General features: G+C 69.5%; 37 protein-coding genes, 1 rRNA gene and 1 pseudogene. 31 read left to right on the top strand and 8 right to left on the bottom strand.

Going from position 1 to position 42,027, the window contains the following annotated elements:
• Positions 1 to 138: 138 nt before the first annotated feature.
• On the bottom strand, positions 139 to 1,002 hold the full coding sequence (panB, locus tag G9U51_RS16750) for a 3-methyl-2-oxobutanoate hydroxymethyltransferase (protein WP_166198720.1): 864 nt from the start codon (positions 1,000 to 1,002) through the stop codon (positions 139 to 141).
• Between the two features lie 56 nt (positions 1,003 to 1,058).
• Between panB and G9U51_RS17575 the strand changes: the two genes are divergently transcribed.
• From G9U51_RS17575 to G9U51_RS16710, 10 genes are all read left to right on the top strand, one after another.
• A complete protein-coding gene (locus G9U51_RS17575; RefSeq protein WP_235946323.1) occupies positions 1,059 to 2,396 on the top strand; it encodes a glutamine synthetase family protein in 1,338 nt (445 codons plus the stop codon).
• Positions 2,393 to 5,347 (top strand): bifunctional [glutamine synthetase] adenylyltransferase/[glutamine synthetase]-adenylyl-L-tyrosine phosphorylase, encoded by a 2,955-nt coding sequence (locus G9U51_RS16745; RefSeq protein WP_328823527.1) that lies wholly within the window; start codon positions 2,393 to 2,395, stop codon positions 5,345 to 5,347. Before G9U51_RS17575 ends, G9U51_RS16745 begins: the two co-directional genes overlap by 4 nt.
• Positions 5,348 to 5,366: 19 nt before the next feature.
• Positions 5,367 to 6,128, top strand: coding sequence for an ABC transporter permease (locus G9U51_RS16740; RefSeq protein ID WP_328823526.1), 762 nt, complete (start codon positions 5,367 to 5,369; stop codon positions 6,126 to 6,128).
• A gap of 218 nt (positions 6,129 to 6,346) precedes the next feature.
• A complete protein-coding gene (gene hisD / locus G9U51_RS17140; protein WP_207948426.1) occupies positions 6,347 to 7,687 on the top strand; it encodes a histidinol dehydrogenase in 1,341 nt (446 codons plus the stop codon).
• Positions 7,681 to 8,799 carry a histidinol-phosphate transaminase gene (locus G9U51_RS16735; RefSeq protein ID WP_328823528.1) on the top strand — a complete coding sequence of 373 codons (1,119 nt, stop codon included), beginning with the start codon at positions 7,681 to 7,683 and terminating at the stop codon, positions 8,797 to 8,799. Before hisD ends, G9U51_RS16735 begins: the two co-directional genes overlap by 7 nt.
• The gene (hisB, locus tag G9U51_RS16730) at positions 8,796 to 9,395 is read left to right on the top strand and encodes an imidazoleglycerol-phosphate dehydratase HisB (RefSeq protein WP_166198714.1); all 600 of its coding nucleotides are present in this window, start codon (positions 8,796 to 8,798) and stop codon (positions 9,393 to 9,395) included. The genes G9U51_RS16735 and hisB overlap by 4 nt, the downstream gene beginning before the upstream one ends.
• A gap of 4 nt (positions 9,396 to 9,399) precedes the next feature.
• A complete protein-coding gene (locus G9U51_RS16725) occupies positions 9,400 to 10,017 on the top strand; it encodes a hypothetical protein (protein ID WP_166198712.1) in 618 nt (205 codons plus the stop codon).
• Positions 10,014 to 10,619, top strand: coding sequence for an imidazole glycerol phosphate synthase subunit HisH (hisH, locus tag G9U51_RS16720; protein ID WP_166198710.1), 606 nt, complete (start codon positions 10,014 to 10,016; stop codon positions 10,617 to 10,619). The genes G9U51_RS16725 and hisH overlap by 4 nt, the downstream gene beginning before the upstream one ends.
• A 20-nt stretch (positions 10,620 to 10,639) precedes the next feature.
• Entirely contained in the window at positions 10,640 to 11,377 is a 738-nt protein-coding gene (gene priA, locus G9U51_RS16715; protein ID WP_166198708.1) for a bifunctional 1-(5-phosphoribosyl)-5-((5-phosphoribosylamino)methylideneamino)imidazole-4-carboxamide isomerase/phosphoribosylanthranilate isomerase PriA, read from the top strand.
• Between the two features lie 107 nt (positions 11,378 to 11,484).
• On the top strand, positions 11,485 to 12,174 hold the full coding sequence (locus tag G9U51_RS16710; RefSeq protein WP_328823525.1) for an SseB family protein: 690 nt from the start codon (positions 11,485 to 11,487) through the stop codon (positions 12,172 to 12,174).
• 145 nt (positions 12,175 to 12,319) lie between these two features.
• On the opposite strand, the gene G9U51_RS16705 is transcribed toward G9U51_RS16710, so the two are convergent.
• From G9U51_RS16705 to G9U51_RS16690, 4 genes are read right to left on the bottom strand one after another with little or no spacing between them, the layout of a single operon-like run.
• The gene (locus G9U51_RS16705) at positions 12,320 to 13,342 is read right to left on the bottom strand and encodes a lysophospholipid acyltransferase family protein (RefSeq protein WP_166198704.1); all 1,023 of its coding nucleotides are present in this window, start codon (positions 13,340 to 13,342) and stop codon (positions 12,320 to 12,322) included.
• Positions 13,339 to 14,208, bottom strand: coding sequence for a patatin-like phospholipase family protein (locus tag G9U51_RS16700; protein ID WP_166198702.1), 870 nt, complete (start codon positions 14,206 to 14,208; stop codon positions 13,339 to 13,341). The genes G9U51_RS16705 and G9U51_RS16700 overlap by 4 nt, the downstream gene beginning before the upstream one ends.
• Before the next feature lie 13 nt (positions 14,209 to 14,221).
• Positions 14,222 to 15,622, bottom strand: a complete 1,401-nt coding sequence (gene lpdA, locus G9U51_RS16695) for a dihydrolipoyl dehydrogenase (RefSeq protein ID WP_166198700.1) — start codon at positions 15,620 to 15,622, stop codon at positions 14,222 to 14,224.
• A gap of 34 nt (positions 15,623 to 15,656) precedes the next feature.
• Positions 15,657 to 16,946 (bottom strand): DUF952 domain-containing protein, encoded by a 1,290-nt coding sequence (locus tag G9U51_RS16690; protein ID WP_166198698.1) that lies wholly within the window; start codon positions 16,944 to 16,946, stop codon positions 15,657 to 15,659.
• Between the two features lie 111 nt (positions 16,947 to 17,057).
• Here G9U51_RS16690 and G9U51_RS16685 point away from each other — a divergent pair, with 111 nt between their 5' ends.
• The 18 genes and pseudogenes from G9U51_RS16685 (at position 17,058) to argH (ending at position 37,376) form a co-directional block, all read left to right on the top strand.
• A complete protein-coding gene (locus tag G9U51_RS16685; RefSeq protein WP_166198696.1) occupies positions 17,058 to 18,419 on the top strand; it encodes an ABC transporter substrate-binding protein in 1,362 nt (453 codons plus the stop codon).
• Positions 18,416 to 19,344, top strand: a pseudogene (locus tag G9U51_RS16680) (carbohydrate ABC transporter permease). The gene G9U51_RS16685 and the pseudogene G9U51_RS16680 overlap by 4 nt, the downstream one beginning before the upstream one ends.
• Positions 19,341 to 20,201, top strand: coding sequence for a carbohydrate ABC transporter permease (locus G9U51_RS16675; protein ID WP_166198694.1), 861 nt, complete (start codon positions 19,341 to 19,343; stop codon positions 20,199 to 20,201). The pseudogene G9U51_RS16680 and the gene G9U51_RS16675 overlap by 4 nt, the downstream one beginning before the upstream one ends.
• Positions 20,198 to 21,688 carry a mannitol dehydrogenase family protein gene (locus G9U51_RS16670; RefSeq protein WP_166198692.1) on the top strand — a complete coding sequence of 497 codons (1,491 nt, stop codon included), beginning with the start codon at positions 20,198 to 20,200 and terminating at the stop codon, positions 21,686 to 21,688. Before G9U51_RS16675 ends, G9U51_RS16670 begins: the two co-directional genes overlap by 4 nt.
• Positions 21,689 to 21,851: 163 nt before the next feature.
• On the top strand, positions 21,852 to 23,048 hold the full coding sequence (locus G9U51_RS16665; RefSeq protein ID WP_166198690.1) for an MFS transporter: 1,197 nt from the start codon (positions 21,852 to 21,854) through the stop codon (positions 23,046 to 23,048).
• A gap of 1,057 nt (positions 23,049 to 24,105) precedes the next feature.
• Positions 24,106 to 24,690, top strand: a complete 585-nt coding sequence (gene infC, locus G9U51_RS16660) for a translation initiation factor IF-3 (protein ID WP_407941451.1) — start codon at positions 24,106 to 24,108, stop codon at positions 24,688 to 24,690.
• Between the two features lie 83 nt (positions 24,691 to 24,773).
• Entirely contained in the window at positions 24,774 to 24,968 is a 195-nt protein-coding gene (gene rpmI / locus G9U51_RS16655) for a 50S ribosomal protein L35 (RefSeq protein ID WP_166198686.1), read from the top strand.
• Positions 24,969 to 25,028: 60 nt separating this feature from the next.
• On the top strand, positions 25,029 to 25,418 hold the full coding sequence (rplT, locus tag G9U51_RS16650; protein WP_166198684.1) for a 50S ribosomal protein L20: 390 nt from the start codon (positions 25,029 to 25,031) through the stop codon (positions 25,416 to 25,418).
• A gap of 32 nt (positions 25,419 to 25,450) precedes the next feature.
• Positions 25,451 to 26,242 carry a TrmH family RNA methyltransferase gene (locus G9U51_RS16645; protein WP_166198723.1) on the top strand — a complete coding sequence of 264 codons (792 nt, stop codon included), beginning with the start codon at positions 25,451 to 25,453 and terminating at the stop codon, positions 26,240 to 26,242.
• A 248-nt stretch (positions 26,243 to 26,490) separates the two neighbouring features.
• On the top strand, positions 26,491 to 27,585 hold the full coding sequence (gene pheS, locus G9U51_RS16640) for a phenylalanine--tRNA ligase subunit alpha (protein ID WP_166198682.1): 1,095 nt from the start codon (positions 26,491 to 26,493) through the stop codon (positions 27,583 to 27,585).
• Positions 27,585 to 30,089 (top strand): phenylalanine--tRNA ligase subunit beta, encoded by a 2,505-nt coding sequence (pheT, locus tag G9U51_RS16635; RefSeq protein ID WP_166198680.1) that lies wholly within the window; start codon positions 27,585 to 27,587, stop codon positions 30,087 to 30,089. The genes pheS and pheT overlap by 1 nt, the downstream gene beginning before the upstream one ends.
• A gap of 27 nt (positions 30,090 to 30,116) precedes the next feature.
• Positions 30,117 to 31,148 carry an N-acetyl-gamma-glutamyl-phosphate reductase gene (gene argC, locus G9U51_RS16630; RefSeq protein ID WP_166198678.1) on the top strand — a complete coding sequence of 344 codons (1,032 nt, stop codon included), beginning with the start codon at positions 30,117 to 30,119 and terminating at the stop codon, positions 31,146 to 31,148.
• The gene (gene argJ, locus G9U51_RS16625) at positions 31,145 to 32,293 is read left to right on the top strand and encodes a bifunctional glutamate N-acetyltransferase/amino-acid acetyltransferase ArgJ (RefSeq protein WP_166198675.1); all 1,149 of its coding nucleotides are present in this window, start codon (positions 31,145 to 31,147) and stop codon (positions 32,291 to 32,293) included. Before argC ends, argJ begins: the two co-directional genes overlap by 4 nt.
• A 130-nt stretch (positions 32,294 to 32,423) precedes the next feature.
• Positions 32,424 to 33,338: an acetylglutamate kinase gene (gene argB / locus G9U51_RS16620; RefSeq protein ID WP_166198673.1), complete on the top strand. Its 915-nt coding sequence runs from the start codon at positions 32,424 to 32,426 to the stop codon at positions 33,336 to 33,338.
• Positions 33,335 to 34,510 carry an acetylornithine transaminase gene (locus G9U51_RS16615; protein ID WP_166198671.1) on the top strand — a complete coding sequence of 392 codons (1,176 nt, stop codon included), beginning with the start codon at positions 33,335 to 33,337 and terminating at the stop codon, positions 34,508 to 34,510. The genes argB and G9U51_RS16615 overlap by 4 nt, the downstream gene beginning before the upstream one ends.
• On the top strand, positions 34,510 to 35,445 hold the full coding sequence (gene argF / locus G9U51_RS16610) for an ornithine carbamoyltransferase (RefSeq protein ID WP_166198669.1): 936 nt from the start codon (positions 34,510 to 34,512) through the stop codon (positions 35,443 to 35,445). Before G9U51_RS16615 ends, argF begins: the two co-directional genes overlap by 1 nt.
• Complete coding sequence (gene argR / locus G9U51_RS16605; protein WP_166198667.1) at positions 35,442 to 35,936, top strand: arginine repressor; 495 nt, start codon at positions 35,442 to 35,444, stop codon at positions 35,934 to 35,936. Before argF ends, argR begins: the two co-directional genes overlap by 4 nt.
• Positions 35,937 to 35,948: 12 nt before the next feature.
• Entirely contained in the window at positions 35,949 to 37,376 is a 1,428-nt protein-coding gene (gene argH, locus G9U51_RS16600; protein ID WP_166198665.1) for an argininosuccinate lyase, read from the top strand.
• Here the strand turns inward: argH and G9U51_RS16595 are convergent.
• From G9U51_RS16595 to G9U51_RS16585, 3 genes are read right to left on the bottom strand one after another with little or no spacing between them, the layout of a single operon-like run.
• Positions 37,363 to 37,806: a nitroreductase family deazaflavin-dependent oxidoreductase gene (locus tag G9U51_RS16595; RefSeq protein ID WP_166198663.1), complete on the bottom strand. Its 444-nt coding sequence runs from the start codon at positions 37,804 to 37,806 to the stop codon at positions 37,363 to 37,365. The two genes, argH and G9U51_RS16595, sit on opposite strands and share 14 nt — an antisense overlap.
• A 22-nt stretch (positions 37,807 to 37,828) precedes the next feature.
• Complete coding sequence (locus tag G9U51_RS16590; protein ID WP_166198661.1) at positions 37,829 to 38,752, bottom strand: GlxA family transcriptional regulator; 924 nt, start codon at positions 38,750 to 38,752, stop codon at positions 37,829 to 37,831.
• 7 nt (positions 38,753 to 38,759) lie between these two features.
• Entirely contained in the window at positions 38,760 to 39,362 is a 603-nt protein-coding gene (locus tag G9U51_RS16585; protein ID WP_166198659.1) for a cysteine hydrolase family protein, read from the bottom strand.
• Positions 39,363 to 39,474: 112 nt separating this feature from the next.
• Between G9U51_RS16585 and G9U51_RS16580 the strand changes: the two genes are divergently transcribed.
• From G9U51_RS16580 to G9U51_RS16570, 3 genes are all read left to right on the top strand, one after another.
• Positions 39,475 to 40,062 (top strand): DNA-3-methyladenine glycosylase, encoded by a 588-nt coding sequence (locus tag G9U51_RS16580; protein ID WP_328823524.1) that lies wholly within the window; start codon positions 39,475 to 39,477, stop codon positions 40,060 to 40,062.
• Positions 40,063 to 40,224: 162 nt separating this feature from the next.
• Entirely contained in the window at positions 40,225 to 41,493 is a 1,269-nt protein-coding gene (gene tyrS, locus G9U51_RS16575; protein ID WP_166198655.1) for a tyrosine--tRNA ligase, read from the top strand.
• A gap of 409 nt (positions 41,494 to 41,902) precedes the next feature.
• Positions 41,903 to 42,027 (top strand): 16S ribosomal RNA (locus G9U51_RS16570); the annotation flags it as partial.

Genomic DNA, 42,027 nt, shown 5'->3' with positions numbered 1-42,027 from the left:
ACCCCAAGAAGCCAAACGCTGCCTACGCGCCTACCTCACCCGCAAGATCTACCGCGTCCTGACCGCAGCACACCCCACACCACCACAACCCGACCTCACCGCCGCTTGACGAACATAGAAGCGTCGAAAGGGGTGGGGTCAGGAGTCGAAGCCGTGCTCGGGTGCGGGGAAGGCGCCGGACTCCACGTCTTCGCGGTATGCCGTGGCGGCGGCGATCAGGATCGAGCGCAGGTCGGCATACTTCTTGACGAAACGCGCCTGCTTGCCGCCGCGCAACCCGGCGAAGTCCTGCCAGACGAGCACCTGCGCGTCGCACTCGGCACCGGCGCCGATGCCGACGGTCGGGATCGACAGCTTCGCGGTGATCGTCGCAGCGACTGGGGCCGGCACCATCTCCATGACCAAAGCAAACGCGCCGGCATCCTGCAGCGCGAGCGCGTCGTCGACCAGTTCGCTGCCGGCCTCACCGCGGCCCTGCACCCGATAGCCGCCGAGCGCGTGCTCGCTCTGCGGGGTGAAACCGATGTGCGCCACCACGGGGATGCCGGCCTGGGTGAGCAGCTTGACCGTCGGCGCCATCTCCGCGCCACCCTCAAGCTTCACCGCGTGGGCGTTGCCCTCCTTCATCATCCGCACCGCGGTGTCGAAGGCCTGCTGCGGGTCGCGCTGGTAGCTGCCGAACGGCAGGTCCGCCACCACGAGCGCATACCGCACCGCGCCGCTCACCGCCCGCACCAGCGGGATCATCTCGTCCACGGTCACCGGCAGCGTCGTCTCGTAACCGAAGACGTTGTTGCCCGCCGAATCGCCGACCAGCAGCACGGGCACACCGGCCTCATCGAAGATCTGCGCGGTGTATTGGTCGTATGACGTGAGCATCGCCCACCGCTTGCCCTCCGCCTTCCACTGCTGCAGGTGGACGGTGCGCACGCGACGGCGCCCCGGGGACGCGACGGGTGGGTTGGTGCTTCCGGTGCCGTAGGGCGCGGGCTCCTCAGTCATGCTCGTCAGCGTAGTCAGCCCACCGGCACCGGCGCGGCGGTGGCAGGATTGCCGCCATGGATCGGCAACAGGAATTCGTCCTGCGCACCATCGAGGAGCGCGACATCCGGTTTGTGCGGGTGTGGTTCACCGATGTGCTCGGCACCTTGAAGTCGGTGGCGGTGGCCCCGGCAGAGCTCGAAGGCGCCTTCGCCGAGGGGATCGGCTTCGACGGCAGCTCGATCGAGGGCCTGGCGCGGGTCTACGAGTCCGACATGCTGGTGCGCCCGGACGCCAGCACCTTCCAGGTGTTGCCGTGGCGCGGTGAACGCCCGGGCACGGCGCGGATGTTCGCCGACATCCGGCTGCCCGACGGCACCCCGAGCAATGCCGACCCGCGCAACGTGCTGCAGCGCGCGCTCAGCCGGGCGGCCGAGCAGGGCCTGACCTTCTACACCCACCCCGAGATCGAGTTCTACCTCTTCGAGGAGCAGCTCGGCCCGAACGGCCAGCCGATCCCGGTCGACAACGCCGGCTTCTTCGACCACGTGCCGCGCGGCGCCGCCCACGACTTCCGCCGCGCCGCGATCTCGATGCTGGAGACGATGGGCATCTCGGTGGAGTTCAGCCACCACGAGAGCGGTCCCGGCCAGAACGAGATCGACCTGCGGTATGCCGATGCCCTCTCCACCGCGGACAACATCATGACCTTCCGCACGGTGGTCAAGGAGGTCGCTCTCGAGCGTGGCATCTTCGCCAGCTTCATGCCCAAACCCCTTGCGCTGCAACCGGGTTCGGGCATGCACACCCACGTGTCGCTGTTCGACGGTGACACCAATGCGTTCTTCGAGGCGGGCGCGCCATACCAACTCAGCCGCACGGCCCGCCGGTTCATCGCGGGGGTGCTCAAGCACGCTCCCGAGATGAGCGCGGTCACCAACCAATGGGTGAATTCCTACAAGCGGCTCTGGGGTGGCGCCGAGGCGCCCGCGCATGTCTGCTGGGGTCACAACAACCGCAGCGCGATGGTGCGCATCCCGATGTACAAGCCGATGAAGCGCCAGGCGACCCGGGTGGAGATCCGCTCGCTCGACCCGGCCTGCAATCCCTATCTCGCCTATGCGGTGATCCTGGCCGCCGGCATGAAGGGCATCGAGGGCGAATACGACCTGCCGCCCGAGGCCGAGGACGACGTGTGGGGGCTTACCGACCGCGAGCGCCGGGCGATGGGCATCGACCCGCTGCCGGCCTCGCTCGACCACGCGATCCACCTGATGGAGGAGAGCGAGTTGATGGCCGAGACACTCGGCGAGCATGTCTTCGAGTTCTTCCTGCGCAACAAGAAGGCCGAGTGGGCGGCCTATCGCGAGCAGGTCACGCCCTTCGAGCTCGAGCAGTATCTCGACCGGTTGTGAGCCGCACCGACTTGATCAAGGCCGGCGCCACGGACTCCGCGCGGGCCGCGGCGCTGCTCGACGAACTCGGCGACTGGGCGGCCCCTGACCTGCTGGAGTTGTTGCCTCAGAGCGCCGACCCGGATCAGTCCCTGCTCGGTCTGGTGCGCCTGAAGGAGGCCGACGACGCCGTATGGCGCCCGCTCGACGGGGCCGGCCGTTTGCGCCTGGTGACCGTGCTGGGCGCCTCGAGCGCGCTGACCGACCATCTCGTCCGGCGGCCGGAGCAGGTGGCGGACCTGGCCGAGGCAGCGCTCGGTGACCGGGCGGCATACGTGGACTTGCTGCGGGCGGATGTGGGGGAGCGGACCGGCACCGAGGCGCGGGACGCGCTGCGGGTGGCCTACCGGCGGCGGCTGGTGCAGATCGCCGCGATCGACACCAGTGGGTCGGCGACCGACCTGCTGCCGCGGGTGGCCGAGGCGCTCGCGGACCTGGCCAGCGCGACCTTGCAGGTGGCGCTCGACATCGCGACCCGCGAGCAGGACGACGCCGCCGATGCCCGGCTGTCGATCATCGCGATGGGCAAATGCGGGGCGCGCGAGCTCAACTACCTGAGCGATGTGGACGTGATCTTCGCGGCCGAGCCGGCGGACGGGGTCGATGAGGCGCACGCCCTGGAGGTCGCGACCAGGCTCGCGACCGAGGTGATGCGGATCTGTTCGGAGCACACCGGCGAGGGGACGCTCTGGCAGGTCGACGCGGCGCTGCGGCCGGAGGGCAACCAGGGTCCGCTCGTGCGCACGGTCCGCAGCCACCAGCAGTATTACGAGCGATGGGCCAAGACCTGGGAGTTCCAGGCGCTGCTCAAGGCGCGCCCGGTCGCGGGCGACGCCGAGGTGGGGCAGGCCTATCTCGAGGCGATGCAGCCGTTCGTGTGGCAGGCCTCCTCGCGCGACAACTTCGTCGAGGACGTGCAGGCGATGCGCCGCCGGGTCGAGGATCACGTGCCGCGTGGCGAGGCGGCGCGGCAGATCAAACTCGGCGCCGGCGGCCTGCGCGATGTCGAGTTCTCCATGCAGTTGCTGCAGCTCGTGCACGGCCGCACCGACGACCGGCTGCGGCTGCGCAGCACGCTCGCCGCCATCGACGCGCTGTCACGCCGGGGGTACATCGGCCGCACCGACGCGGCCGCGCTGGACGAGGCCTACCGCTTCCTGCGCGCCCTGGAGCACCGGATCCAGTTGTCCAAACTGCGCCGCACCCACCTGATGCCGACCTCGGAAGCAGAGTTGCGCCGGGTCGGCCGCGGGCTGGGCTTCCGCGAAACGCCCGAGGAGGCGGTGGTCACCCGCTGGAAGGAGACCGCTCGCGAGGTGCGCCGCCTGCACGAACGCATCTTCTACCGGCCGCTGCTGTCGGCCGTCGCCAAGCTGTCCGACGACGACGCGCGCCTCACGCTCGAGGGTGCGCAGGACCGGCTCGCCGCGCTCGGCTTCCGCGACCCCAAGGGGGCGATGCGGCACCTCGAGGCGCTGATGAGCGGGGTGAGCCGGCGGGCGGCGATCCAGCGGACCCTGCTGCCGGTGATGTTGCCGTGGTTCGCCAGCGAAGTGGACCCCGACCAGGGGCTGCTGGCCTTCCGCCGGATCAGCGACGAACTCGGCGGATCGCATTGGTATCTCAAGATGTTGCGCGACGAAGGGTCGGCCGCCGAGACCCTCGCCCGGGCGCTCGCCAAGAGCCGGTATGTCGCCGACCTCCTCGAGCGCGCACCCTCGGCGGTCGCGCTGGTCGGCGAGGCCGGGTCACTGACCCCGATCGACCGCGAAGCGATCATCACCGCGATGCGAGCCGCGGCGGCCCGCCAGGACGACGACGAACAGGCGATCGTCGGCCTGCGCTCCACGCGGCGCACCGAGCTGATCCGGATCGCCCTTGCCGACCTGTCCGGGACGATCGGGCTGGACGAGGTCGAGATCGCGCTGACCGACCTGACCGCGGCCACCTTGCACGTCGCCCTCGAGGTGGCGATCCGCTCCGTCGAGGCCGGGCTGGACCGGCCGTTCGCCACCGATATCGCGATCATCGGCATGGGCCGGCTCGGTGGCCGCGAGGTCGGCTACGCCAGCGACGCCGACGTGATGTTCGTGCACCGGCCCCGCGACGGTGCCGACGTCGCGGACGCCCAGGCCGACGCCGAAGCAGCGATCGCCTTCCTGCGCAAGCACCTGAGCAGCAGCGGCCCGGACCCCGTCCTCGGCGTGGACGCCGACCTGCGGCCCGAGGGCAAGGCCGGCCCGATCGTGCGCACCTTCGACTCGTATGCCGCCTACTACGAGCGCTGGTCCGAAGGCTGGGAGGCCCAGGCCCTGCTGCGGGCCACGCCCGTCGCTGGAGACGCCCAGCTCGGAGCCGACTTCATCGAGTTGATCAACCCGCTGAGGTGGCCCGAGGGCGGCATACCGGAGCAGGCCGTGCGGCAGATCCGCACGCTCAAGGCGCGGATGGAAGCCGAACGGATCCCGCGCGGCGGGGACAAGCGCACCCACTTCAAGCTCGGCATCGGCGGCCTCGCCGATGTGGAGTGGACGGTGCAGCTGACCCAGCTGCAGCACGCCCACGCCGTGCCCGAACTGCGCCGCACCGGCACCGCGACCACGCTGCAGGTGATGGCCGACCACGGGCTGATCTCCCAGGAGGACGCCGACCAGTTGCGCGATTCGTGGACGCTCGCGACCCGGTTGCGCAATGCCTCGGTGCTGTGGCGCGGCCGCCCGGTCGACGCCCTGCCGAGCGATTTGCACGACGCCAACGGCATCGCCCGCGTGCTCGGTTCGCCGGTCGGCACCGGCCACCAGCTGTCCGAGCGCTATCTGCGGGCCGCCCGCAAGGCCCGCAAGGTGGTGGACCGGGTGTTCTACGGGGTGGTCGCAGACAACGGCTGGGACCGCAACCCGACCCGGCGCTGACCCCGCCATACTTGCTCGGGTGACGCTCGTCCAGGTGCACGACCTCGCCGATGTGGTGGTCGTCGTCGGGTTCACCGCGTTGTGTGCCGCGCTGGCTGCGGTGATCGCCTGGCGGTCGCGCTTCGGAATCGCACGCGACCAACTGACCGCGGCGGCCCGCGCCACCGCTCAGCTCGCCGTCGTCGGGGCGATCATCACCGCAGTGCTGCACTCGTGGTGGTTCACCGCGCTCTTTTGCACCGCGATGATCGCCATCGCCGGACTCACCAGCGCGCGGCGGGTCACCGGTCACGCCACCGCCTGGACCCTCATCCCGGTCGCGACCGGTTCGCTCACCGGCGGCCTGGCGATCGCGGCCACCCGGCTGGTGCCGCTCACGCCGATCGCGACGGTGCCCGTGCTCGGCATCCTGATCGGCAACGCGATGACCGCCACCAGCCTCGCCGGGCGCTCGATGCACGCTGCGATGCGCGATCACTTCGAGGTGTATGCCGGGGCGCTCGCGCTCGGCCTGCCCGTGCCGGTGAGCGCCGACATCGTGGCGCGCCCGGCCGCACCGCTGGCGCTCGTCCCGGGGCTGGACCAGACCCGCACCGTGGGGCTGGTGACACTGCCCGGGGCCTTCGTCGGTGCCCTGCTCGGTGGTGCCTCCCCGGCGCAGGCCGCGGCCGTGCAGCTCATCGTGCTCGCCGCGCTGCTGCTGGTGCAGGCGGTGGCGGTGTCGCTCACCGTGCACTTGTTCGTGCGCGGCCGGCTCGGTCAGTTCCGTCCGGCGGGGTGAGGCGCACCGACACCGCACCTGCATGCCGTGACGCCACTCGCATGCGGAACCCGCACTCGTATGCCGTGACCACGGCATGCGAGTCGCTTGCCCGCATGTGAGTGGCCGGTCCGCATGCAGGCCCGCCCCCGAAGCGCCCCAGGACATGAGCCATGGCCCGCCGCCCGCCGTGCGGACGCCCGACGAGCCACCCGCGCACACTCACTAAAATCGCCACCATGTTGTCCCGAATCGATCTGCGCGGTCCGGCGCTGGCGTCCCTCGACGCCCGCGGGCTGCGCGAGAAGCTGCCGCGCGCCGAGTTCGACGTCGAGGCCGCACTGGAGACGGTGCGCCCGATCTGCGAACGCGTGCATCACGGCAGCGAGCGGGACGTGCTCGACCTGGACGAGCAGTTCGACAAGGTGCGCCCGCCCCAGCTGCGGGTGCCGGCGCAGATCATCGCCCAGGCCGTCGAGCAGCTCGACCCCGACGTGCGGGCGGCTCTCGAAGAGGCCATCCGCCGCGCCCGGCTGGTGCACAACGACCAGCGCCGCACCGATGTCACCACCCAGGTGGTGCCCGGTGGCGCCGTCACCGAGCGGTGGGTGCCGGTCGACCGCGTGGGTCTGTATGTGCCTGGGGGACAAGCGGTTTACCCCAGCAGCGTGGTGATGAACGTCGTCCCGGCGCAGGCCGCCGGGGTGCCGTCATTCGCCGTCGCGAGCCCGCCCCAGGCGGACAACTCCGGCGTCTTCGCCGGCTATCCGCACCCGACCATCCTCGCCGCGTGCGGTCTGCTCGGGGTCGAGGAGGTGTATGCCGTGGGCGGTGCCCAGGCCGTGGCCGTGTTCGCCTACGGCGTGCGCGACGAGGCCGGCGAGACGGTCTGCGAACCCGTCACCCTCGTCACCGGCCCCGGGAATGTCTATGTCACCGCAGCCAAGCGGCTGCTCAAGGGGCTGATCGGCATCGACTCCGAGGCGGGCCCGACCGAAATCGCGATCCTCGCCGACGATGCCGCCGACCCCGACCTGGTGGCGGCCGACCTGATCAGCCAGGCCGAGCACGACGAGCTCGCCGCCTCGGTGCTGGTGACCGACTCCACCGACCTCGCCGACGCCGTCGATGCGGCCGTCGCCCGGCGGGCCGCGGCGACCAAGCACACCGAGCGGGTGCAGGCCGCCCTCACCGGCCGCCAGTCCGGCATCGTGCTGGTCGACGGCCTCGATGACGGCGTGCGGGTGGTCGACGCCTATGCCGCCGAGCACCTGGAGATCCAGACCCGCGACGCGGCCCAGGTCGCCGCGCGCGTTCGCAACGCTGGCGCCATCTTCGTCGGTCCGTGGGCGCCGGTCAGCCTCGGCGACTACTGCGCCGGATCCAACCACGTGCTGCCGACCGGCGGATGTGCTTGCCACAGCAGCGGCCTGTCGGTGCAGTCCTTCCTGCGCGGCATCCACGTCGTCGACTACACCCGCGAGGCGCTCGCGGATGTCGCCTCGATGGTGGTGACCTTGGCCAACGCCGAGGACCTGCCCGCGCACGGCGAGGCGATCACGGCCCGGGCGACATCGTGAGCCTGCAGGATCTGCTGCGGCCCGACCTGCGCGGCCGCACGCCCTACGGTGCCCCGCAGCTGGACGTCCCGGTCGCGGTCAACACCAACGAATCCTCCTATCCCGTGCCCCCCGAGGTCGTGGAGACGATCCTGCGCCGGGTGGGTGAGGTCGCGCCGACCCTGAACCGCTATCCGGACCGGGAGTTCACCGCGCTCCGGCAGGCGCTCGCGGCATACCTCGCCCGCACGACCGGGGTGCCGCTGCAGACCGACCGGCTCTGGGCCGGCAACGGCTCCAACGAGGTGCTGCTGCACATCGTGCAGGCCTTCGGCGGCCACGGGCGCACCGCCCTCGGGTTCACCCCGTCCTACTCGATGCACCCGATCATCGCCGCCACCGCGGGCACGGCGTGGGTCGACGGGTTGCGCGACAGCGACCCCACGGTCTTCGACATCGACGCCGAGCTCGCGGTGCGCCAGGCTCGCGAGGCGGACCCGCAGGTGGTCTTCCTCTGCTCGCCGAACAACCCGACCGGCACCGCGCTCGACCTGGAGGTCGTGCGGGCGGTCTACGACGCGGCGCCGCGCGCGATCGTCGTCGTCGACGAGGCGTATGCCGAATTCGCCCGCCCCGGCACTCCGTCGGCGATCACGCTGCTCGAGGGCCGGGACCGGCTGGTCGTCACCCGGACCATGTCCAAGGCCTTCGCCTGCGCCGGCCTGCGGCTGGGTTATCTCACCGCGGCGCCCGAACTGATCGATCTGCTGCGGCTGGTGCGGATGCCCTACCACCTGTCGTCGGTGACCCAGGCGACCGCGCTCGCCGCCCTCGAACACGCCGACACCATGCTGTCGATGGTGGACGCGATCAAGGCCACCCGCGACCGGTTGGTCCAAGGCACGACGGACCTCGGCCTGCAGCCCGTACCCTCGGACGCGAACTTCGTGCTGGTGGGAGGGTTCGCGGACGCCCGGCATACCTGGCAGGCTCTGCTCGAGCGCGGGGTGCTGGTGCGCGATGTCGGCATACCGCACCACCTGCGGATCACGGCCGGCACGCCGGACGAGGCCGAGGCGGTCCTCGCCGCGCTCCGCGACGTGCTGGACACCACCGGGAAGGACGCTCGATGAATCGCACCGCGCACCTCACGCGCGAGACCAAGGAGTCCAAGGTCGACCTGCGCATCGACCTGGACGGCACCGGCAGCTACGAGGTGTCGACCGGCGTGCGGTTCTTCGACCACATGCTCGAGTCGTTCAGCAAGCACTCGCTGATCGACCTGCAGGTCACCACCGTGGGTGATGTCGACGTGGACGCGCACCACAGCGTCGAGGACACCGCGATCGTGCTCGGCGACGCGCTGCGCGAGGCGCTCGGCGACAAGTCCGGCATCAGCCGGTTCGGCGACGCGCTCGTGCCGCTGGACGAAGCGCTCGCGCAGGCGGTTGTCGACGTCGCCGGCCGGCCCTTCGTGGTGCACGAGGGTGAGCCGGAAGGGCAGATCTACGCGCTCATCGGCGGCAGCTACACCGGTTCGCTGACCCGGCACATCTTCGAGAGCATCGCTCACCACGCCGGCATCGCGCTGCACGTGCGGGTGCTGTCCGGGCGCGACCCGCACCACATCGTCGAGGCGCAGTTCAAGGCCTTCGCGCGGGCGCTGCGGGCCGCCGTCGAGCGCGACCCGCGCGTGGTCGGCATACCGAGCGCGAAGGGTGCGCTCTAAGCCGATGGCCGAGACGCTGCCGGGTCTGTTGCTGCTGCACGCCGACGCCAAGTCGGTCGACGGCTGGATCCGCCAAGGGGTGGTGCCGGCCTATGTGCTGCCCCAATCCGGTTGGACCGCAGTCGTTCCCGCGGGGCCGGCCCAGGCCAAGGATCCCTATCGTGACGGCATCGCGGTGCTCGCCAGCCGGCCGCTGCCGTCGCGGATGCGGCCGGCGTTGGGCTTCTTCGTGACCGACGGCCGCGCGGTCGTCGTCGTGCACCCACGTGGCTGGCGGGCGATCACCCGGTATGTCGTGTGGGAGCCTTCGCGCGGTGCGGTGCGGGCACCGCACCTGCCGCCGGCCCGGCCGGATGATCTGGTGCGTGCCGCCGGCGTCGTGCCCGAGGCCGTGGGTGAGGTGCGATCGCTGCTGCGCAGCCGCGAGGGCGATCCGGTCGAATTGCTGGACGACCTGGTGCGCGTGCTGGCCCTGCCCGGCGAGGGGTTGATCGGTGGCCGCGGCGTCAAGAGCGACCCCGAGGCGGTCCTCGTCGAGCCGCGGCGTAGCGCCGTCGAACGATTCGAACGGGTGGTCGCCGAAGACGACGAAGTCAGCGCGGAGCTGAGGGAGCACTCGTGAAACGCGTGGTCGTCCTCGACTACGGCAGCGGCAATGTGCGGTCCGTGGTGCGGATGCTCGAGCGCGTCGGCGCCGAGGTCACCTTGACCGGGGACGCCTCGGCGGCGCTGGCGGCCGACGGGCTCTATGTGCCGGGCGTCGGCAATTTTCACGCCTGCGTGGGCGCTCTCGTCGACTCCGGTGGGGCAGCCGTGGTGCGGTCGCGGGTCGAGGCCGGGCGGCCGGTGCTGGGTGTGTGCGTGGGCTTCCAGTCCTTCTTCGAGGACTCGACCGAGGAGGGCGGCGGGCGCCCGGGCCTGGGGCTCTGGACCGGCCAGGTGAGCCGGTTGCGCGCGCCGGTGGTGCCGCACATGGGCTGGTCGCCCGTGACCGTCGCCGCCGGATCGACGCTCTTTCGCGGGGTCGAGGACGAGCGCTTCTACTTCGTGCACTCCTTCGCGCCGCACTCCTTCGACGCACCGGCTCTCGTGTCGACCGCCGAGCATGGCGAACGGTTCGTGGCGGCCGTCGAGGACGGCGCGCTCGCCGGCACCCAGTTCCACCCGGAGAAGTCCGGTGACGCCGGCGCGCACCTGCTGACAAACTGGCTCGAAACCCTCTGAACGACAAAGGAATTCACCGTATGCCGACCGCCCCTCGCCTTGAGCTGCTGCCCGCCGTCGATGTCGTGGACGGGCAGGCGGTGCAACTCGTGCAGGGCGTTGCCGGGACCGGTGGCGAGTTCGGCGACCCGTGGGAGGCCGCCCGCGCGTGGCAGGAGCAGGGCGCGGAGTGGCTGCACCTGGTCGACCTCGACGCGGCCTTCGGGCGCGGGTCCAACCGGGAACTGCTCGCCTCGATCGTCGGGCGCCTGGACATCAAGGTGGAGATGTCCGGCGGCATCCGCGACGACGAGTCCCTGCGCGCCGCGCTGGCGAGCGGCTGCCGACGGGTCAACCTCGGCACGGCCGCTCTGGAGGACCCGGCCTGGACGGCGGCGGCGATCGCGGAGTTCGGCGACCGGGTGGCCGTGGGCCTAGACGTGCGGGGCACGACGCTCGCGGCGCGCGGCTGGACCAAGGAGGGCGGCGACCTCTACGAGACCTTGCAGCGCCTCGATGCCGAAGGCTGCGCCCGGTATGTCGTGACCGATGTGGCCAAGGACGGGATGCTGCAAGGCCCGAACCTCGGGCTGCTGGCGGACGTGTGTGCGCGCACGGACCGGCCGGTGGTGGCCTCCGGTGGCGTGTCGACGCTGCAGGACATTGCGGCGATTCGTGAGTTGGTGCCGGACGGTGTCGAGGGCGCGATCGTCGGGTCGGCGCTATACCGCGGTGCGTTCACACTGCCCGACGCGCTCGAGGTGGCTGGGCGTCCGTGATGGGTATGCCGGACGACCCGGCCGATTCCGCTGAGCGAGCTCACGGGGTGACGCGGGCCCCCAGCGGGCCGGCCGATTCCGCTGGTCAGAGTTGGCGCGGCCGCGAGGTGACGGACACCGGGTTCGGAGCCGACGACGGCTCGGCCGACGTGAATCTCCTTGCGGCACTGCGCAATCCGGACGATGAAACCAACCTGATGCGTGTGCTGTCGACCGCCCGGTTGCTGGTGCCGATCGTGGCCGCGCCGACCGAGGTAGTGCACGAGGGAGCGCTGACCGCCGACAAGAGCGCCGATATGGCGGTCGCGACCCTCGTGTCGCCGGAGGGCATGCGCGCCCTGCCGGTCTTCAGCGGCATGCCCGAGTTGCAGGCCTGGGATCCGGCCGCCCGGCCCTCACCGGTCACCTCCGCGCGGGCGGCTCAGGCAGCGATCAGCGAACGCTGCGACGTGATGGTGGTGGACCTCGCCGGGCCGTCCCCGGTGACGCTGCGACCCAGCATGGTCTGGGCGCTGGCGACGGGTCGCGACTGGCAACCGGCATACCTCGATGGGCACGTGCGGGCGGCCGTGGAGGCGGCCGTCCGCGACGAACCGGACGTGGCGTCCGCCGAATGCGAGGCGGGGGAGAACGGGGCGCTGCGGGTAGTGCTGTTCGTGCGGGACGGGCTCGATTCGGCTGCGCTGCAAGGGATCGCGCAGCGCGTGGGGGAGCGCATCGCAACCGACGGCGAAACCCGGGCTCGGATCGACGCCCTCACCTTCGCCATCCGCCCCACACCCGCGAAACGTCACTAGTGCTTCGCGAAACGTCACCAGTTCCTCCCGAAACGTCACTAGTGCTTCGCGAAACGTCACCAGTTCCTCCCGAAACGTCACTCCACGCCGACCGGCTCTTATTGCCGCCCGCTCGGGCGGTGATGAGTGCCCGCTCGGCGAGAGGTCAGGCACCCGCCAGCCAGGCGTCGATGCGAGCCCATTGCTCATCCAGCCACTGCTGAACCCCGTTGTCCGCCAACGCCTTTCGCGGGTCGCCCACCTGCGACACGTCCAACCCCTCGGCCGGCAACACGGCCACGGTCACCGGGGTGGGTTCGCGCAGCCAGGCCCAGATCGGCCCCACGCCGGTGAGATGCTGCAGCCCGCGATGCGCCGTCAGCACCGGCACGGTGTCCGGTCGCTCCGCGAGCACGCGCAGCACTCCACCGGATCGCGGCCGCAGCACCCGCGGATGATCGCCGAGCCACTCGGCCACCGCATCCTCGCCCTCGGCGATGGCTTCTTCGCGGTCCTCGTCGTGCCGTCCCGGGGTCCAGTTGCGCCCCTCCGGGAAGATCAGCACCCCCTCGCCGTCGCGCACCGAGCGCACGAACTGCGCGAGCAGCTCCTGCCGCCGCGCATAAGGCACCCGCGCACTCGGCAGGAAATACGCCCCGAGCCGCCGCAGCAGGTAGTCCATCGCCGGGTCCCATAGCAGCATCCGCTTCAGCACGATGCGTGGCACACGATGCAGGTATGCCGAGATCACGTGCGCCAGCAACAGCGAATCGCCCACTCCCGCATGGTTTCCCAGCACGAGGTATGCCGACCGCCCTCCTCCCAGCGCCTCGTCTCCTTCGACGGTGAGCCGCAGCCCGGCCCACCGCCCGGCCCGGTCGACGAATCGGTCCAGGTGGCGATCCAGGGCCTGCTGGTGCAGGGTGGTCCACCGCGATCTGGGCGCCCGACCGGTGGCGGTGAGCAGGGAGATGCGCCAGCAGGCGAACACGATGGACACATCGAGTAGCACCGCGGCATACGCCATACCGAAAAGCCGTGCGGGAGTGCGGGCCCAGCGCCACCGGGCGAACAGCGACAGCACCCAGGCGGGCAGGCCGAGGACGGCCAGCGCGACGGGCACCGCGAGCAGGTAGAGCGGGTCGCGCACGATCCGCCGCACGGGGGTCGGCGGGACCGGGATGTTCACGGCAGGGGGTGTTCGTCGAGGTGCCGCGCGGCGGCGTCATAGGCCGACTCGATCCGCCGCTGCACGAAGGCCCGGTTGAGGTGCAGCAGCGACATGGTCGGTGCGTCGTCGGTGCCGCTCGGCAGCACGGTCACCTCGACGGTGGCCGGCAGCGTCGCGATCTCCTCCATGTAGCGGTGGCGGCGGGCGATCTCGAAGGCGACTTGGCCGACCTCCCACGGCCAGCGCGGGGGAGCGAGTGGTTGTTCGACCCGCCCCACGTGCAGCACGTAGATGCGTTCCGCGCCGAGTTGCACCGCGCGGCCGACGGGGATCGAGTGCACCAGTCCGCCGTCGAAGAAGTGCTCGTCGCCGACCTTGATCGGTGGGAAGAGCCCCGGCACGGCGCAGGATGCGAGCACGCCCTCGGCGAGTGGACCGGACGAAAACCAGTGTGCGACAGAGCGTTCCACGCTCGCCGCGACGCACTGGAAGGGCACGGCCAGCTCTTCGAAGGTCGTCACCGGCAGCTCCTCGCGAAGGAGCCGCAGGAACGAACCCGCGGCATACACGTGGGTGCGCAGGCGGCCCGCGCGCACCCGCGACCGGCGCTTGCCGGTCGAGGACATCGACGCCGACCGGGTCGACTTTTCGAAGATGCCGCGCACCGAGGTCAGGTGTGACCAGGTGCCGGCCAGGTCGTCCAGGCCCTCGACGCTCGGGTTGGCGGCGACGAAGGCCCCGTTGACCGCGCCGATGCTGGTGCCGACGACCAGGTCGGGCCGGATGTCACGCTCGAAGAGCGCGCGCAGCGACCCGATCTGGGTGGCGCCGAGGACACCGCCGCCGCCCAGCACGAACGCGGTCGTGGGGCGGCGGTCGGTCACGAGCGGGCGCGGGTCAGAGGTTGATCATGTGGCCGGCGATGCCCTCGACGGCTTCCTTGACCGCTTCGCCGAGGGTCGGGTGGGCGAAGATGTTGCGGGAGATCTCGTCGGCGGTGAGGTCCCACTGGACGGCCAGGTTGAGCACGGGCAGCAGCTCGGTCACGTCCGGGCCGATGAGGTGGGCACCGACGATCTCGTTGTGCTCGGCGTCGGCGACGATCTTGACGAAGCCGACTGCTTCGCCGAGACCCTGGGCTTTTCCGTTGGCGCTGAAGGGGAATGACGCGGTCTTGACGTCATAACCCTTCTCCTTGGCCTGCGCCTCGGTGTAGCCGAAGGAGGCGATCTGCGGCTGGCAGTAGGTCGCGCGGGGGATCATCGGGATGTCGACCGGCATGGTCTCCGCGCCGGCGATGACCTCGGCCGCGACCACACCCTGCGCCTCGGCGGTGTGGGCGAGCATCAACTTGCCGGTCACGTCACCGATCGCGTAGACGCCCTCGACATTGGTGCGGCCGAAGTCGTCGGTCTCGATCGCGCCTCGGTCGGTGGTCTTGACCCCGATGTTCTCCAGGCCGTAGCCGTCCAGGCGGGGCGCGAAGCCGATCGCCTGCAGCACCTTGTCCGCCTCCAGCACCTGCTGGTCGCCGCCACCCGCGGGGGAGACGGTGACCTTGACCTTGTCGCCAGAGTCGTCGATGGACTCGACCTTGGTGCTGGTGAGCACCTTCACGCCGAGCTTCTTGTAGTGGCGCGCGAGCTCCTTGGAGATGTCGGCGTCCTCGGTCGGCACCATCCGGTCGAGGAACTCCACGATCGTCACGTCGACGCCGAAATTGGCCATCACATAAGCGAATTCGACCCCGATGGCACCGGACCCGGCGATGATGATCGAGTCGGGGAGCTCGGCGTCGAGGATCTGCTCCTCGTAGGTCACGACCTTGTCCGACACCGTGGTGCCCGGGATCAGCCGGGTTGTTGCGCCGGTCGCGAGGATGAGGTTGGTGCAGGTGACGGTGTTGGTGCTGCCGTCCTTGAGCTTGACCTCGATCGTGTGCGGGTCCTTGAGCGTGCCCCAGCCGTCGATCTCGGTGATCTTGTTCTTCTTCATCAAGTAGTGGACACCCTTGACGATGCCCTCGCTCACCGTGCGGCTGCGCGCGTGGGTGACGCCGTAGTCCATCGTCGCGTCACCGGAGATGCCGAACTTGTCCTTCTCCTTGGTCAGGATGTGCGCCAGCTCGGCATTGCGCAGCAGCGCCTTGCTCGGGATGCATCCGACATTGAGGCAGACACCTCCCCAGTATTTGTCTTCGATGACGGCGGTGTTGAGCCCGAGTTGGGAGGCGCGGATCGCCGCGACATACCCACCAGGACCGGCACCGAGGACGACGACGTCATAGTGATCTGCCACGAAGCCGACTCTAACGCGGTATGCCGAGCGCCGGTCACTCGGTGCCCGCCCTCGCTTCCAGCGTGGTCACGCGGGTCACGCGCTCCACGGGGAGCTCGGCATACAGGTGGGGAAACTCCTCGCCGGTCGCGGGGTCACCGACCTCCCAGCGCACGTCGAGACCGCTCGTGTCCAGGTGCAGCAGGCGCAGGTCGGCATCCGGCAGGTCGCCATAGAAGCGCTCGCGCACCCCGCGCCACTGCTCCGCGGTGGACAGGTGCACGAAGCCTTCCTCGGCGACGGTCCGGCCGCGGGTCGACCAGGGATAGCGGCCGGACTTCTGCGCGGCCTCCCAGTCCCGCGCGACGGCCAGGTGCAGCAGCTCCGCCTGATTCTGGGTATGCCGTTCGAGCAGCCGGCGGGCGAGTTCGTCGTCGACGACCAGGGTGTCCACGATGCCGGCGCGCCGCGCGGCGAGGACCGCGTCGGCCTGCTCGGGACCGACGACCACGCCGATGACCCGCCCGATCCGCCGAAGCTGTGCACCACTGGCGCCGATGATGCGGGCGGACAGATCGGAGTTCACGTCCTGGCCGTCGCGGTCCAGGAAGACACCACTCACCTCGCCGACCGCACCGGCCGCGGCGAGTTGGGCGTGCTCGTCGGCGTTCGCACTGTCGAACAGCGTGGAGCGGCCGGGCAACCACGCGCCGACTCCGACGACCGCGAGGGTGACGGTGTCCGCAGCCGCAAGCGCGTCCGCGACCGACGGCTGCCGGCGCAGCATCTGCGCGCTGTCGGCGTCGGTGGCGACGAGCGGCGCATAGAACAGGTGTGCCGGGCCGCCGCCGAGTCGAGCCGCGTCGCGCACGATGTCGACGGGGGAGTCGAGGTCGACCGCGGTGAGGGCGCCGCTCAGCTGCACGACCGGGACCGGTGGCAGCGACACCAGGGCGCTCACGGTCCACGACACCTTGCGCGACCACGGCAGGCCCAGCACGTCGCGCTCGCCGATGAGCCGGTGCACTTCCGCGGCGGCGAGGGTGCCCATCGCCCGAGCAAGCGCGGGCTGCGACAGCGATGCGCTGTCGGCGAGCACGACGGCATGGTTGAGGTCGAGTGCCTCACCCAGCCGCGCCGACAGCGTCGTGTCCACGCCGGCGTCGTCGACGATCTCGATCCGGACGATGCCGCGCTCGCGAGCCTCGGCCAGCAACCGGGCGACCTTGAAGCGGCTCAGCCCCAGGTCCCGTGCGATCTCGACCTTGGTCTGGTCCTGCAGCAGGTAGCGGCGAGCGATGGTGGCGAGCAGCGCGCGGTCGGGCTGCGGTTCGGACGGGGTCATCGCCCGGCCGGCGAGATGCGTGCGGGCGACATATTCACACGCGCCATGTTATCTGCAACACTCGCACTCATATGGGCAATACGTGCTCATATGAGCAAGCGGAGGCGGCGGATGACAGTCCGAAGGACAGCGGTGGCCGGATGCGCCGCAGCGCTCGCGGCGGCATCAGTCAGTGGCTGTGCCGGCTGGGGCGGCGGGATCGGCGGCGGAGGGCCGGACAGCATCAACGTGCTGATGGTCAACAACGCCCAGATGATCGACCTGCAACAGCTCGCGCCGGAGTTCACCCGGCAGACCGGCATCAAGGTCAACTTCACGGTGCTGCCCGAGAACGATCTGCGCGACAAGGCCAGTCAGGAGTTCTCCAGCCAGGCCGGGCAGTATGACGTCGCCACCTTGTCGAACTTCGAGATCCCGATCTACGCCAAGAGCGGTTGGGTCGCCTCGATGAGCCCGTTGATCGCCAAGGACCCCGGCTTCGACCAGAACGACATCCTGCCCTCGATGCGGTCGGCGCTCTCGGTCGGCGGCCAGGTCTATGGCGAACCGTTCTACGGCGAGTCGTCGTTTTTGATGTACCGCAAGGACATCCTGGCGAGCAAGGGCGTGACGATGCCCGCCCAGCCGACCTGGCAGCAGGTCGCGCGGATCGCCGCCACCGTGGACCGGGCCCGGCCGGGCATGCGCGGCATCTGCCTGCGCGGCCAACCCGGCTGGGGACAGTTGTTCGCGCCGCTCACCACGGTCGTCAACACCTTCGGGGGCACCTGGTTCAGCAAGGACTGGCAGGCCCAGGTCAACTCACCGACCTTCACCCAGGCCACGTTGTTCTATGTCGACCTGGTGCGCAAGCACGGTGAGGCCGGCGCCCCGCAGGCCGGCTTCACCGAGTGCCTCAACAACCTCACCCAGGGCAATGTGGCGATGTGGTATGACGCCACCTCGGCGGCGGGTTCGCTGGAGGGAAGCGATTCACCGGTCAGGGGCAAGATCGGTTACGCCCCCGCGCCGGTGGTCAAGACCAAGAGCTCCGGCTGGCTCTACACCTGGGCGTGGGCGATCGAGCAGGCAAGTCCCAAGAAGGACGCGGCCTGGAAGTTCGTCTCCTGGGCGAGCGGCAAGCAGTACGAGAATCTCGTGGGTCAGCGGCTGGGCTGGTCCCGCGTCCCCGCCGGCAAGCGGGCCTCGACCTACAGCAATCCGAACTACCTCAAGCAGGCCGGCGCGTTCGCCCAGCAGACCAAGACCGCAATCACCTCGGCCAACCCGAACAACCCCGGCATACAGCCGCGGCCGGCACCCGGGATCCAGTTCGTCGACATACCGGAATTTCCCGACCTGGGCACCCAGGTGAGCCAGGACGTGAGCTCGGCGATCGCGGGCAAGAAGACCGTGAAAGAGGCCCTCGACCGTGGCCAGAGCCTCGCCGAGGACGTGGCCAAGAGCTACCGCAAGAGGGAGGGCATCAAGTGAGCACCGCCACCAGCGAGCGCGCCACCGCCACCGACAACACGGCCTTGCAGAAGGCCGGTGCGTGGGCGCGCCGGGCACCGCTGCTGCCCGCGCTGATCTTCATGATCGTCGTCACGCAGTTGCCCTTCGTGGTCACCATCGTGGTGTCGTTCATGAATTGGAATGCCTACTACCCCAAGGATCGCGGCTTCGCGGGCATCGACAACTTCGTCACCGTCCTCACCGACATCAATGCCCGCCAGGCGATCCTGGTCACCGTTTTGCTCACGGCGCTCGTGGTGCTGCTGAGCCTGCTGCTCGGGCTCGGCATCGCGCTGCTGCTGGACCGCAGCTTCCGCGGCAGGGGGTGGTGCGCACCATGATGATCACGCCCTTCCTCATCGTGCCGGTGGCCGCGGCGCTGCTGTGGAAGCACGCGTTGTTCAACCCGGAGTACGGGCTGCTGAACGGCATGATGAAGAGCATCTTCGGCGCGGGTGTCGCCCAACCGGACTGGATCACCGACCATCCGATCGGGTCGATCGTCGTCGCGCTGGTGTGGCAGTGGACGCCCTTCATGATGCTGATCCTGCTGGCCGGGCTGCAGAGCCGGCCGATGGACGTGGTCGAAGCGGCGCGCATCGACGGCGCCTCGACCTGGCAGATCTTCACCCATATGACGCTGCCGCACCTGCGCCAGTACATGGAGCTGGCGACCGTGCTCGGCGCGATCTACATCGTGCAGAACTTCGATGCCGTCTTCACCATCACCTCGGGCGGGCTCGGCTCGGCCAATCTGCCGTACTACATCTACCAAACCTTCTACCAGGCCCATGACTACGGACGAGCCTCCGCCGCCGGCGTCGTTGTGGTGATCGGGACGATCCTGCTCGCCACCGTCGCCTTGCGCACCGTGCTCAGCCTGTTCCGTGAGGAGACCCGATGACTGCCACCGCCAAGCCGGCCGCGCCATCCCGCGGCGGCACCGACACACCCCGGCGTTCCGGTCTGCTGCTGACCGCGGCGGCGTGGTTCGTGGGCGTGCTGTTCGTCTTCCCCGTGCTGTGGATGATCCTCACCTCCTTCCACAAGGAGACCGACGCCGCGAGCAACCCGCCCAAATTCTTCGCGCCGCTCAGCCTGGACGGCTACCGCGCGTTCTTCGACGCCGGACCCTGGCCACCGATCCTCAACTCGCTCACCGCGAGCATCGTGTCCACCGTTTTGGTGATCGCGCTGGGCCTGCCCGCGGCATACGCGCTGTCGATCCGGCCGGTGAAGAAGTGGAGCGACGTGCTGTTCTTCTTCCTGTCGACCAAGTTCCTGCCGGTCGTCGCGGGGCTGCTGCCGGTCTACCTATTCGCCCAGAAGGTCGGCATGCTCGACAACATCTGGTTGCTCGTCATCCTCTACACCTCGATGAACCTGCCGATCGCGGTCTGGATGCTGCGCTCGTTCCTCGCCGAGGTGCCCGACGAGATGCTGGAGGCCGCGCAGGTCGATGGTGCCGGTCTGCTGCGCACGCTGCGCGAGATCATTGCGCCGGTGATCATGCCGGGCATCGCGAGCGCCGGCCTGATCTGCTTCATCTTCAGCTGGAACGAGCTGTTGTTCGCCCGGGTGCTGACCGGCACCCGCGCCGGCACCGCCCCGGTCTTCCTCACCGGCTTCGTCACTAGCCAGGGGTTGTTCCTGGCCAAGGTGTGTGCGGCGTCGCTGGTCGTGTCCCTGCCGGTGCTGGCCGCCGGTTTCGCCGCCCAGGACAAGCTGGTGCAGGGGTTGTCGATGGGTGCGGTCCGATGAGTGCAGCGGTTCCGTTGTCCGACGCCACTTCGGACCGGCTCGCGGACTCGGTCGCACGACCGGCATACGACCGCTCGAGGGTGACCCCGGGCATCGTGCACCTCGGTGTGGGCGGCTTCCACCGGGCCCACCAGGCGATGTACCTCGACCGGTTGATGAGCCAGGGCGTCGCCCTCGACTGGGGGATCGTCGGGGTCGGCGTGCTCCCGCAGGACGACCGCATCGTGCAGATCCTGAACCGCCAGGACGGGCTCTACACGCTGGTGGAAAAGCATCCCGACGGGGAGCTCGTGCCCCGGGTGATCGGCTCGATCCAGCGGATGCTGCACGCTCCGGCCGACCCCGAGGCGGTGCTCGCGGCGATGACGGACCCGGCGATTCGCATCGTCTCGCTCACCATCACCGAAGGCTCCTATCTCGTCGATCAGGTCACCGGAGAGTTCGAGGCCGATCACCCGTCGCTTCAGGGGGACTTGCGGCCGGACGCCATACCGGCGACGGCGTTCGGTTTCGTCGTCGAGGCGCTCCGGCGGCGCAGAGCGGCGGGCACACCACCGTTCACCGTGATGTCCTGCGACAACCTGCCCGGCAATGGTGATGTGGCGCGCGCGACGATGACCGCGTTCGCGCGTCTGAAGGACGCCGAGCTGGCGGACTGGATGGACGCCCAGGTGGCCTTCCCCAACAGCATGGTCGACCGGATCACCCCGGTGACGACACCGCAGGACATCGAGCAGTTGGCGGATGGCTTCGGCGTCGCCGACGGGTGGCCGGTCGTCTGCGAGCCGTTCACCCAGTGGGTGCTGCAGGATCGCTTCGTCGACGGGCGCCCGCCGTGGCAGGACGCCGGCGTGCAACTCGTGGACGATGTGGTGCCCTACGAGCTGATGAAGCTGCGGCTGCTCAATGCCAGCCACCAGGCGCTGTGTTATCTGGGCTATCTCGCCGGCTATCGGTATGCCCACGAGGTCGCCCAAGATCCGCTCTTCGCGGAGTTCCTGCTCGGTTATATGGGCAGCGAGGGCCGGCCCACGCTGCCGGACGTGCCTGGCGTGGATCTGGCGGCTTACAGCCGCCAACTGATCGAGCGGTTCGCCAACCCGCAGGTGCGCGACACCCTCGCGCGGTTGTGTGCCGAGAGCTCGGACCGCATCCCCAAGTGGCTCGTCCCGGTCATTCAGGCTGACCTCGCCGCCGGTCGCCCGGTCGAGCGCTCGGCCCTGGTCGTCGCGTCGTGGGCGAGGTATGCCGAGGGCGTGGACGAGCAGGGGCAGCCGATCGACATCGTGGACCACCGCAAGGAGGCGGTGATGGCGGCGGCGCAGCGGCAGGCCGAGGAACCCCTGGCCTTCCTCGCCGACCGCACGCTCTTCGGTGACCTGGCGCAGCAGCCGGCCTTCACCACGCCATACCTGCAGGCGCTGAAGTCGTTGCACGACAAGGGTTCTCGCGCGACCTTGGCGGAGTGGGTGACCCGGTTGCGCTGAGCCCATCGCTGGGCGTTGTCGGTAGCGGGTGAGAGGTTCGTCATACCACCGGGTGTGGGGCATAAATCGGGTGGCGTCGAACATTTCGATATGGAAGCATTGAAGGGTCGCCGAGGAGGTCTCGGCGAGCTCAATCTCTCACCTGCCGAAGGAGTGACTCCCGATGTCCATCAAGCCCTACCAGCGTGTGCTGAGCAGCGTCGATGCCCGCCGGGTGTTGCTGCTCGGATTCCTGCTGCGCATCCCGATCTTCTCCGCGGGCGTGATCCTCACGCTGCACGTCGTCGGCGCGCTCGGCCGGTCGTATGCCGACGCCGGGCTGGTCGCTGCGGGTGCCACCGTCGCCATCGCGATCTCAGGGCCCTGGCGCGGCAAGCTGCTCGACCGGCTCGGTCTGCGCCGGGTGGTGCTGCCCTCGCTGATCGTGAGCGGCATCTGCTGGGCGATCGCGCCCTTCGTCGGCTACTGGGCGCTGCTGGTGCTCGCGACGATTGCGGGTCTGTTCGTCGTGCCGACCTTCTCGATCATCCGCCAGGGCGTCATCGCGGCCGTGCCGGACGACGACCGCCGCACCGCGCTGTCGCTTGACGGTGTCGTCGTGGAGTTGTCGTTCATGGTCGGCCCGATCCTCGCGGTCTGGCTGGCGACCTTCATCGACACCCGGTGGGTGCTCTTCGGCGTCGAGATGATCGGCGTCGTCGTCGGCGCGCTGCTGTGGTGGGTCAACCCGCCGCTGCGGTCGGCGGCCACCGACGCCGCGGACGCTGCAGCGGAGCGGCTGCCCCGCTCGGCGTGGTTCCGGCCGGCCTTCCTCGCGATCTGCGCCGCGGCTGCCGCCGCCACCATCGTGCTGGCCGGCAGCGACGTGGCGATCGTCGCCGCGATGCGCGAGTTCGACGCGGTCAGCCAGATGGGTCTGGTGCTCATCCCGTGGGGTGCCGGGTCGCTGATCGGCGGGCTCATCTACGGGCTGCTGCCGCGGCCGCTGCCGCCCTTCGCGCTGCTCTTCGGCCTTGCGGTCGTGACCGCACCGATGGCGCTCTCGGTCGGGCCGGCGTCGCTCGCGGTGCTGTCGCTGTTCGCCGGCCTGTTCTGCGCGCCGACGATCACCGCGACCGTCGACGCCGTCAGCCGGGTGGTCCCGGTGGCCGCCCGCGGCGAGGCGCTCGGCTGGCACGGGTCGTTCATGACCGCGGGCTCGGCGCTCGGTGCGCCGGTCGCCGGTGGCGCGATCGACACCTGGGGTTTCGGGGGCGGGTTCGCCGCTGTGGCCTTCGTCGGTGCCGTGATCGCGGTCGCCGGGTACGCCACCTTGGTATGGCGTCGCAGCCGCGTGCGCGCGCACGCCCTCGCCGCCTGACGGTTGCCGATGCGGACGCGGGGCCGGATGCCGGCGCCGCGTCCGCCGGTCTCGGCCCCGCGTCCGTCGGTCCCGGCCTCGCGTCCGTCGGTCCCGGCCTCGCGTCCGCATCAGTGCATCACGGGTCGTGCGTTGCTGCGGACGCTCGTCATGCGTCCGCCGTCGTGTCCGCACTTGCGCGTCAGGGGTGGTGCGTTGCTGCGGACGCTCGTCGTACGTCCGCTGTCGTGTCCGCACTTGCGCGTCGGGGGTGGTGCGTTGCTGCGGACGCTCGTTATGCGTCCGCTGTCGTGTCCGCACTTGCGCGTCGGGGGTGGTGCGTTGCTGCGGACGCTCGTTATGCGTCCGCTGTCGTGTCCGCACTTGCGCGTCAGGGGTGGTGCGTTGCTGCGGACGCTCGTCGTACGTCCGCTGTCGTGTCCGCACTTGCGCGTCGGGGGTGGTGCGTTGCTGCAGACGCTCGTCGCGAGGCGGGTCGGAGCGTTGGGGAGTTCGGGCAGAGGGAAGGCGCCCGGGGCGACGATCGAGCGATCGAGCTGCCGAGCGGGCGAGGCGGGTCGGAGCGGTGAGGAGCTCGGGGAGAGGGAAGGCGCCCGGGGCGACGATCGAGCGATCGAGCTGCCGAGCGGGCGAGGCGGGTCGGAGCGGTGAGGAGCTCGGGGAGGGGGAAGGCGCCCGGGGCGACGATCGAGCGATCGAGCTGCCGAGCGGGCGAGGCGGGTCGGAGCGGTGAGGAGCTCGGGCAGAGGGAATTCGCGGGAATGGCGGGCCGCCTGATACCGTTGAGTCACCGACTGGTCCGGCATACCGGATCAGTGTGCAAGCGAAGCTCACGCTTCCACCCGAGCGACCGGCAGGTCGACGGGTTCCGGTTCGCCCGGCTGTTCGCAGCCGGTCGTGGTGCATTGCACCACGATCCGACGGGCGTGCTCGCGTGGGCTTCTCGTGCAACGGCAACGAGGAGCCTCTTTTCGTTGCCGGGTAGCTGACCAATGCAACGAAGGAGCTTCACATCAGCGCTGAGCCTCGTATCAACGACCGCATCCGGGTCCCGGAAGTGCGGTTGGTGGGCCCCAACGGCGAGCAGGTGGGCATCGTCCGCGTCGAGGACGCCCTCCGACTGGCTGCCGAGGCGGATCTCGACCTGGTCGAGGTCGCCCCGATGGCCAAGCCTCCGGTGGCCAAGCTCATGGATTACGGCAAGTTCAAGTACGAAGCCGCCATGAAGGCGCGTGAGGCGCGCAAGAACCAGGTCAACACGGTCATCAAGGAGATCAAGCTCCGCCCGAAGATCGACCCGCACGACTACGCGACCAAGCTCGGTCACGTCGAGCGGTTCCTCAAGGCGGGCGACAAGGTCAAGGTGACGATCTGGCTGCGTGGCCGCGAGCAGTCGCGTCCGGAGCTGGGCTTCCGGCTGTTGTCCCGGGTCGCCGAGGACATCGGCGAGCTGGGCTTCGTCGAAAGCTCGCCCAAGCAGGACGGTCGCAACATGGTCATGGTCCTTGGACCGACCAAGAAGAAGGCCGAAGCGCGAGCCGAGGGCCGCCGCAAGCGCGAGCAGGCCAAGGCCGACGCCGAGGTCGAGGTCGATGAGACCTACGAGACCGACGAGACCACCGCGGAGTCCGCGGAGCAGTGAGCCGCTGCGGGTCGCGCGACCCGCGCTCACGCCATACCCCCTCGGTGCGTGCACCGAGACGAACCGACAAAGGAGATCGGCTGATGCCGAAGATGAAGACCCACAGCGGTGCCAAGAAGCGCTTCCGCGTGACCGGCTCCGGCAAGGTCATGCGCCAGCGTGCCCGCCACGTGCACAAGTTCCAGGAGCGCAGCACCCGCGCGACCCGGCGCCTCGTGCCGGACGTCGTCGTCGCCAAGTCCGACGAGAAGAAGATCAAGAAGCTTCTCGCCAAGTAAGCCTCACCCACCGCGCCCGGACACCGACGGGCGCACCCCATTCGTTCGAAGGAGATTCACGTGGCACGCGTGAAGCGGGCAGTCAACGCCCAGAAGAAGCGCCGTACCGTCCTCGAGCAGGCCAGCGGCTACCGCGGCCAGCGCTCGCGCCTGTACCGCAAGGCCAAGGAGCAGGTCACCCACAGCCTCGGCTACAGCTACCGCGACCGCCGCGCGCGCAAGGGTGACTTCCGCCGCCTGTGGATCCAGCGGATCAACGCCGGCGCCCGCGCCAACGGCATGACCTACAACCGGTTCATCCAGGGCCTCAAGGCCGCCGGTGTCGAGGTCGACCGTCGGATGCTCGCCGAGCTCGCCGTCAACGACGCCGCTGCGTTCACCGCGCTCGTCGAGATCGCCAAGGCCAATGTGCCGGCGACCGACGAGAAGGCCGACGCCTCCGTCGCCTGACCCACCACTCGCACCCGACGCCGGTGGAGCCCCTGCTCGCCAATCCCCGATCCGATCGGGTGAAGGCCGCCAGGGCGCTCCACCGGCGTTCGTCGCGTCAGCGGGCCGGGCGTTTTCTCGCCGAGGGACCGCAGGCGGTCCGGGAGGTCCTGGCCTTCGCGCCGAGCACCGTGCTGGAGGTGTTCGTCGACGAGGCGACCCGCGAGCGGCATACGGCCTTGGAGACGGCTGCGCGGGAGGCCGGTCTGCCGGTCCACGTCTGCGCCCCCGAGGTGATGGCGGCTCTCGCGGATACCCTTGCGCCACAAGGGATTTGTGCCGTATGCCGACCCGTCGACGTGCCGCTGTCCGCGGCCCTCGACGCTGGGGCTGGGTCGTTCGTCGTCGTGCTGAGCCAGGTGCGCGATCCCGGCAACGCGGGCACGGTGATCCGCGGCGCCGATGCTGCCGGGGCGGCGGCGGTGATCGTGAGCGACAGCTCGGTCGATGTCTACAACCCCAAGGTGGTGCGCTCGACGGCTGGCTCGCTATGGCATCTGCCGGTGAGTGTGGGCGCGCCGATCGAGGAGATCTTCGCCGGCTGCCGCGCGCGCGGGCTCGCGCTGCTGGCTGCGGACGGTGCTGGCACGCAGCTGCTGCCCGACACCGACCTGGCGCGGCCGCACGCCTGGGTGATGGGCAACGAGGCGTGGGGCCTGCCGGCCGAGGTGCGCGAGCAGTGCGACGAGGTGGTGCGGGTGCCGATCTACGGGCACGCCGAATCCCTCAACCTGGCGATGGCTGCGACGGTCTGCCTCTACGCCTCCGCCGCGAAACGTCACTAAAACCTCGCGAAGCGTCACTAGATCCTCGCGAGACGTCACTCCGGATCAGGCAGTGACGTTTCGCGAAGCATTGGTGACGTTTCGCGGAGCATTGGTGACGTTTCGCGGAGCATTGGTGACGTTTCGCGGAGCATTGGTGACGTTTCGCGGAGCACAAGTGACGCTTCGGGGAAACGCGGATGAGAGCGGCGGCGAGCGGTCGATAGACTCGCCGGGCCCACCCACGCACGCGTCATACGAGAAGAGCGATGTCCGGACCCAACACCAACTACGACCCGGTCGAGGTGTCCGCGCTCGACCCGGCGCAGGTCGACGCGAACGTGCAGGCGGCGCTCGATGCCATCGCCGCCGCGGGCGACCTGGACCAGCTCAAGCAGGTCCGCACCGCGCATGCCGGCGACAAGAGCCCGCTCGCCCTCGCCAACCGCGAGATCGGCGCGCTGCCGCCCACCGCCAAGGCCGAGGCCGGCAAGCGGGTGGGCCAGGCCCGCGGGCGGGTCGGGCAGGCGCTGAAAGAGCGACAGGCCGAGCTCGAGGCCGAGCGCGATGAGCGCATCCTGATCGACGAGGCCGTCGACGTCACGATGGTCCCGGGCCGGCGCCCGCTCGGCCGGCGCCACCCGATCGAGCAGATGGGCCGCCGGATCGCCGACATCATGGTCGGGATGGGCTGGGAGGTGGCCGAAGGGCCCGAGGTCGAGGCGGAGTGGTTCAGCTTCGACGCGCTCAACTTTGACGAGGACCACCCCGCGCGCCAGATGGCCGACACCTTCTATATCGACCCGCCCGAGCACGGGCTGGTGCTGCGTCCGCACACCTCCCCGGTGCAGGCCCGCGCCATGCTCGAGCGGGGCGCTCCGCTCTATGTCGCTTGTCTCGGAAGGGTTTTCCGCACTGACGAGCTCGACGCCACCCACATGCCGGCCTTCCATCAGGTCGAGGGCCTGGCCGTCGACGAGGGCCTCACCATGGCCCACCTGAAGGGCACGCTGGACCGGCTGGCGAGCGAGCTGTTCGGCGACGGGATCGTGACCCGGCTGCGACCGTCATACTTCCCGTTCACCGAACCGAGCGCGGAGATGGACCTGCGCTGTTTCGTATGCCGGGGCACCGATCCCGACTGCCGGGCGTGTTCCGGCACCGGCTGGATCGAGTGGGGCGGCTGCGGGATGGTCAACCACAACGTGCTGCGCGCCTGCAATATCGACCCGGAGCGTTACACCGGCTTCGCGTTCGGCATGGGCGTGGACCGGGCGCTGATGTTCCGCACCGGAGCGTCCGACATGCGCGAAATGATCGAGGGAGACGTGCGCTTCGACGCGCAGTTCGGGATGGAGATCTGATGCGGGTGCCCGTCGACTGGCTGCGCGAGTATGTCGAGGTGCCCACCGACGCTCGCGGCGCGGACATCGCCGAGAGCCTGGTCCGTGTCGGCCTGGAGGAAGAGGGCCTGCACGGTGGCGACGTCACCGGTCCGCTCGTGGTCGGCAAGGTGCTGACGATGGAGCCGGAGCAGCAGAAGAACGGCAAGACGATCAACTGGTGCACCGTCGACGTCGGCGACGCCAATGGCACCGGCGAGCCGCAGGGCATCGTCTGTGGCGCACACAATTTCGCGCCCGGCGACCTGGTCGTCGTGGTGCTGCCCGGTGGGGTGTTGCCGGGTGGATTCGAGATCTCCGCGCGCAAGACCTACGGGCATGTCTCGGCCGGAATGATCTGTGCCGCAGACGAACTCGGCTTCCCCGACGACGGTTCGGGCGGCATCATCCGGCTGGCGGAGCGGCTCGGGCGCGACGACCTGACCCCGGGCGAGGACGCCATCCCGCTGCTCGGGCTCGACCGGGAGACCGTCGAGATCAATGTGACGCCGGACCGCGGCTACTGCTTCAGCATTCGCGGTGTGGCACGGGAGTACTCCGCCTCGACCGGCGCGACCTTCACCGACCCGGCAATCGCGTTGGGGGACAAGGCTCCTCGCGCCAACGATGCCGGCTTCGAGGTGCGCATCGAGGATGCCGCTCCACTGCGCGGCCAGGTCGGCTGCAGCCGCTATGTCGCCCGGATCGTGCGGGGCATCGACCCGACCGCGCCGACCCCGGCCTGGTTGGCCGTGCGGCTGACCGAGGCCGGGATGCGCTCGATCTCGCTCCCGGTCGATGTCACCAACTACGTCATGCTCGCGCTGGGACAGCCGTTGCACGCCTTCGATCTGGCGACGCTCGACGGGCCGATCGTGGTGCGCCGTGCGACCGAGGGGGAGAAGCTCACCACGCTCGATGACGTCGAGCGCACACTCTTCGCCGAGGACCTGCTGATCACCGACCAGCAACGCATCCTGGCGATCGCCGGTGTCATGGGTGGCGAGAACTCTGAGGTCTCTGACGCCACTCGCGATGTGCTCATCGAGTCGGCGCACTTCGATCCGGTGTCGGTCGCTCGGACGGCGCGCCGTCACAAGCTGCCGTCGGAAGCGTCCAGGCGTTTCGAGCGCGGGGTGGACCCGCTGCTCGCCCCCGCCGCGGCGCAGCTCGCCGTGGACCTGCTCGTGGAGTATGGCGGTGGCACCGTCGACGAGGGCGTCACCGATGTGGGCACGGCATACGAGCCGGTCTCGATCGCGTTGAACCCCAAGGACATTGGCCGCATCGTCGGAGTGGAGTATGCCGACGACCGGGTGCGCGAGATCCTCACCCAGATCGGCTGTGAGGTGTCGCCGGAGTTCACGGTGACGCCGCCGTCGTGGCGGCCCGACCTGACGACCTGGCCGGACCTGGCCGAGGAGGTCGCCCGGATCGACGGCTACGACAAGATCCCTTCGATCGTGCCCACGCCGCCCGGCGGCCGGGGTCTCACGACGTCGCAGGCAGCACGTCGCCTGGTCGGCGAATCCCTTGCGGCGCAAGGACTTTTCGAGACCTGGGCCGATCCGTTCATCGGTGACGATGCCTTCGAGGCGCTCGGGTTTGCGTCCGACGATCCGCGACGGCAGACGGTGCGGATCGCCAACCCGCTGTCGGACGAGAAGCCGTGGTTCCGCACCACGGTGCTGCCGGGATTGCTGGAAGCCTTGCGGCGCAACGTTGCTCGCGGCAGCAAGGATGTTGCGATCTTCGAGCAGGGTCTGGTGGTCGGCGGGCCTGCGGGCACGGCGAAGACCTATCCAGTGGGCACCTATCCCGGTCCGGAGGCGGTGGCCGCGATCGAGCAGGCCGTGCCCGCTCAGCCCCGGATGCTCGGCTGGGCGCTGACCGGTCACGCCGATCGCGCCGGCTGGTGGGGTGGGGGCCGGGCGGCAGACTGGTCGGACGCCATCGCGGTCGCGCGGGCTGCGGCTGAGGCGCTGGCCGTGGAACTCGTTGTCACGGCGGGAGATCGGGCGCCCTTCCACCCGGGCCGGTGCGCCCAGCTCGCGTTGCCGGACGGCACCGTCATCGGCCACGCCGGCGAACTCCACCCCAAGGTGATTGGTCGTCTCGGGCTGCCGGCGCGGACCGTTGCGGGCGAGCTCGACCTGGACGCCTTGATTGCCGCAGCCGGCAGTCCGCAGGCTCGCATCCTGTCGAATTTCCCTGTCGTGCAAAGCGATATCGCCCTGATCGTGCCCTCGCAGACTCCTTCGGCCGACGTCGAGCGGGTGCTGCGGTCGGCCGCCGGTGACAATCTCGAGGCGATCCAGCTCTTCGACGTCTACGACGGCGACCAGGTGGGTGAGGGGCGCAAGTCACTGGCCTACCGGATGACCTTCCGCGCCGATCGCACGCTGAAGACCGAGGAGGTCAACGGCTTCCGCGACGCGGCGGTCGCTGCCGCGGAGCAGGAGTTCGGCGCCACCCTGCGTGCATAAACATGCGCGCGCGTGTATGATCATCCAATGATCTCTGTCGCGGTCGCGGGTGCCAGCGGGTATGCCGGGGGCGAGCTGTTGCGTCTCCTGCTCGGTCACCCGCAGGTGCGCATCGGGAGCTTGACCGCTGGTGGCAACGCCGGCACGCGGCTGGGCGAGCTCCACCCGCATCTCGGCCCGCTCGCGGACCGGGTGTTGGCGCAGACGAGCCCCGATACGCTCGCCGGGCACGACGTGGTCTTCCTCGCGCTGCCCCACGGCGCATCGGCCGCGCTCGCCGCGGACCTGCCGGACGACACGGTCGTCATCGACTGCGGCGCTGACTTCCGGCTCACCGACGCCGAGCAGTGGCAGGCGTTCTACGGTTCGGAGCATGCCGGCAGCTGGCCCTACGGCCTCCCCGAGCTCGACGCCCGAGCGCGGCGAGAACTCAACGGCGCCAAGCGAATTGCCGTGCCGGGGTGTTATCCGACCGCCGCGACACTCGCGCTGGCTCCGGCCTTCGCCGCCGGCATCGCCCAGCCCGAGGATGTCGTCATCGTCGCCGCGTCCGGCACCTCTGGCGCGGGGAAGGGTCTCAAGCCGCACCTGCTCGGTGCCGAGGTGATGGGCGCCATGAGTCCCTACGGCGTCGGCGGGGGACACCGGCATACGCCCGAGATCGAGCAAAACCTCACCCGGGTGGCCGAGGTGCCCGTCACGGTGTCCTTCACACCCACGCTGGCACCGATGCCCCGGGGCATCCTCGCCACCTGCACGGCCAAGGTGCACCCTGGGGTGAGCGCCAACGAGGTGCGGGCGGCATACGAAAAGGCTTATGGCACAGAGCGATTCGTGCAACTGCTGCCCGAGGGTCAATGGCCGACCACCGGTGCGGTGCTGGCGTCGAATTGCGTGCACGTGCAGGTGGCCCTCGATGAGCGCGTCGGCCGGGTGATCGCGGTCAGTGCGGAGGACAACCTGACCAAGGGCACCGCCGGCGGTGCGATCCAGTCGATGAACCTTGCCCTCGGCATACCCGAGGAGACCGGTCTGCCGACGACGGGAGTGGCGCCGTGAGTGTGACTGCGGCACAAGGGTTTCGGGCCGCTGGAGTGACTGCCGGCCTCAAGTCCAGCGGCACTCCCGATATGGCGCTCGTCGTCAACGACGGCCCGCAGCATGCCGCGGCCGCGGTCTTCACCTCCAATCGGGTCGAGGCCGCGCCGGTGACCTGGAGTCGTCAGGTGGTCGCCGACGGGCGGGTCGATGCGGTCGTGCTCAACTCCGGTGGCGCCAATGCCTGCACCGGCCCGCAGGGCTTCCTCGACACCCACCGCACCGCCGAGCAGGTCGCCGAGGCGCTCGATATCTCCGCCGGCGACGTCGTCGTCTGCTCGACCGGGCTGATCGGCGAGCTGCTGCCGATGGACCGCATCACGGCCGGCGTGACCGCCCTGGCCGCCGGCCTCGGCCCGAACGGCGACGCCGCCGCGCAGGCGATCATGACCACCGATACCCGCCCGAAACAGGCCGTGACCAGCAGGGATGGCTGGACGATCGGCGGCATGGCCAAGGGTGCCGGCATGCTCGCGCCGGCGCTGGCGACCATGCTCGTGGTGCTGACGACCGACGCCGACCTGCCTGCAGACGAGCTCGGATCGGCCTTGCGCAAGGCAACCGCGCTGACCTTCGACCGGATCGACTCCGATGGTTGCCAGTCGACCAACGACACCGTGCTGCTGATGGCCTCGGGAGCGTCCGGGGCGCGCCCGTCGCTCGAGGCGTTCACCGCGGCGCTCACCGAGGTCTGCGCCGACCTCGCCCGCCAGCTGATCGCCGACGCCGAGGGCGCCCACCATGACATCGCGATCCGGGTTGTCGGCGCCGCGTCCGAAGCCGACGCGCTCGAAGTCGGCCGCTCGATCGCCCGCAACAACCTGTTCAAATGCGCGATCTTCGGCAATGACCCCAACTGGGGTCGGGTGCTCGCCGCGGTCGGCACCACCACCGCCGACTTCGATCCGCGCGCCCTCGACGTCGCGATCAACGGGGTGCAGGTATGCCGGGCCGGCGGCGTCGGCGCGGACCGCGCGGGTGTCGATCTGCGCCCGCGCGAGGTGAGCGTCGAGGTCGATCTGCACGCCGGGCCGGCCGAAGCCACCATCTGGACCAACGACCTCACCCACGACTACGTCCACGAGAACTCGGCCTACTCAACATGATCTCACCCCACACAGACACCCCACGAAGGCCTCGCTCCTTCGTCACACGGTCCTTCGCGAGGACCCCGTCAGTCCTCGCTCCTTCGTCGCTCGGTACTTTGCGGGGACCCCGAGAAGGCTGGCCTTCGGCATGAGCAACCGTGATGTGACCGCGCTGGAGGCGGCGGCCGACAAGGCCGCCGTGCTGGTCGAGGCGCTGCCCTGGCTTGAGCAGTTCAAGGACGCCCTCGTCGTCGTCAAATACGGCGGCAACGCGATGACCGACGACACCTTGAAGGCCGCCTTCGCCCAGGACGTCGCCTTCCTGCGGTATGCCGGTCTGCGTCCGGTCGTCGTGCACGGCGGCGGTCCGCAGATCGGCGCGATGCTGGAGCGGCTCGGCGTGCACAGCGAGTTCCGCGGCGGCCTGCGCGTGACCTCGCCGGAGGCGATGGATGTGGTCCGGATGGTGCTCACCGGGCAGGTGTCGCGGGAACTCGTCGGCCTGCTCAACGCGCACGGGCCACTGGCAGTCGGGCTGTCCGGTGAGGACGCCGCGCTCTTCGGCGCCCGCCGCCGCGGCACGGTGGTCGATGGTGAGCAGATCGACCTCGGCCACGTCGGCGATGTGGTGACGGTGAACCCCGCTGCGGTGCGAGATCTGTTGGCAGCCGGGCGAATTCCCGTCGTCTCCTCGGTCGCGCCCGACCTCGATCACGACGGCGAAGTCCTCAATGTCAACGCCGACACCGCGGCCGCTGCACTGGCGACTGCACTCGGCGCGCACAAGCTGATCGTCCTCACCGACGTCGAGGGCGTCTACGCCAACTGGCCGGACCGCGACAGCCTGCTGAGTTCGCTGACCGTCTCCGAGGCTGAGGACCTGCTCACCCGCGTCGACGCCGGCATGGTGCCCAAGCTCGAAGCCTGCGTGCGCGCGATCCGCGGTGGCGTCGCCCAGGCACACGTGGTCGACGGACGACGGGCTCACTCGATGCTGCTCGAGATCTTCACCGACGCGGGCACGGGGACGATGATCCTGCCCGACCCGCAGGAGTCCGCATGACCACCGAGCTCGAGCGCTATGCCGCCAGCCTGCTGCCGGTCTTCGGCACACCGCAACTGGTCATCGACCACGGCGACGGTGCGTATGTCGTCGACACCGCGGGCCGCCGCTACCTCGATCTGGTGGGCGGTATCGCGGTGAATGCGTTGGGGCACAACCATCCTGCGCTGGTCGAAGCCATCACCAAGCAGGCCGGTCAACTGGTGCACGTCAGCAACTTCTTCACCACACCCGCCCAGATCGCCCTGGCCGAGCGGCTGCTGCGCATCAGCGGAGCGCCCGCCGGGTCGAAGGTCTTCTTCTGCAACTCCGGCACCGAGGCGATCGAGGCGGCGATCAAGCTCAGCCGTCGCACCGGACGGCGCGGCCTGGTCGCCGCTCAGGGCGCCTTCCACGGCCGCACCACCGGTGCGCTTGCGCTCACCGCCAAGGCGGCCTATCGCGAGCCCTTCGAGCCGCTCATCCCCGATGTCACCCATGTGCCGTATGCCGATGTGGCCGCCTTGCGCGCAGCCGTCGGTCCGGAGACGGCCGCGATCGTGCTGGAGCCGGTCCAGGGCGAGGCAGGTGTGGTCGAACCTGCTGACGACTACCTGCGGGCAGCCCGCGAAATCGCTTCTGCCGCAGGCGCATTGCTCATCATCGACGAGGTGCAAACCGGGATCGGCCGCACGGGCGACTGGTTCGGTTTCCAGCGCAGCGGCATCGTGCCGGACGCCATCACCGTCGCCAAGGGACTCGGCGGTGGTGTGCCCATCGGTGCGCTCATCACCTTCGGCGAACACACCTCGGGGTTGCTGACCGCCGGCCAGCACGGCACCACCTTCGGTGGCAATCCGCTGGCCTGTGCCGCAGGCCTCGCCGTCCTCGACACCATCGAGGCGGACGGCCTGCTCGAGCATGTCGGCGCGGTCGGTGACGCCTTCGCGGCCAGGGTGACCGAGGCCGGCATACCGGGGGTGCGCGGGGTGCGCGGACGCGGACTGTTGCGGGCCATCGTCCTGGAGGAGGAGATCGCCGCTCAGGCCGTGGTGACGGCTCGGGGGCAGGGTTTCCTGGTCAATGCCGTCGCTCCCGACGCGCTGCGCCTCGCCCCGCCGCTGGTGATCACCGATGCCGAGCTCGCCACCTTCGCCGACGCCCTGCCACGGATCCTCGAGGAGGCCGCCTGATGACCACGCACTTCCTGCGCGACGATGACCTCACTCCGGCGCAGCAGCGCGAGGTGCTCAACCTCGCCCAGCACCTCAAGGCGAATCGTCATGCCCTGCAACCGCTTTCGGGTCCGCAGGGCGTCGCGATCATCTTCGACAAGCCGACGTTGCGCACCCAGTTGTCGTTCAGTGTGGGTGTTGCAGAACTCGGCGGCTTCCCCATGGTGGTCGACGGCAAGCTCGCCCAGATCGGCACCCGCGAGTCGATCGCCGATGTCGCCCGGGTGCTCGGCCGGCAGGTGTCGGCGATCGTCTGGCGCACCTACGAGCAGTCGCGCCTGGAGGAGATGGCGCAGTATGCCGGGGTCCCCGTCGTCAACGCGCTGACCGACGACTTCCACCCCTGTCAGATCCTCGCCGACCTGCTGACCATCGAGGAGCACAAGGGCCGGCTGGCCGGGCTGACGATGACCTACCTCGGCGACGCGGCCAACAATATGGCCAATTCTTATCTGATCGGGGGGGCGACGGCCGGTCTGCACGTGCGCATCGCCGGGCCGAGCACGCATCATCCGCGCGACGAGATCGTCCAGCAGGCGAGCCAGATCGCTTCTGTCACAGGCGGATCCGTGCGTGTCGGCGACGACCCTGAGGCCACCGTCGACGGCGCGGACGTCGTGATCACCGACACCTGGGTGTCGATGGGTCAGGAGGCCGAGAGCGGCAGCCGCAAGGGGCAGGGCTCTCCGTTCGCGCCGTTCGCGGTCGACACGGCGCTGCTCAAGCGCGCGGCCGACGATGCGATCGTGCTGCACTGCCTGCCGGCCTATCGCGGCTTCGAAATCAGCGACGAGGTGATCGAGGGGCCGCAGTCGGTCGTGTGGGACGAGGCGGAGAACCGGTTGCACGCGCAGAAGGCCTTGCTCTGTCACGTGCTGGGTGCCGCTCGATGATGACCCAGACCCGCACGGCCCGACACCGGATGATCGTCGAGGTGCTCAACGAGCGTCCTGTGCGCTCACAGAGCGAGCTCGCCGAACATATTGCGGCTCAAGGGTTTTCGGTGACCCAGGCGACGCTGTCGCGAGACCTGGTGGAGTTGGGCGCGATCAAGGTGCGCCGGGACGGTCAGCAGGTTTATGCCGTGCCCCAAGAGGGCGGTGACGGGAGCGTGCCCGCCGCGACCCAGGACGCCGCCGGCCGCCTACGGCGCCTGGCCACGGAGTTGCTCGTCGCGGCCCGCACCGCAGAGAACCTCGTGGTGCTGCGCACACCCCCTGGTGGCGCGAACCTGCTGGCGTCGGCGATCGACCACGCCAACCTGCCTGACATCGTGGGCACTATCGCGGGCGATGACACGGTGGCCGTCATCGCTGCGAGCCGCACCGCTGCACCCCAGGTCGCGCAAGCGCTGCTTGACCTGGTGGACACCCGAGAGGAATGAGGACGACCCGACGTGTCGGAACGAATCAGCTTGTGGGGCGGGCGTTTTGCCGGCGGTCCCGCGGACGCCCTGGCCGAGTTGTCCCGCTCGACCCATTTCGACTGGCGGCTCGCGCCCTATGACATCGCCGGCTCCAAGGCGCACGCCGCCGTGCTGCGGTCCGCAGGGCTGCTGGACGATGCGGCATACGGCGCGATGATCGATGCGCTGGACCGGCTGCTGGCGGACGTCCGCTCGGGTGAGTTCGCGCCTGCACCCGACGACGAGGATGTGCACACCGCGCTCGAGCGCGGCCTGATCGAGCGTGCCGGCGCCGACGTCGGCGGTCGGCTGCGCGCGGGTCGGTCGCGCAATGACCAGGTCGCCACGCTGTTCCGGATGTACCTGCGCGATCACGCCCGCCGGGTCGCCACGCTGCTGCTCGACGTGGTGCAAGCCCTGCACGACCAGGCGGCGCAGCACCTCGGCGTCGCGATGCCCGGCCGCACCCACCTGCAGCACGCCCAGCCGGTGCTGCTGTCGCACCACCTGCTCGCCCACGCCTGGGCGCTGCTGCGCGATGTCGATCGGTTCCGCGACTGGGACCGGCGAGCCGACGAATCGCCATACGGCTCAGGTGCTTTGGCCGGCTCGAGCCTCGGACTGGACCCTGAAGCGGTGGCCGCCGACCTCGGCTTCTCCCGGTCGGTCGAGAACTCCATCGACGGCACCGCCAGTCGTGACTTCGCCGCTGAGTTCGCGTTCGTCGCGGCGATGTCGGCAGTGGACATCTCCCGCATCGCCGAGGAGGTCGTGCTGTGGGCGACCAAGGAGTTCTCCTTCGTCACCCTCGACGACGCCTACTCGACCGGGTCGAGCATCATGCCGCAGAAGAAGAATCCCGATGTCGCCGAGCTCGCCCGCGGCAAGGCCGGCCGGCTGGTCGGCGACCTCGCCGGATTGCTCACCACGCTGAAGGCACTCCCGCTCGCCTACAACCGTGACCTGCAGGAGGACAAGGAGCCCGTCTTCGACGCGATCGACACCCTCGAGGTGTTGTTGCCGGCGTTCTCCGGCATGGTCGCGACCTTGACCTTCCACCCGCAGCGGCTCGAATCCCTTGCGCCCCAAGGGTTTGCGCTCGCCACCGACATCGCCGAATGGCTCGTGCGGGAGGGCACGCCGTTCCGCGTCGCGCACGAGGTGGCGGGGGAGTGTGTGCGCGTCTGCGAGGACCGTGGCATCGAGTTGTGGGATCTGACCGACGACGACCTCGCCGCGATCAACCCGGCGTTGACGCCCGGCGTCCGTGAGGTGCTGAGCGTCGAAGGATCGCTCGCCTCCCGCGATGCGCGGGGCGGCACGGCACCGAGCCGGGTCCGCGAGCAACTCGCGTCCCTGGAGGCGCGGATCGGCCCGGCCCGGGACTGGGCGAACGCGAGCGTGCTCAGCGCGGAGTGAGCTCCACGATCGGGATCGGCCGGGTCGTGCGCTTCTGATAGCCGGTGTAGCGGCCGGCGTTGACCTTGTTGCACAACTCCCAGCGGCGAGCGAAGTCCGGATCACCGGGCAGGGTCACCCGTGCCCGGACGGGCAGCCGGCGACGGCCCACCTGGATCTCGACCTCGGGATCGGCGCGCAGGTTGAGCAACCACGCCGGCGCCTTGGGCGCGCCGCCGTTGGAGGCGACGACGAGGTATGCCGCGCCGTCCCGCGCGTAGGTCAGCGCGTTGGTGCGCTCCTTGCCGGTTTTGCGGCCGGTGGTGCGCAGCAGCAGCGTGGGGTTGCCGAAGAGCAGTCGGTGCCCGAGGCGCCCATCGCTGCGTTCGTAGACCTGTTGATGAGCGTACAGGACCTTCAGACCGACCCTTTCGACCCGTGAGAGCGTCATGGTGCCCACGGTATGCGGTTCACTACGCCTGTAGCAACGGATTCCGCGCACGCAGCCGACGCAGCATCCGGCCATCGCTCAACCCGACCTCGTGAGCGGCGCTCTCCAGCGTGGCCCCCTGGCTGACGAGGAGTTCGGCGCGTTCGACCCGCAACTCCTGCTGATAGCGCAGCGGCGTGCGACCGGTGGCCTCTCGGAACGCGCGGGTGAGGGTGCGCGGACTGACGCCCGCGTGCTTGGCGATGACGTCGAGCGGAAGCGGTTCGGCGAAGCGGGCATCGATCAGGTCCTGCGCGCGGTGCACCATCTCCCGCAGGTGGTCGCGGTGTCGCAGCATCGCGCTGCGCTGTGGCCCATCGCCCGCCCGCCGGGTGAAGACCACCAGAGCGCGCGCGACACGGGCGGCCAGCGCCGGCCCATCGCGGCGCGCCACGACGTCGAGGGCGAGGTCGATGCCGCTCGCGATGCCGGCCGAGGTGATCACCCGTCCGTCGGTCACGAAGAGCACGTCCGGCTGCACGTGCGCAGCCGGGTAGTCCATCTGCAATCGGTCCTGCACGTCATGGTGGGTGGTGCAGCGCCGGCCGTCCAACAGGCCGGCGGCACCGAGCGCGAAGGCTCCGGCGCAGATGCTGCCGACGGTGCCACCGCGATCGTGGTGCGCAGTCAGCTGGGCGAGGGTGGCCGCACTGAACGGACGCAGATTCGCGCCCGGGCCGGTCGCGCGCCAGCCGGGGACCAGCACGAGGTCGTCGGACGTCAGGTGCGGCCACGTCGTCGATGCGACGACCGGCAGTCCCTGGGCGCTCTCGACCGACGTCTGCTCGGCCACATAGTGCAGGTCGTATGCCGCACCGGCAGCCGTCGCCGCATCGAAAACCTGCGCCGGCCCGGACAGGTCGAGCAGATGCACCCGGGGTGGCAGCAGGAAGGCGACGGTGCTCATGATCTGGTCAGTGTGCCACCGCCGGGGCAGAGGTGACTTCGGCAATGGTGGTGATCGTTGCGAAACGGCCAGCGAGCGCATACGCCGTGCGCTCGATGATCGCGTCGGCACTCAGGGTGCGCGGATCGGCGAGCAGCTCGGCATACGGCCGATCCGTCGGCACCGACCAGTGCGGAATCGGGAAGGTTGCGGTGGCATCGAGGACGAAGTCGACGGTGAAGCCGAGGTCGGCGCCGATGCGGGCGGTGGTTTCGCAGCACTGTTCGGTCTGGATGCCGCAGATGCGGAGCTTGGTAATGCCTCGCTGCGTCAGGACGCGCCCCAATTCCGTTGTGGTGAAAGCATTTCGGGACGTCTTGGTCAGGACGGGTTCACTCGGCCGAGGCTCGAGCCCGGGCATCAGACGCACGTGTCCGGACGCGGGGTCAAATGGTGTGCCGGACCCCGGTTCCGCATGCAGGATCCAGACCACCAGGTCGCCGGCGTCCCGTGCATGCCGCACGAGGTTGATCGTTGCGGAGACGATGTCAGGGTGAGAGACGGCTGCCCAGCGGGGTAGCTCGGTGAAGGACTGTTGGACGTCGATGACGATGAGCGCGGTATCGGTCATGGCTCGATCGTTTCGGCTGGGAGGTGGTGACGACAAGGATCCTGCCGGTCAGCATCCGGAACGATCCGGTCAGCCCGCGTCCTTGTGCGTCGAGATCTGCCAGACTCGCGGCGTGCCCGAGCCCGTGTCCGTCGCTATCGCGCGTCGCCTGCTCGGCGCGACCCTGCACGGGCGTGGAGTGAGCGTGCGGCTCACCGAAGTCGAGGCGTATGCCGGCCCGCGCGACCCGGGCTCGCATGCCTACCGCGGGCGCACCGCCCGCAACGCGGTGATGTTCGGACCGGCCGGCCACCTCTACTGCTATTTCACCTACGGCATGCACACCTGTTGCAACTACGTGTGTGGCCCCGAAGGTGAGGCGGCGGCGGTGCTGCTGCGTGCGGGCCAGGTGGTCGAGGGCCTCGATCTGGCGCGCGAACGCCGCGCCGGTGCACGCGACGTGGACCTGGCTCGAGGTCCGGCCAGACTCACCGTCGCCCTGGGAATCACCTTGTCCGACAACGGCATCGACCTCAATGCAGCGGGTGCACAGGTGCGGCTGACGCCGCGTGCGCGGTCGCTGCCATCGGATCGCATCCGCAGTGGACCGCGGGTGGGTGTGAGTGGCCCAGGCGGTGACGGCGCGGCATATCCCTGGCGGTTCTGGCTGGACGGCGAGCCCAGCGTTTCGGCATACCGAGTCAGCCGCCGACCGAGCTGAGGACACGAGCGCAGCGAGGCCCGGAGGCGAGGGCAGAGGCGGCGAGAAGGCGTAGGGGCGGGCACGAAGAACCGGTGCGCAGCCGAGGGCCATGATGCGGCAGGCTTGGGGCGACTTGGGAGCGGCAGCCGGCCGCTCCCGGCATACGGGAAGGAATCGATCGTGACCGACATCCTCGACGAGCTGCAGTGGCGTGGCTTGGTGGCGCAGACCACCGACGAGGCCGCGCTGCGCGAAGCACTCGCCGACGGGCCGATCACGATGTATGTGGGCTTCGACCCCTCCGCGGATTCCCTGCACATCGGCAACCTGGTCCAGCTGATCGTGGCGCGGCGACTGCAGCTCGCCGGACACCGGGTGATCTGCCTGGTGGGCGGGTCGACCGGGCTGATCGGCGACCCGCGGCCGGACTCCGAGCGGGTGCTGCGAGGCAAGGAACAGGTCGCCCAAGCGGTGGAGGGCATCAAGTCGCAGGTGGAGGCGATCGTCGACTTCGACGGTGACAACCCGGCGGTGATGGTCAACAACCTCGACTGGACCGAGGGCATCTCGGCGCTGGACTTCCTGCGCGACTACGGCAAGCACTTCCGGGTCAACGCGATGATCAAGAAGGACGCGGTGGCCCGGCGGCTGAACTCCGAGCAGGGGATCAGCTACACCGAGTTCAGCTACCAGATCCTGCAGGGCTTGGACTTCCTGCATCTGTTCCGCGACCGCGGGTGCACGCTGCAGCTGGGCGGCAGCGACCAGTGGGGCAACCTGCTCGCCGGCGTCGACCTGATCCGGTCGGCTGAGGGCGCGGCGGTGCACGCGATGACGACCCCGCTGATCACCGACGCCACGGGGCGCAAGTACGGCAAGTCCGAGGGCAACGCGCTCTGGCTGAACCCGGATCAGATGTCGCCCTACGCCTTCTACCAGTTCTGGATCAATATGGACGACGCCGAAGTCGTCGACAAGCTGCGGATCTTCACCGACTTCGACCGCGAACGGATCGACGACTTCGCGCGACAGGTGCGGGAGGAGCCCTTCCGGCGGGCAGCCCAGAAGGCGCTGGCCGAGTCGGTGACGACCCTCGTGCACGGCGCCGAGGCGACGGCTTCGGTGCAGGCCGCCTCCGAGGCCCTCTTCGGCAAAGGGGACGTCTCGGCGCTCGATGCGCGGACCCTCGCCGATGCGACCGCCGAACTGCCCGGCGCGTATGTCGAACCCGGCACCTCCGTGGTCGACGCGCTGGTGGCTGTCGGGATCGCCGACAGCCGCAACGCGGCTCGTCGGCTGATCGGGGACGGTGGCGTGTCGGTCAACAACGAGAAGGTGACCGACGCCGAGGCCGAGCTGGGCAGCGACGCCTTCCTGCACGACCAGGTCGCGGTGCTCAAACGCGGCCGCAAGTACCTCGCCGCCGCTCGTAAACCGCTGCAGCAGTAGGGGATTGGGCCTCATCGTGGCGGCGTGACGGGGGTCACGCCGCCACGATTTTGCACTCCGCGCACCGTGGCGTAATGTTCTCCGAGTCGCCCACCGGGAGGCACGGACAGCCAAGCGCTGGCCGGTCCCGCAGGCGCATCTCGGACCCTCCGGTCCACCCCCTTCGAATCCTCGAAGCGCAGGACTGCGCCCGATGTGACAAGGCGGAACGGATCGGATAAGTTCGAGAAGTTGCACCAAGACCGACAGCGGAGATCCTCCGGTAGAGGTTCGGGTAGCAAGCGTTTCTTGAGAACTCAACAGCGTGTCGAGTGATTGATGCCAGATTTTTTGTTTGGTTGAGATTGTTCATTGTGAGCATTTTTTGTTCTCGATTCAATTTCGGCTGGGATTAAGTTTTTTGTGGTTTTTTTTGGAGAGTTTGATCCTGGCTCAGGACGAACGCTGGCGGCGTGCTTAACACATGCAAGTCGAACGATGAAGGACCAGCTTGCTGGTTTGGATTAGTGGCGAACGGGTGAGTAACACGTGAGT

Origin of the sequence: Metallococcus carri (assembly GCF_011440275.1) — a bacterium.
GTDB lineage: Bacteria > Actinomycetota > Actinomycetes > Actinomycetales > Dermatophilaceae > Metallococcus > Metallococcus carri.
Note: the sequence above shows the minus strand (reverse complement) of the source record. Positions and strands in the feature narration are given on the sequence as shown.

Coding starts and splice junctions, on each gene's coding strand:
- panB (WP_166198720.1), bottom strand. CDS start 1,002: ATGACTGAGGAGCCCGCGCCCTACGGCACCGGAAGCACCAACCCACCC.
- G9U51_RS17575 (WP_235946323.1), top strand. CDS start 1,059: ATGGATCGGCAACAGGAATTCGTCCTGCGCACCATCGAGGAGCGCGAC.
- hisD (WP_207948426.1), top strand. CDS start 6,347: ATGTTGTCCCGAATCGATCTGCGCGGTCCGGCGCTGGCGTCCCTCGAC.
- hisB (WP_166198714.1), top strand. CDS start 8,796: ATGAATCGCACCGCGCACCTCACGCGCGAGACCAAGGAGTCCAAGGTC.
- G9U51_RS16725 (WP_166198712.1), top strand. CDS start 9,400: ATGGCCGAGACGCTGCCGGGTCTGTTGCTGCTGCACGCCGACGCCAAG.
- priA (WP_166198708.1), top strand. CDS start 10,640: ATGCCGACCGCCCCTCGCCTTGAGCTGCTGCCCGCCGTCGATGTCGTG.
- G9U51_RS16690 (WP_166198698.1), bottom strand. CDS start 16,946: ATGACCCCGTCCGAACCGCAGCCCGACCGCGCGCTGCTCGCCACCATC.
- G9U51_RS16685 (WP_166198696.1), top strand. CDS start 17,058: ATGACAGTCCGAAGGACAGCGGTGGCCGGATGCGCCGCAGCGCTCGCG.
- G9U51_RS16675 (WP_166198694.1), top strand. CDS start 19,341: ATGACTGCCACCGCCAAGCCGGCCGCGCCATCCCGCGGCGGCACCGAC.
- G9U51_RS16670 (WP_166198692.1), top strand. CDS start 20,198: ATGAGTGCAGCGGTTCCGTTGTCCGACGCCACTTCGGACCGGCTCGCG.
- G9U51_RS16665 (WP_166198690.1), top strand. CDS start 21,852: ATGTCCATCAAGCCCTACCAGCGTGTGCTGAGCAGCGTCGATGCCCGC.
- rpmI (WP_166198686.1), top strand. CDS start 24,774: ATGCCGAAGATGAAGACCCACAGCGGTGCCAAGAAGCGCTTCCGCGTG.
- pheS (WP_166198682.1), top strand. CDS start 26,491: ATGTCCGGACCCAACACCAACTACGACCCGGTCGAGGTGTCCGCGCTC.
- pheT (WP_166198680.1), top strand. CDS start 27,585: ATGCGGGTGCCCGTCGACTGGCTGCGCGAGTATGTCGAGGTGCCCACC.
- argC (WP_166198678.1), top strand. CDS start 30,117: ATGATCTCTGTCGCGGTCGCGGGTGCCAGCGGGTATGCCGGGGGCGAG.
- argB (WP_166198673.1), top strand. CDS start 32,424: ATGAGCAACCGTGATGTGACCGCGCTGGAGGCGGCGGCCGACAAGGCC.
- G9U51_RS16615 (WP_166198671.1), top strand. CDS start 33,335: ATGACCACCGAGCTCGAGCGCTATGCCGCCAGCCTGCTGCCGGTCTTC.
- argF (WP_166198669.1), top strand. CDS start 34,510: ATGACCACGCACTTCCTGCGCGACGATGACCTCACTCCGGCGCAGCAG.
- argR (WP_166198667.1), top strand. CDS start 35,442: ATGATGACCCAGACCCGCACGGCCCGACACCGGATGATCGTCGAGGTG.
- G9U51_RS16595 (WP_166198663.1), bottom strand. CDS start 37,806: ATGACGCTCTCACGGGTCGAAAGGGTCGGTCTGAAGGTCCTGTACGCT.
- G9U51_RS16590 (WP_166198661.1), bottom strand. CDS start 38,752: ATGAGCACCGTCGCCTTCCTGCTGCCACCCCGGGTGCATCTGCTCGAC.
- G9U51_RS16585 (WP_166198659.1), bottom strand. CDS start 39,362: ATGACCGATACCGCGCTCATCGTCATCGACGTCCAACAGTCCTTCACC.